This is a genomic window from Ruegeria sp. CK2 (assembly GCF_056536585.1).
The window spans coordinates 335,517-392,807 of record NZ_JBQFPW010000003.1 but is presented as its reverse complement, the minus strand read 5'-3'; the positions used below and the strand labels follow the sequence as shown (position 1 = coordinate 392,807).

Genomic DNA, 57,291 nt, shown 5'->3' with positions numbered 1-57,291 from the left:
GGCGCAGAACCAACGCTACGGGATCATCTGGAAGCGGCTCAGAAAGCCGAGGAACTTGGGTTTGCAGCACTTTGGCTGCGGGATGTGCCTTTCAATGTTCCAAGCTTCGGTGATCCCGGCCAAATCTTCGATCCGTTTGTCTATCTGGGTGCGCTGGCAGCAGTGACGGGCCGGATTGCGCTTGGAACATCGAGTGTGATCCTGCCATTACGTCACCCCGCTCATGTCGCCAAGGCGGCAGCGACGGCTGATGTGCTGTCGGGTGGGCGTCTGCTGTTGGGTGTTGCTTCTGGTGATCGCCCTGAGGAATACCCGGCGATGAACCAGAGCTATAATGACCGTGGGACGCGTTTCCGCGATAGCTTTGGATACATCCGTGCGGTTGGATCGGCTTACTCCAAGCATGAAAACGCACTGGGCAAACTGCCTGGCGAGATTGACCTATTGCCAAAGCCGCACGGAACGCGCCTGCCGATGCTCATAACAGGTGGCAGCCAGCAAACACCCGATTGGGTGGCGCAGAACGGAGATGGTTGGATGACCTATCCGCGCAGCGTGGTGGCTCAGGGCCAAGTCATTGCAGACTACCGGCGACTCGTGAAAGCAGCAGGCCAACTGGATAAGCCTGTCATGCAATCGCTCTATGTCGATGTCGTTGCCGACCCCGCTGCGCCTCCGCGCCCGATCCACCTTGGGTTTCAGTCTGGCACCAACTTCCTGCGCAGCTATCTGCACGAGATTAAAACGCTCGGGGTCAATCACGTCGCGCTGAACCTAAGGTTCAATCAAGCGCCCATCTATACAACCCTCGAACATCTGGCGGACACTGTGCTGCCTGACTTTTCCTGAAGGATCAGACCGATGAAAAAGACTATTCTCATTACAGGTTCAACCGACGGCATTGGCCTGCTGACAGCAAAGAAGCTGGCAGCCGATGGGCACAAAGTGCTCTTGCATGGTCGCAGTTTACCCAAATTGGAGAGTGCTGCCACCGAAGTCGGCGGCGATGTCGAAACCTATGCCGCTGATCTGAGCGATCTGTCCGCGGTGCGAAAACTGGCCGAAAGCGTGCGGGCCAAGCATGGCAAACTGGATGTGTTGATCAACAACGCAGGTGTGCTGAAAGCCCCGCAAACCGTGCTTGAAAATGGTCAGGATATTCGCTTTGTCGTAAACACCCTTGCGCCATATCTGCTGACCGAATTGCTCTTGCCGATCATTCCTGCCGACGGGCGTGTGGTGAATCTGTCATCGGCGGCACAGGCCCCGGTGAACCTTAAGGCAATGCAGGGTAATGTGCCGCTGGCGGATATGGAAGCCTACGCCCAAAGCAAGTTGGCGATCACCATCTGGACCCAGAATTGGGCTAAGTCGCAAGCCGGAGCACCAGTTATGGTGGCTGTAAATCCCGGATCACTTTTGGCCTCCAAAATGGTGAAAGAGGGCTTTGGCGTAGCTGGGAACGACATGACCATAGGCGCTGATATTCTGATTGATGCGGCATTGGGAGAGCGGTTCGCCAATGCTTCCGGCGCTTATTTTGACAATGACAGCGGAGGCTTCGCGGATCCGCATGCCGCAGCACTGGACAAAGGTCACGTTGCCGACGTCATGAACACCATCAGAGGTTTGATTAGCCAGACCAACTGACCCGCGCGGCGCTAAAGCGCCAGCCACTTCCAACTTTAACACTCCCTTACCCTCACGCGTGCTGCGTCGAGGCCCAAGAAAGGACTGCCTGATGAAATACGAGAGCTTTCAAACCTTTGACGTAGCCGTTGAGAACGGCATCGCCACAGTGACATTCAACTTTGGCTCTGTGAACGTGCAAGGCCAAGAAATGCTGGCCGATCTCAACAGTCTGGCCATGCGCTTAGAGCGCGACCGCGACACCAAAGTCGTGATCTTTCAATCTGCCAACCCGGAAATCTGGGTCTGCCACTATGACACCGACCTGCTCAAGGACATGTCGACTGAGGCGGTATCCCGCGAAGATGCTCAGCTCTTGGACCTGCAGTCAGTCTGCGAACGCATCAGCAAGGTGCCGCAGGCCACCATCGCGAAGCTCGAAGGTTTTGCACGCGGAGGCGGGCACGAATTAGCGTTGGCGCTCGACATGCGCTTTGCCACGCGGGGAAAGTACAAGTTCATGCAGATGGAGGTCGGAATGGGCATCCTGCCCTGCGGCGGTGGCGCCTCGCGCATGGCCCGTCAAACCGGCCTTGGCAAAGCGCTTGAGATCATCCTGAGCGCGCAGGACTACGACGCGGATGATGCAGAGCGTCTGGGCACCATCAACAAAGCTTTGGAGCCGGATGAAATAGGCCCGTACGTGACAGCGCTGGCCGAGCGGATAGCACAGTTTCCAGCAGAGTCGATCAATGCCTGCAAACAGATGGTCTATGAATCGATCGACAAGCCAATTGATGAAGCGCTGAAAGCCGAAGCCTATTGGCTTTATCAGGCGACCAGCAAGACCCCAGCCGTCAAACGTTTCACCATCGCTGATGAACAAGGTCTGGAACACGACATCGAGAACCAGCGCAAATGGGGCGATCTGGTGATGCAGGTTCAGGACATCAACTGACCACCCCGAAACACAATGATCTTGTCAGGCGTGCATTGTTACGATGTGCGTCTGATGCAACATCCCAAAGGAACACCTTAATGAAAGCATTGGTTTTAACGCCTATGGATCCGACGCGCCGTTCGCGCTTACTGAAATGCCTGACCCTGTCACGACATCCGGATATGTAGTTGTCAAAGTGGCCGCGACCAACGTCAACACCGTCGATACAATGATCCGAGGCATGGGCGCGGACCTATCTCTGTCCACCAAATTACTAGCTGTGCTTGGCATGGATTTTGCTGGCACAATCGTCGCAATTGGCGAAGGCGTCAGAGATTTTGCCATAGGCGATGAGTTATATGGCTGTGACGGTGGGTTGAGGGACATCCCGGGCTCTCTCGCAGAGTGCATTAGTGCAGATGCCCGCCTTATTGCATACAAACTCAAGACGCTGAGGATGCGAGACGCCGCAGAGCTGCCTCTCGTCGGTATCACCGCCTACGAAGGGCTGAGCCGTGCTGGTGGTGGCGAAGGGCAGACCGTGCTGGCGCAAGGCGGTGCCGTTGGCGTTGGTGTTATTGCCATCCAAATCGCCTGTCACCCTGATGCCAAAGTGTCCGTAACAGGCCGCGGCGCAGATCAGGTGGCCCTGATCGAGAACCTCAGGGGGCGTCCATTGGATTTCACAATGCAACAAATCGAGGACTATGTGGTAGAGCATACCGATGGCATGGGATTCGATGTGGTTTTCGACAGCGTGGGTGGGCCGAACCTGACGAACTCGTTCGAAGCCGCCAAGCTCAATGGCCATGTCGCCTCAACGGTCGAGATTGATTCGACGCCTGTGCATTTCAAAGGTCTGTCTCTGCACTTCGTCTTCATGTTGATCCCGCTGAATCGCAATATCGGACGGCAAACCCATGGTGACATCCTGAGGATATTGGCCGACATGGCAGATGCGGGCGGGCTTAGACCAGTAGTCGACGAGTAAAGGTTTGGTTGGGCCGATGTCAGTGCAGCTCATACGCAATTGACTAGTGGATCTGCGGTCGGCCAAGTCGTTGTGGAGCTGTGACAAGATTCGGCTGGGATTGGTGCGCATATTGACCTTGCGCACCAACTCAGTTTGAGCTGCAATTGATATCGCCTATCAGTGCTTGGCTGGCTTTAGTGCAAATTGCAGCATAGGTTGCTTTAGGGCTCGCTGCGGACGTTGCGCCAGAAGGTTGGGTACGTAGACTGCATCCAGCGACGGGCTCTGTTTCTGTTGCGCACGGGGCTCGAAGTGTTCGGCACAGCAGTTCCTAAGTCTGTTTGCGTTCCGCAAGTGACGAAAGAAAGTGAGAGTCTCCGATGGTATGTCCCAAACCTCCGTATGCAGGCGCCTGCCTTTGTGGTGCTGTGCGGGTCAAAGTGACCGCGTCGCCGCTTTTGACCCTGGCGTGTCATTGTCGCGATTGTCACAAATTCAGCGCGAGCGCGTATTCTCTCACGACGATGTTTCCTAGCGACAGTTTCTCTTACACTGGCGAAGTGATCAAAGGCGGTCGCCATTCAAGCGGACGGACGCATTATTTTTGTGCGTCGTGCCTGAATTTCATCTATTCCCGGATTGAAGGGGCGGATTGGCGAGTTAACCTGCGGACGTCAGTGCTGGACCAAGCCGCGTCGTTCGAACCGTTCGTGGAATTGATGACTGATGAAAAGATGCCTTGGGTGGATGTGCCCGTCGTTCACAGTTTCTCTCAGTTTCCTCAGTCACTCGACGACTTACAAACGCTTCTGGATGGCTACGCCGAATGGTGGCAGAGGAGCGGAGGAACAGATGAGCCAACGCGGCGATCATAGCCACCGGCCATCCCATATACGGCATTGGTCAATCTAGGCTTGGAATTGGCATCATGTCGTTTCCGGAACAAGGTGGGCTGAGGCGTGTTGCGCACGTAAGCTGATCGCTTGCGCCTGAGGGGCGGGATTGCTATCTCGGCCCAAGCCCGATGAAATTGATCGGGAAAGGCAACGGGGTCCATTGGTGACAGAGAACGCAGCTCCTCCTCGGTTGGAAATTCGAAATCTGGTCGCCCGGTATGACGGGCGGGTTGTGGTGGATGATGTTTCACTGACCGTGCAGGCGGGGCAGGTGACCTGTTTGCTGGGCCCGTCTGGTTGCGGAAAATCCACGACGCTGCGAATGATCGCGGGTGTCGAGATGCAGGAAAGCGGCCAGATCTACGTCGATGGCAAGCTGATTTGCGACACGGTGTTTCGGGTGCCGCCCGAGCGGCGGGAAATTGGCTTGATGTTTCAGGACTTTGCCCTGTTCCCGCATCTGAGCGTAGCCAACAACGTGGCGTTTGGCCTTAAGGGCAGTAAAGACGATAAACGCGCCCGCGTGGAACAGCTGTTGGCCAAGGTCGATCTGATGCGCTTCATCGACGGGTTTCCGCATCACCTGTCGGGGGGCGAGCAGCAGCGTGTCGCGCTAGCACGTGCGCTGGCCCCGCGTCCGCGCATCATGCTGATGGACGAGCCCTTCTCGGGGCTCGATAACCGTTTGCGCGATGGTATCCGTGACGAAACGCTGGCAATCCTTAAGGAAGAAGACGCTGCTGTTCTGCTGGTCACGCACGAACCGGAAGAGGCGATGCGCATGGCCGATGAGATTGCGTTGATGCGGGGCGGGCGTATCGTGCAGCAAGGCGCGCCCTACAATGTGTACACACGCCCCGCGGATAAAGCCGCGGTCTCATTTTTCAGCGATGTCAACGTGTTGCGATCGCAAGTTAACGGGGCATTGGCCGAGACACCTTTTGGTCAATTCCTGGCGCCAGGGGTTCCGGACGGAACAGATGTCGAGATTGTCTTTCGCCCGCAACATATCAAGCTGGATTTCGACCGTAACGGCAAAGGTCCCCTGCCGACGGCCACGGACGGAGTTGCCGCACGCGGTGTTGTCGAGCGGGCCCGGTTTTTAGGCAATGAAAGCCTCGTCGAGTTCCGTATGGACTATGACGGCTCGATCCTAAGGGCAACGGTTCCGAACGTGTTCGTTCCGGGTCCGGGGAGGGTCATGTGGCTAACCATTCGACGTGACAGGTGTTTTGTATTTCCGGTCTGACAGGGTTTGCCCCGCAGTTTCCAACTAAGTGGTGCGCGAAAGCCGCAGATTGTGGCGGCGCGTCGCTTGCTGCAACGCGGTGGCGCGTCTATCAAGGGCCAAACGCGGGGGTGGAACGGGCATGCGTATTCTTCTGACCAACGATGATGGGATTAACGCTCCGGGGTTGATCACGCTCGAGGCAATTGCAGCGGATCTGGCCGGACCCGACGGTGAGGTCTGGGTGGTTGCACCCGCATTCGAGCAATCGGGCGTTGGGCATTGCATCAGCTATACCCATCCCATGATGGTCGCAAAACTGGGGGACCGCCGATTTGCCGCCGAAGGCTCACCCGCGGATTGCGTTTTGGCCGGGTTGCACGACGTGATGACCGAATGCCCGCCGGATCTGGTGTTGTCAGGGGTGAACCGGGGCAACAACTCGGCCGAAAACACGCTGTATTCGGGGACAATCGGTGGCGCGATGGAGGCCGCTTTGCAAGGTGTGCCCGCAATCGCCCTGTCGCAGTATTTCGGACCGCGCAATCTGGGTTTGGAAGACCCGTTCGAGGCCGCCAAGCGGTTTGGCGCCGATCTCGTGCGCCGCATTTTGGACGCCACACCAGACGAGCAGGGCGATTACAGGCTGTTCTACAACGTGAACTTTCCACCGGTTCCAGCCGATGAAGTTTTGGGCACTCGTGTCGCGCCGCAGGGCTATCGCAAGGATACCCGCTTTTCGGTCGAGCCGCACAGCTCGCCTTCTGGGCGACGGTTTCTCTGGATTAAGGGCGGATACCAGCACAACCCAACCGCGCCGGGAACAGATGCCGCCGTCAATCTGGAAGGATATATCTCGGTCACACCGATGCGTGCCGACCTGACGGCCTATGATACGCTGGAGGCGTTGAAGTCGATCGAATGAGCGGACTGGACCCAGAAACAGTGATGCAATTCCTGTTCGCCCTACGCAAGCGGGGCGTGACAGATGCGCGTGTTCTGGCTGCGATGGAAAAGGTTGACCGAGGCCGGTTTGTTACTGGCCTGTTCGCGGACCGGGCCTACGAAGATATGCCACTGCCCATCGCATGTGGTCAGACGATCAGCCAGCCTTCAGTTGTGGGGTTGATGACTCAGGCCCTGGACGTGCGCCCACGCGACACGGTGTTAGAGATTGGCACCGGGTCGGGGTATCAGGCAGCCGTCCTGTCCAAGCTGGCGCGCCGTGTCTACACAGTCGAGCGTCATCGGCGTTTGGTAGACGAAACCGGCAAGCTGTTCAGCGAAATGGGGCTGACCAATATCACTTCGATGTTGTCAGATGGATCCTATGGTTTGCCCGAGCAGGCACCGTTTGACCGGATCATTGTAACAGCCGCCGCCGAGGACCCGCCAGGACCGCTCTTGGCGCAGCTTAAAATCGGGGGTATCATGGTGCTACCCGTGGGACAGTCGGATGCGGTGCAGCAGCTTATCAAGGTGACGCGTACCGAGGACGGTCTGGACTATGACGAATTAACGTCTGTTCGTTTTGTGCCTCTGCTTGAGGGGCTTGGGAAGGACGAGACGTAAAGGACGTATCGAATTGGTCGCCGGAACCCCGGAAAACAGGGGCAGGCGTTGAGGACAAAATGATGAGAGCAGTTTCCAAATCAGCGATACGCCGCTGTGCGACAGGGGTTGCCGCACTGGCGGTCTTGGCCGGGTGCGAAGGTCCGTTGGACTATGATCTGCGCGGTGAAGTCGGCGGATTTTCGACATCGCCAGCCGCGCTATCCGCAACTGCCAACAGGCCAGCACCGGATGGGCGCGGCGTTATCACCTATCCCAACTATCAGGTCGCCGTTGCCCGCCGGGGTGACACGGTTGCAGATGTGGCCGCCCGTGTGGGCCTGCCCGGAGGGGAACTGGCCCGGTTCAATGGCCTGCAACCCAATGACGGGCTGCGTGATGGCGAAATCCTTGCCCTGCCGCGATCGGTCGGCGGTGCGAGTGGCGTAGACATTGCCACAATTGCTGGCACAGCGATTGATCAGGCACCCGATTCTAGCGGTGTTCAGACGACGACATTGGAGCCCGCCAAGCCCAAAGCCACCACGGCGCCCGTGCAGCCCGGTCCAGAGCCGACGCGACATAAAGTGAAACGTGGCGAAACCGCCTATACGATTTCGCGCCTGTACAACGTACCGGTCGAGTCGCTGGCCGAATGGAACGGGCTGGGGCCCGATTTCGCAATCCGGGAAGGGCAGTACCTGCTTATTCCCGTCAAGGACCAGGCGGCCCCTCGGCAAACCGCAGCGGCTGCTCCGGTTGCTGCGACCGAGGTGACTCAGCCGGGACAGGGCTCACCCACACCGACCCCGCCTAGTGCGACACAACCATTGCCGGAAGAAAAGATTGAGGCGGCTGAGGCGCCGGATGTCACAGCCGAGGCGCCCAGCAATTCCACCGGATCAGGGGCGTTGTCTCTGCCTGTGTCGGGTAAGATCATTCGGACCTACGACAAGGGCAAGAACGAAGGCATCGATATCGCAGCTGCCCCGGGGACCTCGGTTGAAGCGGCCGAAGCAGGAACAGTTGCGGCCATCACGGCGGATGCAGACCAAGTGCCAATCATAGTGGTCAAGCACACCAACGATCTGCTGACCGTTTACGCCAATGTCGAAGGCATCACCGTCAAAAAGGGTGATCGGGTTCGGCGCGGTCAAAAGATCGCTGCGCTGCGCGGTGGCGACAATGCCTATGTACACTTCGAAGTGCGTAAAGGATTTGAATCTGTCGATCCCGAGCCATATCTGAAGTGATCTCGGTGCCGCCCGTACCCGGCCATCTCGCTGATAAAGCTTCGAAGATAATCACGCGGTATCAGGCGGTTGGGTCATAGTCACTCAACTGTTTTCCGGGCTCGTCCGCAAAGACTTCGGGCATAGGTGTGACGGTTTCGATCAGGTCGATACGGAAGACGCGAAAGCCATCTCGCAATTCGCACCAGGCGGTCAGCGTCCAAACTCGCCCCCAGTATTCCATATGGAGGGGGCGGATCACGCGATCTGTCAGAACACCGTCGATACGGCGATAGGACAAGCGTAGTTTTTGACGGGATTTGATCGCCGCTCGGATCGGGGCCATATGGGCCAGCCCACGCGCGGCATCTGCAAAGGGATAGACGGCGAATTTCCAGGTATCGGCCTCGGCCACGACCTGTGTCGGCAGCACAGCATCGATCTTGTCGGCAAGCGACCCCGCAGCCGCCTTCAGGTCGGGATCAGCTGCCTCGGCCACAATGGCCATGCCAAGATTCAGCGCTTCAAGCTCGGCGGGTGTCAGGTTCAGCGGGGGCAGGGTGATCTGCTCGCGCACCATATATCCCACACCACGCTCGCCCTCGACCGGAACGCCCGAAGCAACCAACGTGTCCATGTCGCGATAGATCGTGCGGACCGACACCTCAAGCCGGTCTGCAATGTCCTGCGCGCGGTGTAATTTGCCGTCGCGCAGGATCTGAATGATATCAAACAGTCGATCAGTGCGGCGCATTTGCTTTCCTCGGGCGCGCCGCCCTGTCCGTTACGATGTCATATTCCATAGCACATGCTCATGTCTGACCTGAACGCTGTCTGGCTGCATAGTGGCCATCAGGGCCGAGGCAAAATTCTGCTCCGGGAATTGCGCGGCGGCATCTTTCGCGGACTGCATGTCCTGCCAAATCACATAATCGGTCCATTGACCTTCCTCGCCCAGACTGAGCTGACGGTGCATAAAGCCGGGCGCTGAACGCACGAACTCTTCCGAGGCCTGACTGAGTTTCACGAACTCTTCCGAGGTGGTGCCATTGGCCAGCTTGAATGTTACAATTTCTGCGACTTGGGTCATCTGAGTCTCCGTTGACTGGGTTTAGATGCCCTAGACCTAGCCACCATCAACTGACATAAACCTGTCAGTTGAAAAAGGCGAGCCCTTAGAAAATGCCCAAACTCATCAATTTCGGGCCCTCCAATGCCTCAGATCTCTTTCTGCAGAGCGCTTTGGGTCGTAAACACAACGCGAAAACAGATTTACGGCGCGCGTAGCGTCGACGCACTAGGAGAAAAGACATGCTTAACAATATCGGTTTACCCGGCATCCTGCTCATCGCAGTTGTGGTTCTGGTCCTGTTTGGACGCGGAAAAATCAGTTCGCTGATGGGCGAAGTCGGCAAAGGCATCACTTCGTTCAAGAAGGGTGTTAAAGAAGGCGTGGAAGAGGGCGAACAGGAAGCCTCGGAACTGGCCAAGGACGTCACGCCGGAAACCGAAAAAGACAAGGTCTAATTCTCAATGTTTGATCTGGGCATGACCGAGCTTCTGGTCATCGGCGTCGTCGCCCTGATTGTGGTCGGGCCAAAAGACTTGCCGGTGTTGTTCCGCAATGTTGGCAGATGGGTTGGCAAGGCGCGGGGCATGGCGCGTGAATTCAGCTCGGCGATGAACGATGCGGCTGATGAGGCCGGCGTGAATGAGATCAAAAAGGGGCTGAATGCCGCGACCAACCCGGTCGGGAGCGCGATGGACGGCGTGAAAGAGGCCGCGCAAGACATGGCCAAAAGCATCGATCCAACCAAGTTCGATCCAGACAGCGAAACTGGCAAGCTTGCGGCCGAACGGGCAGAACAGGCCAAGAAAATTCAGGCCACGACCGCCCGTGCTGCGGCCGAACGCAAGGCCAAAGAAGCTGCTGACGCACTGGCAAAGGCAGAAGAGGCCGAAGCCGCGCTGAACACTGAAAGCAAAACATGAGCAAGACCGACGAAATCGAGGATTCCTCGGCCCCTTTGATTGAACATCTGGCCGAACTGCGCACGCGGCTGATCCGGTCCGTCATCGCGTTTGTTATTGGCATCATCGTCGCGTTCACGGTGGCCGAACCGATCTTGCAATTTTTGGTGCAACCGATCGAGGCAACGCTGCGTGCCCTGGGTGATCCTGCGCCGACGCTGCAATATACGTCGCCTCAGGAATACTTGTTCACGCTGTTCAGGATCTCGATGGTGTTCGGGTTTGCGCTGGCGTTCCCGGTGATCTCGTACCAGTTGTGGCGCTTTGTGGCACCGGGGCTTTACAAGTCTGAAAAGGGTGCTTTCATGCCCTTTCTTGTCGCGTCACCGTTTATGTTCCTGCTGGGCGCATCCTTTGCGCAGTTTGTCGTTACGCCCTTGGCGATGCAGTTCTTTTTGGGCTTTGCAGATGTCAGCTCGATTTTCGCCAACCTGCTGTCAGCCACAAGTGGCGATGTACCTGAAGAAATCGTTGTTGTCCCTGAAACCGCTGAAGGCGTGAAAATCACCTTCTTTGGCAAGGTCAACGAGTCCTTGGACATCACACTCAAATTCATCATTGCGTTTGGCCTGTGTTTCCAGTTGCCAGTGTTGCTGACCCTTATGGGCAAAGCCGGGCTGGTCAGTGCCGAAGGCCTGGGCAGCGTTCGAAAATACGCGATGGTAGGCATCCTTGTCTTGGCTGCGCTGGTCACACCGCCAGATGTGATCACTCAGATCATCCTGTTTGTCGTGGTCTATGGTCTGTACGAGGTCTCCATCTTCCTGGTGGCACGTGTCGAGAAGAAGCGCGAAGAAAAACTGCGTGCCGACGGTTATTACGACGACGAAGCCGAGGCAGACGATGACCTGATGCAGGACTTCGAAGACGACAAGTAATGTGCTTGTGAAATTGGATCAGGCGCGCCCTTGTTTGGCGCGCCTTTTTCATGTGCAGCCCTTGTTGCGCGGGACGGAACATGATTGAAACCCTGCGAAATACTCCGGAGGAACCGATGGACGATCAAGCCCTGAATCGTATTGCCGACGCGTTGGAGCGTATGGCACCAGCACCTCTGGCCGCGCCCGATTTCAACGCCGCTTCGGCTTTTGTATGGCACGTGGATCCAGATCGGCTGGTGCCGGTTGCGCAGGTCAATCGGGTCGATCTGGACTTGCTGGTGGGCATCAATCGGTCGCGGGATACTCTGCTGGATAACACGCGTCGGTTCGCAACCGGCTTCAAGGCCAACAACGCGCTGCTTTGGGGCGCGCGGGGGATGGGGAAATCCAGCCTAGTGAAGGCGGTTCATGGCACGTTGCACGCGGATCATCCTGACCTGAAACTGGTGGAGCTGCAGCGCGAAGATATGGGCTCGGTCGCGCGCTTGCTAAACCACCTGCGCGCCGCGCCGCACAGGTTCATCCTGTTTTGCGATGATCTGTCTTTCAGCCATGATGACCAGCACTATAAATCGCTCAAAGCGGTTCTGGATGGCGGCATCGAGGGCCGACCCGAGAATGTGGTGTTCTACGCTACCTCTAACCGCCGCCACCTGATGCCAAGGGACATGATCGAAAACGAACGCTCCAGCGCGATCAACCCGTCCGAGGCGGTTGAGGAAAAAGTATCGCTGTCGGATCGTTTTGGCCTGTGGTTAGGCTTCCACCCCTGTGATCAGGACGAATATCTCGCCATGATCGACCGCTACTGCGCGGCTTATGGCGTTACTGTCGATGCGGAAATGCTGCGGGCTGAAGCCATTGAATGGCAAGCCACGCGCGGCGCGCGCTCAGGCCGCGTCGCTTGGCAGTTTTTTGTCGATCTGGCAGGTCGCAACGGCGTCTATATCGCATAACGCGCCGCTTCATCTGGCTAAAAATATCCCCGCCGGAGGCATGGCCCGAAGGGCCATTCCTAAATCTGAGCGAGAACTTGCGCGGCTGCGTCCGACGTGCTGGTAAGTGCATCGCGGTCTTCACCGGGATGAAACCGGGCCCGTACCGCCGTCGGCATAGGCGCAGGTTCGACGATCGAAACCCGAGGTCCGGTGCGCTCGGTCTCAGCTGCCCAGCTGCGCGCCAGGGCCATCTGGGTCGCTTTGGTCGCACCGTAAATGCCGTAGAATTTCTCTCCGGCTTTGGGGTCGTCAAAGAATACGGCATGCCCGGCCTCACCCAAAAGTGGTGCAACATACGGGATCAGGATTGACGTGGCATTGGCATTTGTATTGATCGCCTTGGTCCATTCCTTGGGGTCGACAAAATGCGCAGGCGTAAGGGCCGAGGTATGGATTGCGGTATGCAGCCACAGATCGATCTTGCCCCAACGATCATGAATGCCACGGCACAGGGTCGCCATGGCGTTGGGGTCCGTGATGTCCATCGGCGCCAAAGTGGCCGAGCCACCTTTGGCCTGAATGCGGTCGTCCAGCTCTTCCAGCCCGCCGGTTGTGCGGGCCACGGCGACGACGTGATAGTCGGGCACCAGCGCCTCGGCCAAGGCTGCACCCAATCCGCGAGAAGCCCCTGTGACAAGGGCGATTTTGGTCTGATCGGTCATGACTGCGGTTTGACCCGCCGCACGCGGGGCGTCAAGACGCGATTAGCTGCCGGGGATGGCGATCCGCTTGGTTTGGCCGCTTTGTCGCAGCATAATCCCATGTTCGTCGATGGCAACCACCGTGCCCGAGGCGACCCGGCTGCCGGTTTTCACCTCTTTCACACGGCCGGATGACAGTCGCATCAGAGCATGCAGGTCAGCTTTCGGCCCAAATATCCCCAGAACCGAGACCGAATTCTTTTTCAACGCGCCCTTTTGAGTGGCCGCGCTTTTGACAGTGGCGTTTGACATGAAATGCGGTCAGGGCAGGGCCCCAACCCCTTTTTGGTGAGTGGTGGTCAGGTGCCGGCTATCAAACGGGATAAGGGAACAAAAGACTGCCGCAGCGTCGCAAAATCTCATCTGACACGGGCTTTCTGGAACCCCTTGCTAGACCGTCATATTCTGGATGGCATCGTGCGCGGATTTCTACCGGTGACGGCAAATGGTCAGGCGAAACCGGCAATACATGCCGCGGCACTAGATATCCAAACGCATTGCGATTCGGGTCGAGACCGCCTGTCGATGCCGGTGATCAACCCGAGGCGAGCTTGGCTGCATTCCACGACCCGCCCGGAACTTGCATATCCTCCCGCTTTTTGCTGACGCGGGTGCTGTTTTCCAGGCTGTCCAGATAATCCGGGCTGACACTGCCGGTGATGTATTCGCCGTCAAAACACGAACAGTCAAACGCCTCGATGTCAGGATTGCCTTCTTTGGCGGACCAGATCAGATCGTCCAGATGCTGATAGAACAGGGCGTCTGCACCCAGTTCTTCGCGGATCTCTTCGATGTCTTTACCGTTTGCGATCAATTCGTGTTTTGTCGGCATGTCGATGCCGTAGACATTTGGATATTTCACCGGCGGTGAGGCGCTGGCGACGTAAACTTTCTTAGCACCTGCTTCCCGGCACATCTGAACGATCTTCTTGATTGTGTTCCCGCGCACGATCGAATCGTCGATCAGCAAGACATTGTGGTCTTTGAACTCCAAAGGAACCGCATTTAGTTTGCGTCGTACGGATTTCTGGCGTTCTTCCTGACCTGGCATGATGAAGGTCCGTCCGACATAGCGGTTCTTGACCAGACCTTCCCGATACGAAATGCCGGTGGCCTTGGCGACTTCCAGTGCCACAGGGCGGGCGCTGTCAGGGACCGGTATGATCCGATCGATCTCAAGCCCTGCGGCCTCAATCTGGCGTGCCAGCGTCTGGCCCATGCGCATTTGGGTTTTGTAAACGGATACACCGTCCAGCATCGAATCCGGACGCGCCAGATAGACGTATTCAAAGATACAAGGTGTCAGCTGGCCGTCGACTGCCTGGAACGTGTGCATGTTGCCGTCCAGATCGATCAGGATGGCCTCACCCGGCTTGACGTCCCGCAGCTTGTCAAAACCATTGATACCAAAAGCTACGTCCTCGGACGCAAATGCATAGTCGTCGCCTGCGCCATCGGCCTCACGTTTGGCAACTGACAGGGGGCGAATGCCATAAGGATCGCGGAAGGCCAGCATCCCGACGCCCGCCACCAGACAGATCACCGAATAGGCGCCCTGAACACGTTCCATAGTCATTTTGACCCCAGCAAAGATGTTGCGGATCGGGTCGGCGTTACCATTGACCTTGATCGCATCGGCGACTTTGTCGGCCATCACGTTCAGCAGAATTTCGGAATCCGACGTGGTCCGCAGGTGTCGGCTGTACTTGCCGGTGACCTTCTCGCGCTGCGCGGCGGTGTTGGTGATGTTGCCGTTGTGAACCAGATAGATGCCGTAGGGCGCGTTCACGAAGAACGGCTGCGCCTCAGACGCGCTGAGCGATCCTGCTGTTGGATAGCGGACATGGCCCATGCCGATTTTGCCCATAAGAGTCTCGGCATCGCTGGCATTGAAGACGTCCTTCACCAGACCGTTGGCCTTTTTCTCGCGGAAAAATTCGCCATTGTAAGTAACGATACCCGAGGCGTCCTGGCCGCGGTGCTGCAACATCAACAGCCCATCATAGATTTCCGCAAAGACATCATGTGTCCGGCTTGCGATCCCCAAAATCCCACACATGTACGGGCTCCAACTTCTATGATTTTTTGACGCGAGGTTTGACTGGCCGCCGGGATCGGATCATTTGCATCGAGGGCGCATAGCGCGTGATTTCTGCTGTTCTTGACGCCAAATAGGCGAACATCATAGCCGCGGCAGCAAATGAATACAGAAAGAACAAGATCGGCGGCTCCGATTCCGTGACGGGTTGGGTTCCACATAATGCCTAACAGCGGCGCTGTCATCAAAGGATCACAAACACCTATTGCCGCAGGTCACATTTGTGTTCGGCAAAGATACAGCACGAGGTTGGTGACATGCGCAAACATATATGCTGTCATGTTGATGCGTCGGTGCAATTCTTATTCCAAAGTCGCAGGCAGGGTTCGAGTATGTGGCAAAACAAACCTACCTATCGCAAAGAAGAAAAGCCCAAGCGGCGCTGCCATCGGTGCCAGGGTATGGGGCGGGCGCCCTGTCAGATTTGCAACGGGACGGGTGAAGTGATCAAAAGCCGCGATGTTTATGGCAAGCCGATCAGCAGCCGTTGTGATGGGTGTTTCGGGGTGAAATCAAGCCGTTGCACTGTCTGCGGCGGAGAAGGCTTCGTCTGAGTGCTGCGCAAGAAAAAGCCCGGTCAAACGCCGGGCTTAGATACAAACTTGTGAACTTGTGTAATCAGCTGTCGGAGGGTGCCGCTTCGGCAGGTGCCTCGGTACCAGCGGTACAGCTTGCCACCAGCTCTTCATACTGTTGTGTCACCCAGCCCAGAGCTTGTTCTGGGTTCTGCTCTTCGATTTGCGAGCTGAACTGTTCGAACACTTTGGCCGAGCGGCTTTCGTCAACGATCGTATAAGACTGACCGGTCATTACGGTGTCGTAGACAAAGAAGGCGATGGCCACCAACAGGATGCCGCGAGCAATACCGAAGAAGAACCCCAGCGCCTGATCCAGCCCGCCAAGCGCCGAGCGCTGCACCAGCGAGGAAAACAGCGGTGTGAAGATGCTGACCACGATCAGGGCAATTGCAAAGACGGCTGCGAAACCGGTGATCACCGACAATTCACAGCTGTCGCGCAGGAAATCTCCAACCACCGGGATTTCCTTGACCAGCGGTACCGCTTGTGGCGCGAAAATGAACGCCAGAACGGCGGCCGCGACCCAGCCTATGATGGCCATGACTTCGCGCATGAACCCGCGCGAATAGGCCAGCAGGCCCGACAGAACGATGATCAGGGCGACCACCCCGTCAATAATTGTAAAACCTTCCATGGCCCTCGCCTGTTCTTTTTTTCTGCCCCTCAGGGCGCGACCTTAACCTGCTCCGAAGGTTTCGCCAACAAACCCCACCAAATCAGAGGGTCGGGTGAGTGTCAGACCTGCCACAGTGCCGGTTTTGCCACCTGCCGGAGCAATCGCAGCTGTGAAACCAAGTTTTTGCGCTTCTTTCAACCTGTTTTCGGTCTGCGGGGCCGGCCTAAGTGCCCCAGATAGCGAGATTTCTCCAAAAACAACGGTATCAGCGGGCAGGGTCGTGTCTTCGCGCGCGCTCAATAGTGCGGCGGCCACTGCCAGATCGGCTGCAGGTTCGCCAATTTTCAACCCGCCGGCAACGTTGAGATACACATCAAGCCCGGCAAAGGGAATCCCGCAGCGGGCCTCGAGCACCGCGAGGATCATCGCCAACCGCCCGCTGTCCCAGCCTACAACGGTGCGGCGGGGTTGCGAATGCGGCGATGGGGCAACAAGGGCCTGTAGTTCCACCAGTACGGGCCGGGTGCCCTCGATCCCTGCGAATACAGCAGACCCCGGGCTTGGTGTGCCGCGTTCGGACAGGAAAAGTGCAGAGGGATTGGTGACCTGAGCCAGCCCCTTACCGGTCATCTCGAACACACCGATCTCGTCCGCCGGACCAAAACGGTTCTTGACGGCGCGCAGGATGCGGAACTGGTGGCCGCGTTCGCCTTCGAAATAGAGCACGGTGTCGACCATATGTTCAACAACGCGGGGACCCGCGATCTGGCCTTCCTTGGTGACGTGACCGACCATGATGATCGACACCCCGTGTCGTTTCGCAAACGTGGTCAATTCATGCGCTGCAGCACGAACTTGTGACACCGAGCCGGGGGCACTGTCGACATTGTCGGCCCACATGGTCTGGATCGAATCGATAATAGCGAGGCCGGGTTTCTCGGCCTCAAGCGTGGTCAGGATATCGCGCAGGTTGGTTTCGGCCGCCAGTTGCACCGGCGCGTCCTCGAGCCCAAGGCGCCGGGCGCGCATCCGAACCTGAGCGCTGGCCTCTTCGCCCGAGACATAGATTGTTTTGACGCCGGCCCGCGCAAACCGAGCGGCAGCTTGCAGCAGCAGGGTCGATTTCCCGATCCCGGGATCACCGCCGACCAGAAGGGCCGAGGCTGGCACCAGACCACCCCCCAGCACGCGGTCGAGTTCGTCCACGCCACACAAGGTGCGTGGTGCCGGGGCTTCGTCGGTCGCCAGATCGGACAGGACAATGGACTGACCGCGCTTTCCACCCAAAGACTTTTTGGCCGGGCCAGCTGACAACGGTGCGTTCTGTATGATGGTGTTCCATTCGCCGCAGCCGTCACAACGCCCGGACCAGCGAGTATGCGTCGCGCCGCAGGCTGAGCAGGAGAAAGTTGTCGTCTTTGCCATGGCGCCCTTGGTGCCCGAGGACGGGCGGTTCTTCAAGCCCTTGCGGGCTTTCCTCACCGCCGGTGGCGCGCCGCGTCCTCAGGCCCTGCGGGCCATCGGGTGCGGCGGGCGCTGACGCGCCGTCGCGTTGATTAAACCGGAGTGTCGCTGGACTTGCTTTGGCGCTCTGTAAGGTAGCCCAGAAGGATCGACGCCAGGATGCAGAGTGTGAACAGGTATAGACCCCACGCTGTTTCGATTGTCGCGTATGAGATTCCCTTGGCCAATGTGATGTAAAGCGCGATTAGGAAGATGTCGGCCATGGCCAGTTTGCCGAGGATGTTCAGTGCGGGTTGGACACGGGCGTCCAGCAGGTTCCATTGGATCAGGGCGGTGCCGATGGTTTTGATATAGGGGGCGAAGAGCGCGAAGATGGTGACGACCAGTGCGAGGAAGACGTCGGATTTCCACAGGGACTGAAGGCCGGTGATGACGCTGATCTCTGAAAGGCCAAAGATCGGAAGGAACCCGGCGCGCATCAGCGGGGCGAACCACGCGATGGGGTAGAGGATCAGCAGGGAAAGGGTGGCGAGGCGGAGGGGCATTCTAGCTTGTTTCAATCAAATTGTAGGCTTATCCAGCCTACTAACGCTACCATGATCAGAAAAACGGTAATCACCGCAGCGTTTCCATTTCTTTTGGATTGGACATTCGCGAGAATCTCTTGATGCAAGAGCCAGGCCGAAACAGTCACGCCAATAAGAGCTGGAAGGCTGATCAAAATCACAGAATTTTTGACAAAATTTGAGACAATGTTTGTTAGGATCATACCTGGGATGGCGCCATAAATTAGGCATCTCAGAAACGGCTTGAATATAGAAAAACCGCGGGAAATCGAGAAGATCAAGCCTTGCTCTGAAAACACTACAAAAAACCAGACAAGTAGCGCCGCATTGAAGTATGCGCCGGGCATTGAAAGGCAGAACAATTGTAGACTACTCACTACCGCACCGCCTCAATCGGTCCCTCTGCGCTCCCGCTGATGAACTGCTCGACATACGGATCACCCGACGCATCCATCTGAGTAACGGGCCCGGTCCACTGGATCACGCCTGCGTGCAGCATCGCGACATTGTCGGCGATGGCGCGGACCGAGCTCATGTCGTGGGTGATGGTCATCGCGGTGGCGCCCATCTCGGTCACAATCTCGCGGATCAGGTCGTTGATGACGCCGGACATGATCGGGTCGAGGCCGGTGGTGGGTTCATCGAAAAAGATGATCTCGGGTTCGGCGGCGATGGCGCGCGCCAGGCCCACGCGTTTTTGCATACCGCCCGACAGTTCAGCAGGGAAGCGGTCGGCAACGTCGGATTTCAGGCCGACGCGGCGCAGTTTTTCGATGGCGATTTCGCGTGCCTCGTCGGCAGGGCGTTTCAGCGAGCCGCGTAGCAGGCGGAAGGCGACGTTCTGCCAGACGGGTAGGGAGTCAAACAGGGCGCCGCCCTGAAACAACATCCCGAACCGGGCCAGAAACGCGTCGCGGTCGCCGGATTGCGCGTCTTTGCCGTCGACCAGGATATTGCCGCTGTCTGGGGTGATCAGGCCCAAAATACATTTTAGCGCCACGGATTTACCGGTGCCCGAGCCGCCAATGATGACCATCGACGTGCCCTTGGGAATCTCTAGGTTCATGCCCCGCAGGACGTGGTTGTCATCGAAGGCTTTATGTACGTTCTCCATCCGGATCATAGCGAGAAGAACACCCCTGTGAGAACGAAGTTGGCGGCGAGGATCAGCACGGCGGCGGCTTCGACCGAGCCCTTGGTGGCGCGGCCAACACCCTGTGCGCCGCGACCCGAGGACATACCGTAATAGCAGCCCATGATGGCGGCGATCAGGCCAAACGCAGCACCTTTGACCAGGGACGAGACGATGTCGCGCAGTTCAAGGAAATCGACCGTATTCTTAAGGTAGGTCGCAGGATTGAAGCCCAGGTTCTGGGTGGCGACCGTGTAGCCTCCGGCGATACCGATGACGTCACCGACCGCGACCAGTGCGGGCACAGTGATCACCGCCGCCAGCACACGCGGGGCCGTGAGGTATTTCATCGGATGGGTCGAGAGGGTGACCAGCGCGTCGATCTGTTCGGTCACTTTCATAGTCGCTATCTCGGCCGCGATGGATGAGGTCACGCGTGCAGCGATCATCAGTCCAACCAGCACCGGCCCAAGTTCGCGCACCATGCCGATGGCCACGATCTGGGGCACCACGGCCTCGGCATTGAAACGGGCACCGCCTGCATAGATTTGCAATGCCAGGGCACCGCCGGTGAAGATCGCGGTCAGGCCAACAACTGGCAGCGACAGCCAGCCTATGTTCAGCAGGGCCAGACCGAATTCTCGCGGGTAAAACGGGGGGCGGATGATGTGGGAAATGGCGTCTAGCGCAAACAAGGCCACACGCCCGAATGCGGCCAGCAAGCCGAGGACCGCGCGGCCCAATCCACCCAGCATTGCAACAGGCGTCATTCCACGTAACCCCGTGAATAGCGTTGGCCGATCGAGGTCAGGATTTCATAACCGATAGTGCCAGCGGCTTCGGCCAGATCATCCACGGTCTGATGGCCGTTCAGGATGCGCAGGTGATCCGGGTCGTGGGGCAGATCGGTGACGTCCACGGTGATCAAGTCCATCGAGATGCGCCCGACAACCGGACAGGGCTGATCGCCCGCAAAGGTGTCGATTCCACCACCGATAGCGCGGTGCAGACCGTCGGCATAGCCTGCCGCAACGGTTGCAATGCGCGACGGACGCCGCGCGGTCCAGGTGTTGCCGTAGCCGACTGTTTCACCGACTTCGACGGCGCGCACTTGGATGACCGGCAGATCGATGGTTATGACAGGTTTGGCCCCTGCAAACGGCAACCCGCCATACAGCCCGATGCCCGGACGGCAGAGATCAAAGTGAAACGCAGAGCCCAACAAAGTGCCGCCCGTTGCCGCCAGAGACCGGGGTGCTGACACGCCTTCGGTCATCTCGCGAAACGTCTTGAGCTGTTGCTGGTTCATCGGATGATCAGGTTCGTCTGCACAGGCCAGATGCGATATCACAAGGCGGGGGTTCAATGCCTCGATCTTCTCATGCAGTTCGGCCCAGTCAGCAGGCTCAAGCCCCAGACGGTTCATTCCGCTGTCCAGTTGGATACCAAACGGATGGTCGGGCAGCGCTTGTAAATGGCGCTGGAACTGTTCCGGGGAATTGATCAGCGGTGTCAGGTCATTGGCCCGCAGCAGATCAGTATCGCCTTCCATATGACCCGAGAAAACCTCGATCGTCGGGCCGGGGCCGACAGCCTTACGCACGTCGGCGCCTTCTTCGGCCACGGCCACGAAGAACGTGCGCACGCCTTCTTCGGCCAGTGCGGATGAAACCGGCCCGGCACCCAGGCCATACCCGTCGGCTTTGACCACGGCTGCGGTTTCAACTTCGGTGGTCGCATCAAGAGCCCGCCAATTGCTGACGAGTGCTTGAAGATTGATTTTTAAACGCGCGGTACTCATGGCACTGTTCATGACATCGGAGCCTTCGAGGTCAAGGGGGCAGAGGCAGTTTATCGGGGGATTTCCGTGCGTCATAAGCAGCTTCCGGCTTGATACAGGGTTAATTCACCCGGTTTTAGACATTCTGATCGAATGTGTCGGCCAATAGTTTTGCACCAAGCGGGATCAAACCCGACCGCGATTGCCGGTCGTTCTATCATGCTGGAACGTAACCAATTATATGTGACCGCTGTTGGCCGCTATGGGCTGTATGTTGACGCCATAAGGTGATTTAAAACTCGCGGGATCAGAACGCGCTGCACTCGGGGAAACATGTGATGAAATGCGTCGAAGGATATGCGGGGTTTGAAGTCGAAATTCCAAACCTTTTCGAAAGCGTTTTTTCCGCGTCCGAGGGGGTCGATGAGGGTCAGATCATCCGCGGGTTCGTCGATGATCTGATGGTTACAACGCCGGATACGGACCTGTTTGTCTATGTCGCGTTGGATAAGGGTACCTTGCTTGGGTGTATCTTCTTTTCACGGCTTGAGTTTGCCGGGGATGCGCGGCTGGTCTGTTTGTTGTCACCGGTTGCCGTTCGGACGGATCGGCAGCGGGCAGGGGTCGGGCAGAAACTGATCGCTTATGGATTGGACGACCTGCGCGGAAAGGGGTTCGACATCGCGGTGACCTATGGTGACCCTGAATATTACAGAAAAACCGGATTTATGCCTGTTTCTCAGGATGTTGTACCTGCGCCACTTCCGCTGAACCATCCTCATGGGTGGCTGGGTCAATCGCTGCATGGGTCGGATCTGACACCTGTGCCGGGTCCGTCCCGCTGTGTTCCGGCTTTGAACAAGCCGGAGCTTTGGTGATACGCCGATTGACGGTGATCAGTACCCTTCGACCTGACCGTCTTGCTGCCAGGGCTTGACCAGATTGCCGAAGCGGGTGAACTGCGCCTCGAATGACAGGTCAACCGTCCCGATGGGGCCGTGGCGCTGCTTGCCGACAATCACTTCGGCCTTGCCATGCAGGCGTTCCATGGCCTGCTTCCACTCTTCCATCTTGTCCAGCTCGTGGTCACCGGGTTTTTCACGTTCTTTGTAGTATTCTTCGCGGTACACGAACATCACCACATCGGCGTCCTGTTCGATCGAGCCCGATTCCCGCAGGTCAGACAGTTGCGGGCGCTTGTCGTCGCGGTTTTCGACCTGACGCGATAGCTGGGACAGGGCAATCACCGGAATCTGCAACTCTTTGGCGATGGCCTTCATGCCCATCGAAATCTCGGCAATCTCGTTCACGCGGTTCTCCGCCATACCGCGGCATAGCTGCAGATAGTCGATCACCAGCAGGTCCAGCCCATGGGTCCGTTTCAATCGCCGCGCCCGGGCGGCCAGCTGCGAGATCGGCAGGGCCGGGGTATCGTCAATGAACAGAGGACAGGCTTCCAGTTCTTTGGCTGCGTCCACGAAGCGGCGGAACTCGGCCTCGGTCATGTCACCCTGACGGATTTTGTGCGACGAAATCTCGGACGCTTCGGCCAGAACACGGCCTGCCAGCTGTTCGGCGCTCATCTCCAATGAGAAGAAGCCGACCACGCCACCATCAATGGCGCCTTCGCTACCGTCCGGCTTCTGCCCGCGTTTATAGGCTTTGGCCACGTTGAACGCCACGTTGGTCGCCAGAGAGGTTTTTCCCATCGACGGTCGCCCCGCCAGAATGATCAGGTCAGATGGGTGCAAACCCCCCAGCTGTTTGTCCAGATCGGCCAGACCGGTGGAAATCCCAGCCATGCCGCCACCGCGCTGGTAGGCCTCGTTGGTGACGTTAACGGCTTCTGTGACCGCCTTGAGGAAGGATTGGAAACCCTGTTCGGTCTGGCCCTGCTCGGATAGTTGGTAGAGCTGTTGTTCGGCCTCGACGATCTGTTCCTTGGGTTCGCTGGACACTTCAACACGTGCCGCCTTGTCGGAGATATCGCGACCAAGCCGGATCAGCTCGCGCCGGATCGCCAGATCATAGATCATCTGGGCATAGTCATGCACCGCAAAGGCACTGATCGAGGCACCGGCGAGTTTAACCAGATAAGCCGGGCCACCCAGTTCCTTCAGGCCTTCATCCTCGGCCATGAAGGATTTCAGCGTGACCGGTGAGGCCAGCGCGTTCTTGGCGATACGGGTCGCGGCGACCTCGTAAATGCGCGAATGAACCGGATCATAGAAGTGTTCCGCCCCAATGATTGAGGCGACCCGGTCATACAGGTCGTTATTGGTCAGAATCGCACCCAGAAGCTGTTGTTCAGCCTCAATGGAATGCGGCATGGTTTCGGCGTTCTGAATTTGCGCCGCTGCCTGCTCGATACTGCTGATCTCGTTCATACTGCCCCCGCTGCCATTCGGCGGTTCTACACGTGATGCCCCGGTTCAAGCTATCTGCAAATGAATGGGGGTAAGTCGGGATAACTGCCCACCCGATTGGGGATAACATTACCCCATCTTGTCATGAGAACAGTGTTCTCGCAACATTTGGTAGGGTTGAGGTGAAAAATAGCTAAATAAGCGCGCAAGGGGACGATTCGGACTGCCGATATCCCCAAACCACTCACAGCCCCTAATTTACGATTTATGCGCCTCTTGCCAGCCGCGTGGGTCGTTCAGGAAGGCTTCGACGCCATCAAGTGTTTCCTGATCAAAAGCTTTCTGCGCTTTGGCCTCGGCCAGCACGTCCCACCATGTGCAAAGGTTGTGCAATTGAACCCCGTGATCGCCCAGCGTTTTCTCGGTTTCAGGGAAGATGCCGTAATAGAAAATGACGGCCGTGTGCCCGCAGGTCGCGCCGGTTTCCCGGATTGCATCAACGAAGCTTAGCTTTGATCCGCCATCGGTGGTCAGGTCCTCGACCAGCAAAACGCGATCGCCTTCGCCCATCGTTCCTTCGATGCGAGCATTGCGACCGTAGCCTTTGGGCTTTTTGCGAACGTATGTCATCGGCAGCGCCATGCGTTCGGCGACCATCGCGGCAAAGGGGATGCCTGCTGTTTCACCGCCTGCGATGTTGTCGAATGCCTCGAAGCCTACGTCGCGCATCACAGTGACCGTCAGGAAATCCATCAGGGTCGAACGGATGCGCGGGTACGAAATCAGCTTGCGGCAATCGATATAGGTCGGGCTGGGCAAACCGCTGGACAGCGTGAAGGGTTCGCGGGAATTGAAATGGACGGCCTTGATCTCCAGCAGCATCCGCGCGGTCAGGCGGGCGATTTCGGTGCTATCGGGAAATGAACTGGGGATCATGTCGGGACCTCGGCGGATTGCAGTGACGTTGCGGGCTGATAGCCCGTCGACAAGGCCAGAGTCGAGAGGGGATGGCAGAAAAGAAAAGCGGACCCCTAAAGGTCCGCTTGTGCCCTTGCGGGCAGAGCAGGCTAAGGTGGGCTCAGCTGCTCATATCGTAGGCGCGCTCTCCGTGGACAGAAAGGTCGAGCCCGTTTGTCTCGGTCTCAGCGTCTACGCGAAGCGGCGTAATCAGTGCAACCACCTTGACCAAGACAATTGTGACAACTGCCGTAAAGGCACCCACGATAACAAGCCCGCCCAGCTGCGCGGTCCATGTGCCCAGACCAAACAGCGCGATCATGAGCGTGCCAAAGATGCCGCCGACCCCGTGCACAGCAAACACATCCAGCGTGTCGTCGATTTTGAGGACGTTGCGAATAACATACACGGCCTCCTGACACAGGATGCCCGCAACGCCACCGATGATCAGCGCCTGGACCGGCCCAACAAAGCCAGAGGCGGGTGTTATTGAGGCCAAACCAGCGATTGTGCCGGTGACAAGCCCCACCATTGAGGCTTTGCCAAACCTGACCTTTTCCCACAAGGCCCAGGTCAGCGAGGCCGTGGCCGCCGACAAATGCGTCACGGTCATGGCCATTGCGGCGCCACCGTCGGCTGCCAGTTGCGAGCCGCCGTTGAAGCCAAACCAGCCGACCCACAACATCGCTGCCCCGATCATGACAAAACCCGGGTTATGCGGCGGCGTCGTGCGGTTAAGGCGAGGACCAAGTACAACAGCGATGATCAACGCAGCGATGCCGGCTGTTTCGTGCACGACAATGCCGCCTGCGAAGTCCCGCACGCCAATCTCGCCCAGAATGCCGCCATCGGTCAGCATGCCGCCGCCCCAGATCCAGTGCACCACGGGCGCGTAACACAGCAACATCCAAAGACCCGAAAACGTCAGGACGAACCCAAACCCAACCCGTTCGACATATGCGCCAACAATCAAGGCCGGGGTGATGATCGCAAATGTCATCTGAAACGCAAAGAACAGTATCTCGGGCAGGGTGCCGGACAGGGTGTCAACATCGACGCCGTTCAGGAATGCCTTGCCCAGGCCACCCCAAAGGCCGGACTCACCCGGACCAAATGCAATGGAATAACCCGCGACCAGCCACAAAATGCTCATCAGGCAGGCAATGGAAAAGCAATGCATGAAGACACTGAGTACGTTTCGGGCCCGGACCAGGCCGCCGTAAAACAGGGCAAGGCCTGGCAATGTCATGAACAGGACCAGTGCGGTTGCGACGATGATCCAGGCTGTATCGGCTCCGTTCATGGGCCGTTCTCCTCTTTCGCTTCAGTTGTGTCGGTCTACAAAAACACGTTGCAAACCGGCACGCCGTGAGTGGTGTGCACTGGGTTGAAGCGAATGACGGGCGGGGAAAAAAGAGGCAGTACCCCAAAAGACCGCCTATTTTGGCAGCCTTTTTTCAACTGGCGATTAAACTTGCGCCATTTTGGGGTGATTGCCAGAAATTTAAGCGAAAAGAGAAAGTCCGTCGGACAGCAGATCCAGCGCGTGATCGCGCGCTGCGCGACGGACGGCGTCACGACCCGGCGCGCCAAATTCGATGGTCTCGACCCGCGTCGGATGTCCTTTGGCCGCCAATCCGAAGCACACGCGGCCTTCGGGCTTGAACTCGGATCCGCCGGGTCCGGCGATGCCGGTGATTGAAACGGCCAATTGGGCCTGCGAATGGCGAACCGCGCCTTCGGCCATTTCTCGCGCTACCTCTTCCGACACAGCGCCATAGGTGCCCAGTGTTTCGGCGCGAACACCCAACATGTCCTGCTTGGCCCTATTCGTGTAGGTGACGAACCCGCGTTCGACCACCGCCGAGCTGCCGGGAATGTCCGTCAGTGCGGCGGCAACCATACCACCCGTGCAGCTTTCCGCCGTGGCAACCATCACGTTGCGCGCTTTGGCGCGGTCAAGAAGATCGGCGGCGGTCACAGGCCCATAACTCCATGGGCAATGCCAGCTAGGGCCAGAACGCCGATCGCTGCAAATACACCGGCGATGACGTCATCAAGCATAACGCCCATCGGATCGCCACGGCGGTCTGCCCAACCTACCGGGCCGAGTTTAGTTATGTCGAAGAACCGAAACAGCACGAACCCGGCCACCCAGCCGGGCCAGAGCGCGGTAATCTCGATCCCATGGGCCCAGGACGGATATGAAATCGCCCAGAGCGCGATGAACTGGCCCGCAACCTCATCAATCACGATCTCTGAGGGGTCGTGATCTTTCTGTCCTTCAGTCATGATGCGCGTGGCCCAAAGGCCCGCAAAAAACACGACCAATGTCGCCACCACCAGCAAGGGGAACCCACCGACTATGTGTAATACCCAAGCCAACGGAAGTGCTGCCAGCGATCCCCAGGTGCCGGGTGCGGGACGCAGGTGTCCGACCCCGCAAACGGTTCCGATCAGCTGCGCGACGTTCATGTTTTCACCAAGCAGGCCGTGGCCAATGCGGCGATGCCCTCGTTGCGCCCGGTAAAGCCCAGACGTTCGGAGGTTGTGGCTTTGATCGAGACCTGATCGGGGTTTAATCCCATGATTCTGGACATTTCTTCCCGCATGGCCTGCGCATGAGGCCCGATCTTTGGAAACTCGCACACCAGCGTGCAATCGACATTCGAAATTCGATAGCCCGTCTGTTTGCACAGCTCGACCGCGTGCCGCAGGAAGATTTCACTAGCGGCGCCTTTCCATTGCGGATCAGAGGGCGGGAAATGCTGGCCGATATCACCCTGCGCCAACGCACCATAGATCGCATCGGTCACAGCATGCATTCCCACATCCGCGTCCGAATGGCCTTGCAGGCTGCGGTCATGCGGAACTTTGACGCCGCAGAGGATCACATGATCCCCATCCCCAAACCGGTGCACGTCATACCCGTTGCCCAGTCTTACATCCATGTTCAGCCCCATTATGCGTTCCGCCCGGGCAAAATCCTCGGGTCTGGTGATTTTGATATTGTCTGCGTCACCTTGCACGATGGCCACATGGATATCTGCCGCCCGGGCAACCTCCACATCATCCGCCGCCCCGCCGGGATGCGCCGCATGCGCGCCAACGATGGCGGCATAGTGAAACCCTTGCGGAGTTTGCGCAGCAAAAAGTGCCGCACGGTCCTGCGTTCCGGTGACAGTTGCCTGCTCACCGGTCCAAAGGGCATCAGTTATAGCCAGTCCAGGGGCCGCGGCGACGTTGGTGTCTAGTGCCGCAAGAACATCGTGTATGATCCGCGTGTTGACGCAAGGCCGGGCCACGTCGTGGATCAGAACTTTTTCCACCCTTAGGTCTGCCAAGGCGTTCAGCCCATTGCGCACCGACCCGGCGCGATCATCACCGCCCTCGGCCAGAATCAGGTCGCTGTTCTGGAATTCGTCCCATGCGGCCGCGTCGTCAGGCGACAGCACAAATACGATGTGATCCACGTGACCTCGAAACCTGTCGATGGTCCAGTCGGCCACACGCCGTCCCGCCAGCGTGCGCCATTGCTTGGGCGTATCCCCTCCGGCGCGCAAACCGCGTCCTGCGGCGACGATGATGGCGGCGGTTGTCATATTAGGGGTGTTCTCCTGTGCTCTGGTCTTTGTTTAGGGGGCGGTGAAAGCAGAGGCAATCACCCGCGTCACTGTGCCTAAAAAATAGGCGTATGATGATTTTGCGGGCTTGCGAGCCGCCGTTTTGTTGTTCATACGCCGCGGATTCGATATCAAACTCGCAACTGCCCAAGGATTAAGCACGTTGACCCTGCATCTTGCTGACAAGGATCTGAACCCGCCTGTGCTGCTGGCGCCTATGGCCGGAATCACGGATCGGCCCTTCCGTGATCTCGTGATGCGCTTTGGCGCCGGGATGGTGGTAAGCGAAATGGTCGCCAGTCAGGAGATGGTGCAAGCCAAGCCTGGCGTGCGTGAGCGTGCGGAACTGTCGGCCGACGTTGAAAACACCGCTGTTCAGCTTGCTGGGCGCGAGGCGCATTGGATGGCCGAAGCCGCACGACAGGTCGCGGGTCGCGGCGCGCGCGTGATTGATATCAACATGGGTTGCCCGGCCAAGAAGGTAACGAATGGGTATTCCGGCTCGGCTTTGTTGAAGACACCGGACCATGCGCTGACACTGATCGAGGCAGTCGTTGAGGCGGTAGATGTGCCGGTCACGCTGAAAACGCGGTTGGGCTGGGACGATGCCTTGCTGAACGCCCCGGACGTGGCGAGGCGGGCACAGAACGCAGGCATTCAGATGGTCACGATACACGGGCGCACACGCTGCCAGTTTTACAAAGGTCATGCCGATTGGCGGGCCATTCGTGCCGTCAAAGACGCCGTTTCGATCCCGGTGATTGCAAATGGGGACATCACGGACACCAATGCTTCACGCACCGCCTTGCATCAATCTGGTGCCGATGGCGTTATGATTGGGCGAGGGGCGCAGGGCAAGCCTTGGGTTCTGGCCCAGGTTTGTCATGAGATCTATGGAACCGGCGCGCCCGAAATCCCGACCGGCGCAGCGTTGGTTGATATGGTGCAGGCCCATTACCAAGCGATGTTGGCCTTCTACGGCGTTGATCTTGGCCTGCGCGTGGCACGCAAACATCTGGGATGGTACATGGATGAGGCTGGCACGCCTGCACCCTTGCGCCGCGCTGTCTTAACGTCGCGCGATACAGACGACGTGTTGCGCCTGATCGGCGATGCGCTGAGCGACACGGCCGAGGAAGCGGCATGAACTCGGACAAAAGCATCTGGAACTCGCTGCCCGTTCCCGCCTTCATCATTGATTCAGACGACCGGATCTCGGATGTGAATTCATCGGGCGAAGGGTTTTTGAATGCCTCGCGCAAGGCGGTTATTGGCCATCCGGTCTGGGATCAGATCGCTGTGGATGCCCCGCTGGAAGAGGCGTTTTTACGCGCACGAGCGCAGGGTACCCCCTTGTTCGTGAATGATGTCGACGCTGGATCTGGGAACCGCGCGCCATTGCAATGCGCGCTACAGATTGCCCCACTGGTCGGTCATCCGGGATCGATGATCATGATCATATCTCCTCGGGAATTGGCGGGGCGGATGACACGGGGGAACACGGTCAAATCAGCAGCACAATCGGCCATCGGTATGGCCGAAATGCTGGCCCATGAGATCAAAAACCCCTTGGCCGGAATCACCGGCGCCGCGCAACTTCTTAGCATGAATATTGCGCAGCAAGACCTTGAACTAACGGATCTAATTGTTGCTGAAAGTCGCCGAATTGTGAAGTTGCTAGAGCAGGTCGAGCAATTCGGAAACCTTCAGCAACCTGATTTCAAACCGGTCAATATCCACGATGTGTTGGACCGGGCGCGCCGGTCGGCACTGTTGGGCTTTGGAGCTGATATGGCAATCATCGAGGACTATGACCCCTCGCTGCCGCTCGCCTATGGCGATCCGGATCAGTTTTTGCAGGTGGTTCTGAACCTGCTTAAAAACGCGTCCGAGGCGGCTGGGCCCAAAGGCGGGTCCATTCGCTTGCGCACATATTTCGAACACTCGTTTCGCCTGCGACGAAGCGATGGATCGGGTCACTCGCTGCCCTTGCAGATCGAAATCATTGATGATGGTCCGGGCCTGCCGGAAGACATCCGTGGTGACATATTCGACCCGTTTGTTTCGGGCCGGGAAAACGGCACAGGGCTGGGTTTGGCATTGGTCAGCAAGATTATCTCGGATCATGACGGATGGATTTCGGCCGAGTCTGTGCCGGGCCGCACTGTATTTCGAATCTCGCTGCGTCGTGCGCCGCGAGACCAGACAGAAGACAATAAGGAGAGCAGTTGATGGATGGCACCGTACTTGTCGCAGATGACGACCGCACGATCCGCACGGTTCTGACGCAGGCACTGACGCGTGCAGGGTGCAAGGTGCATGCCACCTCATCCCTGACAACACTCATGCGATGGGTCAGCGAAGGCAAGGGTGATGTTGTGATCTCGGACGTCGTCATGCCGGACGGCAATGGTTTGGAAATGTTGCCTAAAATTGCCGAAGATCGTCCGGGTCTGCCGGTCATCGTGATTTCGGCGCAGAATACGATCATGACGGCGATCCAGGCGGCTGAGGCGGATGCGTATGACTATCTGCCAAAGCCGTTCGATCTGCCGGATCTGATGAAGCGTACCGCCCGGGCGCTGGATCAAAAGCAACGATCACAAATCGAGCCCGCCGACGATAGCGGCGAACGCCCGGATGAGCTGCCTCTGGTTGGGCGAACACCGGTCATGCAGGCGCTTTACCGGCTGGTGGCACGGGTGATGAACACCGACCTGTCGGTGATGATCTCAGGTGAAAGTGGCACCGGGAAATCCCTGATTGCAAGGGCTATTCACGATTTTTCGGACCGGCGCACGTTGCCGTTTGTCACTGCGACTGCAGCTGATCTTCGTGATTTGGAAGGGCCGGCCAGGGTCATGGCTCGGGTACGCGGTGGCACGTTGCTGATCGATGAGATTGCCGACATAGATGACGAGATTCAGGCCCGTATCGTACGAATGATGGACACACCAGGCGATCATGTTCCGCGGTTCATGGCCACCAGTCAGACTGACCTGACCGAAGGCATGGAAGGGGGGCGGATCCGTCAGGATCTGTACTACCGGCTATGTGGTGCCACGATCCATGTCCCTGCGCTGCGCGAGCGGGTGGATGATATCACCTTGCTGACTGAACATTTTCTTGCGCGAGAGGAGCGGGAAAGCGGTGCGAAACGCTGGCTTAGCCCCGAGGCGGTTGAGCTGGTTCGGAGATATTCCTGGCCGGGAAACGTACGCCAGTTGGAAAATGCAATCCGCCGACTAAGCCTGACCAGCCGGGCAGATGAGATTTCCAAGGCCGAGGTCGAAATGGTGTTGGGAAGCCAGCCCGAGGCTGAACCGGTTTTGGGGGGCGGGGAACGCGAGAAGCTGTCGACGTCTGTCGGACGACACCTGAGGCGCTATTTTGACTTACACGGGAATATGCTGCCACCTCCGGGCCTGTACCAGCGGATTTTGCGTGAGGTCGAAGCGCCGTTGATTGAAATTGCACTGGATGCAACGGGCGGAAATCAGGCGAAATGCGCCGATTTACTGGGGATTAACCGGAATACGCTGCGGAAAAAGATTACAGATCTCGATATACAGGTGACACGCCGACGCAAACTGATGTAATATCGCCACACAAACCGTGGCATCCGGGCCTCTCTCGGGTAAAGACCACGATATATGGCGGTAAGCCGCACAAGCGGCACATCAGGATGAGGGCAGACGGTGGCAACCCGAGCACAGAGCGGGATGATCCTATCGATTAATCGATGGCGGAAATCCCGAAAACTGCGCAATTTCGGCACCTTGGGGTTGGTTCTTCTAGGACCCGTGCTGGCGTTGGCAACCTACCTTGTTATTGGTCCATTTGATCTTGGGGCGACCGCTCCGACGCTACGGCTGATTCTGCTTGCTGACCTGGTCTATGTCCTCGTGGTCGCAGCGCTTGTTCTAAGTCAGGTGGGCAGTCTGATCGCGGCGCGGCGCGCGAAATCCGCCGGTTCACGCCTGCATTTGCGGTTGATCGGTGCATTTACGTTGCTGGCGCTTGTACCAACGGTCACGGTGGCTATTTTCGCCGGTCTGACTGTTAATATCGGCCTTGAGGGGTGGTTTTCAGACCGGGTGCGCCAGGTTGTTGGCTCATCTCTCACTGCGGCTGAAGCATATGAACTAGAACACCGCCAGGGCCTGACACAGGATGCCGCCGTTCTGGCGCGTTTTCTGGACAACGCACGCTCGCTGGATTTCTATATCTCTGATGCCGAGCTGCGCGAGGTTCTGGCGCAAGGGCAAGCGCAGATTCAGCGCGGATTGCGCGAGGCATATGTCATTGATGGCAGTGGTGAAATCCGTTCGCGCGGGGATCGTTCCTATCTATTCAACTACGAACCACCGACGCCCGAACAGATCGTCGAGTCGACTGACACTGGGCTCCTGATTATTGCAGATTGGGAAAACAACGAATTCCGCGCGTTGGTACCGCTGCAATCCTATCTGGACCGCTATCTCTACGTCAGTCGTGAGGTCGACGGAGATTTGTTGACCTTGCTTGATGATACCAAGCAAACAGCGAGGTTTTATCAGCAGTTGGAAAGTGAACGGGGCAGGGTCCTGTTCAACTTCGGACTACTCTATCTCGGTTTTGCGTTGATCCTGATTCTGGCGGCGATGTCGCTGGGTATGTGGTTTGCGGAACGCCTGTCACGGCCAGTGGGCCGTTTGACAACGGCTGCGCAACGCGTCGGTGCCGGTGATCTGGGTGTGCAGGTCATAGAAGAGGCCAGCGACGACGAGATCGCCATGTTAGGGCGTTACTTCAACCAGATGACCCGCCAGTTGAAAGGTCAGCGAGATACCTTGCTGGAGAACACCCGTCAGATTGAGCGCCGCCGTCGCTTGTTCGATTCTGTTCTGAGTTCGGTGACGTCAGGCGTCGTCGGCGTGGATTCCGAAGGCTGCGTGACCTTCGTTAACCGCTCGGCCGAGCGGCTGCTGGACTGGTCGCGCGGTGAGGACCAATTGGCCATCGGCATTGCCGTGCCAGAGTTCCTGCCGTTGTTCGACAATCTAAAAAGCAGCGGGCAAGAGGCTGTTCAGGGCGAGGTCAAGGTGGCCCGAAAAGGTCAGTTGGAGAACCTGCTGGTTCGTATGGCGATCCGGCGCGGTGAAGATGGTGGTCTGGAAGGTTATGTTGTGGCTTTTGACGATGTGACCGACCTGGTCAGCGCGCAACGGATGGCGGCCTGGGGCGACGTTGCACGTCGCATCGCACATGAGATCAAGAACCCGCTGACCCCCATCCAGCTCAGTGCAGAACGGATCAAGCGGAAGTTTTCGCGCAAGCTGGATGAGGAAGATTGCGACAGCCTTGAATCGATGACCGATGTGATCGTGCGGCAGACCAACGATTTGCGGCGTATCGTCGATGAATTTTCGAAATTCGCACGTATGCCGGAGCCTGAGCGCAGTGAGGAAAATGTCATAGGTCTGGTGCGCGAAGCGGTGCTGCTGCAACAGGCGGGACAGCCGGATGTGCAAATCGATGCCGATCTTCCGGATCAACCAGTTCTGGTGGATGTGGATGCAACGATGTTGAATCAAGCCCTGACGAACTTGATCAAGAACGCAGGTGAAGCCATTGGAACACTTAAGGAAAAAGGCGCACCTGACAACCTAAAACCGCAAATCAAAGTGGCGGTTTCCAGTGATGATGCGGGTACGATCATCACGATTGCGGATAACGGCATCGGTCTTCCTGAAGACCGGGCGCGGTTGTTCGAACCTTATGTTACGACACGTGACGAAGGGACCGGCCTTGGGCTGCCCATTGTCAAAAAGATTATCGAAGAACATGGCGGCGCGCTGACTTTGGAAGACGCGCCCGTCTTTGACGGACAGGACCATTTTGGCGCGATGGCTGTGATCCGCTTACCGGGGCCCAATATCGCCCCAACAGCCGCGCCACAGAAGCAGGCGATTAAAACCAACAAACTGAAAGCAGGCCAAAGATGAGCGACATTCTGATCGTAGATGACGAACGCGATATTCGCGAACTGGTGTCCGACATTCTGGAGGACGAAGGCTATTCAACCCGGCTGGCGGCAAACTCGGATGAGTGCATGTCGTCGATCAATTCCGAGCCCCCCGGGTTGCTGATCTTGGATATCTGGCTGAAAGACAGCCGCATGGACGGGATCGATATCCTGAAATCGGTGAAACGGGACAACCCGGATGTGCCGGTGGTGATAATTTCAGGGCACGGCAACATCGAAATCGCCGTGGCGGCGATCAAGCAGGGCGCATATGATTTTATCGAAAAGCCCTTTAACATCGACCAACTGATGGTGGTGATCCGCCGTGCGATGGAAACCTCTCGCCTGCGTCGCGAGAATGCCTCGCTCAAGCGGAAAGAGGTCAGCAATTCGGATATGATCGGCAAGTCCGCCTCGTTCCGGGCCATGCAGGGTCAGCTGGACAAAGTGACCAAATCGAATGGCCGTGTGATGCTGAGCGGTCCTGCCGGGTCCGGCAAGGAAATCGCGGCGCGATATATCCACGCGCATTCCAACCGGGCGAACTCTCCGTTTGTGACCGTCAATTGTGCTGGGGTCGAGCCAGAGAGAATGGAAGAGGTTCTGTTCGGACGCGAATCCTCGGAACGCGGTGTTGAATCCGGCCTGCTGGAAGAGGCGCATGGCGGCGTTGTCTACTTCGATGAGGTCGCCGACATGCCCTTGGGCACTCAGTCGAAAATCCTGCGCGTGTTGGTGGATCAGCAGTTCCAGCGCGTAGGTGGCACCGACAAAGTGCGTGTTGATCTGCGGGTGATATCGTCAACCAACAGGGATCTGGACGACGAGATCGCATCGGATCGCTTTCGTGAAGAACTTTATCATCGCCTGAACGTGGTGCCGATTGCGGTGCCGTCGCTGGAAGACCGGCGCGAAGATATCCCTGTTCTGGCGCAGCATTTTATCGAAATGTGCAACGAATCTCAGGGTTTGCCTGTTCGCGAATTGTCGGAAGAAGCCGTGGCTTTGTTGCAAACCATGACGTGGCCCGGCAACGTGCGGCAGTTGAAGAACCTGATAGAACGCGTGCTGATCCTGGGTGATGGGACGGGCCCGATTGAAGCCCGTGAATTGCCAAGCGATGAGGACAAGGCCGAAGAATCAGGCCGGGTGGTTCTGTCTGGTGCGCTGGCAACCCTGCCATTGCGCGAGGCGCGCGAAGCATTCGAACGGGAATATTTGCTGACTCAGATCAACCGGTTTGGTGGCAATATCAGCCGTACGGCAAGTTTCGTCGGGATGGAGCGCAGCGCCTTGCACCGCAAGTTGAAATCTCTGGGTGTGGTCACGTCCAACAAGTCCGGCGCGCGGGTGGCGCAACTGGATGAACCGGAACCGGCAGAGTAATCAGCCGCGATAACCTGATCGCGTTTCCGACCTGTCGTCGTCCAATAGTTGGCGATCACATGTGTCGGGAACCAGTCAGACGAGGACACGCGTGTGAATAAGGGGCCTGTACATATTGTCAGCTACGCGCTCGAGACTCGAGGGTATCCCGCCTTCGGCAAGCGCCTGAAACGATTGCGCCGGTCTGTTGGGTTGAAACAGGCGGCTCTGGCCGAATTGTTGCAGGTCGATCAAACCACGATATCCAGATGGGAAAACGGTGCCCAAACGCCATTGCTGGAAACACAACAGGCGGTGTTTTCAGCCCTTGGTCCCATCAAGGAAGATGACAGCGCCTTGCGGCGGCTGGTCATGAGTTCCACCGAATGTGTTCATCTCGTAGAAGAGGCCAGTCATAAGTGTCTTGCCTATTCGGCCAGTCGGGCGCGTGACTGGAACACCAGCCAGCAGGCCTTGCTGGGCGTGTCACTTTGGCAATTCGCCACCGAAGAAATTCGCCATGCCGAAGCTGAATTGGCGAACGAGGGGTGGTGGGATCAGCACTCGCCCAATCCCAAGGCTTTTTTGACATCCGAGGCTGTGCATGACCGGATCCGGATCAGCGCGGGCGAAATCAGGTGGGAGCGCTTGTATCTGTCGGATGGCACACCGGTTCGGTTGGTCAGCGGCTCTCGGGCCAGCACCGCATAATTTATGCGTTCAACGCGCGGTGCTGGCCTAGTAGAACCGTGACATGACGGATTCTTTTCGCGTTTTCTTTCAAGTTGTACTGTTATGGCTCGCGGGGCTCGGCGCCGCTACCCAATTTGCCAAGATCGCGGTGCCGTTTGCCGAGATATCACAGCTTTATCCTGCACACTCGGATACGATTGGATGGCTGTTGTCGATCGTTAGCTTGATCGGGGTCATTCTGGGCGCTTTTTCAGGGGCGATTGCCGGTCGGATCGGTCCATCCACCTTGTTGATATTGGGCCTTCTTTTGGGCGGGGCCATGTCGCTGTTTCAAGCAACCGGGCTTGGCTTTTATGTCATGCTGTTAACGCGTGTGGTCGAAGGATTGTCGCATCTCGCAATTGTTGTTGCGGCGCCGACCTTGATTGCACAGATCACGCATGGCCGGGCACGCAATGCGGCCATGGTTTTGTGGAGCACGTTTTTCGGGGTCGCATTTGCACTGAACGCTTGGGCCGGCCTGCCGATGGTCGCCCGTTTTGGGCTGACGGGTTACTTTTTGATCCATGGATTGCTGATGCTGTTAATAGCGGGGATCATCTACGCCTGCCGCATTCGCGTCGATTTGGAGCAGTCAGGAAGCGTAGGATTTGGGATCTCGGAATGGGTCAACGCGCATGTGAAAGCCTACCGCTCGCCATTCATTTCCGCTCCGGCAATCGGCTGGTTTTTCTATACTCTGACCTTTGTGTCCCTGCTGGCCATTTTACCGGGGCGCCTGCCAGAGCATCTAAGTGCGACGATCGCCGGGCTCATGCCCCTGGCAGGTATCGTCTTATCGTGGTTGGCGGTCCCGTTACTACTGAGTGTCATGTCATGTGTCGCGGTGGTTAGTCTGGGTTTTGCATTGGGAATCGCCATACTTTGCGCCGCTTTTATGGGGCTGCCACTGGCTGCGGTATGTGTGGCGCTGTTTGCAGTACTGGGATTGGTTCAGGGCGGAAGTTTTGCCGCCGTGCCAGAGTTGAATGAAACGCCAGAGGCGCAGGCGCTGAGCTATGGGGCCATGGCGCAGATGGGCAATGCGGGAAATCTACTAGGGACGCCTATTCTGTTGGCTGTTTTATGGCGTGGCGGCGATGCCGGGGTGCTTGCAGCAGTGATTGGTATCTATGCAGCGGCAATCACCGCGCATCTGTGGTTAGCCCGTCGACGTCAGGCCCGTCTGCAATCCTAACCAGCCTGACCGGGGGTTATGATTTGAAACGAACCGTCGTCGAATTTCACAAAACAGGAAGCCGTACCAAGTGGCGGTAGCGTTGTTGTCCGAACTGCCGGGACGCTGGATTTTACGTTCTGTTTGCAGGGCGGCAGGCTGACGGGGCGATAGCCTTTTGCAGCCATGCACTGCGCTTCGACGGTGCTGCGCAGGCCCTGGTTCACATCCACGGTATAGATCTGCCCCGGCTGCCACCAACCGCCTGAGCGATAACAGCGGCCATTGCTGTCGCAATGCGTTCGCCCCGGCCAATAGGTCGGTGGGCTTTGCCGCACCTGATTGGCAACCGGCGCATCCTTAAGGGCGTCGACCTGACATTGGGTGGTTTCCCGTTGCATCTTCGAGACGCTTTCGCCTTCGCGATAGTACAAAGAAAGCGGGCCACATGCGGACAGCACCATCAAGGGTACGAGTAGGCGAAGCAGTGTTTTCATATGCTTACCTTGCCTCAGTCACGCTGGTATGACAATTCAATTGACCGCTTTGGGGGCATCTGTCATTCAAAGATTTCAGGCAGAAGGGCCAAATACATGAAGGTCATTATATGCGGTGCGGGTCAGGTTGGCTGGCAGATTGCACGGCACCTTTCGGGCGAACTGAATGACGTCACTGTGGTGGACAACAATCCCGATCTGGTGCGCCGTGCCACTGAAACGCTGGATGTTCAGGGGATTGCAGGGTTCGCCAGTTATCCCGACGTGCTTGAACGGGCAGGGGCCCGTGACGCCGACATGATCATCGCTGCGACCCATTCGGACGAGGTGAACATGGTCACCTGTCAGATGGCCCATTCCGTCTTTGCAATCCAACGAAAGATCGCGCGGTTGCGGTCGAAATCCTATCTCGAAGCGATCCATTCCGATCTTTACCGTCGGGACCATCTGCCGATCGACGTGGTGATCAGCCCGGAACGTGAGGTTGCTGCTGCTGCGATGCGCCGATTGTCGGCACCGGCGGCTTTCGACACCGAGCTTTTCATGGAAGGTAAGGCGCAGCTACTTGGTATTCGAGTTGATGAAGACTGCCCAATCGTCAACACGCCGTTGCGCCAACTGACCGATCTGTTCTCGACACTCAGTTCAATCGTGGTTGGGGTTCGACGGGACGGAACACTGTTTGCGCCTGAATCCGAAGATCAGCTTTTTGTTGGTGACGAGTGCTATGTCTTTACCAACGTCAAAGATGTCGACCGCACAATGGAGGTTTTTGGTAAGTCCCAAAAAAAGCAAGACCGTGTGGTGATTGTCGGTGGTGGCAATGTTGGGCTCGAAGTCGCTAAAACACTGGAAGAACGCGAAAGCCGCGTGCGAGCAAAGATTGTTGAACGTGATCGCCATTGTGCGGAAGTGGCTGCCGAGGCGCTGGAACGGACGATTGTTCTTAATGGTGACGGTTTGGATGCCGGATTGCTGAGTGAGGCTGGGATCGACCGAGCAGACGCCATGTTGGCCGTTACCGATGATGATCGGACAAACTTGTTAGCGGCAGTGCGCGCCAAGGCCGAAGGTTGTGCGTTGGCGATTGCCCTGATCAATGATCCCAGTATGCTGGCCCTGATGGGGCCGCTTGGAATTGATGCCTACATCAATCCACGCGCCACCACTGTCAGCTCGATCTTGCGCCATATCCGCCATGGGCGGGTCAGACAGGTCTATTCCATTGGCGATGCCGAGGCCGAAGTGATCGAAGCCGAAGTCTTGTCAACGTCGCCCATGGCGGGGCAAAAGCTGCGGGATATTGATTTCCCCGAAGGTGTATTGGTCGGAGCTGTGCGCAAAGGCGAAGACGTTCTACGACCGACGGGCAGCCTCCGGATCGATGAAAAAGATGTGGTCGCAATCTTTGCAATGGCCAAGGACGTGCCCGAGGTTGAGCGGCTGATGCAGGTCTCGATCGATTTCTTCTGATGGCGCGCGCTCGAACACAAAAAGTCGGGCTTTTACGGCGATTACCCCTGTTTCTGCTGATCTGGGGTTGCGTTGCCCTCGCGATGTGGATCCCCGCGATCTATGCGCTGGCGCTGGATGATCATGATACGTCCAGATCCTTTTTCTATTCGGGGATTCTAGGTCTGTTTCTGGTGGCCACGATTGCTCTGGCCTCGTCAAATCGAATCCCTAGAAGGGGAACCTTGGGTCAGTTGGCGGTCCTTTTGGCGTGCTTCACGGTGCTGCCGGTGTTTCTGGCGATTCCGTTTCATGATGCACTTGGCAATACGACTTTTCTGAATGCGTATTTCGACATGGTCAGCGCATTGACCACGACAGGGGCAGATCTGTTTCCAAATCCCGATCGTCTGACGGCACCCCTGCATCTTTGGCGCGCACAGGTCGGCTGGATGGGCGGGCTGTTGATGTGGATTTCTGCGGCGGCGATTCTGGCGCCCTTGTCGCTGGGTGGGTTCGAGGTCACCGCCCGGGGGCAGCCCGGGCGTCCGGTATCAGGTGTTGCACAAAGCGAAAAGGTAGACCCCCGCGGGCGCCTTATCCGTGTAACGCGTACGCTGACTCCGGTTTACATCGGGCTGACAGCGGTGATCTGGGTTCTTCTGTTGATTGCCGGTGAAAACGGACTGACGGCGGTGTGTCATGCCATGTCGATCATGGCAACATCCGGGATTTCTCCTGTGGGCGGGCTTGAAGGGGCGCAGGCCGGTGTCACTGGTGAGGCGATCCTGTTTTTGTTCATGTTCTTTGCCTTGTCGCGTCTGACGTTTTCCACAGACACGGCGACAACAGGTTACTCTCGCCTGGACAAGGACCCCGAATTTCGCATTGGCCTTATGGTCGTTTTGGCCGTCGCCACCTTGCTGTTTCTCCGCGTGTTGGCTGGGGTAAGCGAAATCGGCGTTCAGATCGATCCGCTCCAGGCGCTGCAGGTGCTGTGGGGGATGATGTTCACGGTCATGGCCTTTCTGACCACAACCGGGTTCGAAAGTGCCAACTGGGATGATGCGCAGCAATTATCGGGGCTCGGCACTCCGGGCCTGATCCTGATGGGGCTGGCGCTGATTGGTGGCGGCGTCGCAACGACAGCCGGCGGTGTCAAATTGCTGCGTGTGTTCGCTTTGTATCTCAATGGCGCGCGCGAGATTGATCGGCTGATCTACCCGTCTTCGATCAGCGGTGCCGGTGGCGGCAACCGGCGCATTCAAAGTGGTGGTGCCTTTATCGCCTGGATCTTCCTGATGCTCTTGGCGCTGACCCTGGCAGTGTTCAATCTGCTGCTGGCCGCAATGGGATCCAGTTTTGAGCAAGCGATGGTTCTGAGCGTCGCCGCGCTGAGCACAACCGGGCCGCTGATCGAGTTGGCCACCGATGTTCCGATCCGGCTGATTGACCTGCCCGGAAGTGCCAAAATAACCTTATGCGCGGCCATGGTCATCGGTCGTCTTGAGACGCTTGCAATTGTTGCTTTGATCACACCATCGCTTTGGCGAGACTAAGCCAACGCCTGCGTCTGGTCTTTACTGCCTTATTTTTCATCTGGAATATCTCTGCGCGGCACTCCATACTCACGCAGAGGGAGCGCGTTGGTCCGCAGCGCGTAGCAAGAACAACGGCGAGTTTATAAAAATATGGCTTCGGACAGACAGAATCTTCAGGATGCCTTCCTGAACAATGTACGAAAAGCAAAGGTCCCGGTCACGATTTTCCTGATCAATGGCGTCAAATTGCAGGGTGTGATCACCTGGTTCGATAATTTTTGCGTATTGTTGCGCCGCGACGGACAGTCGCAGTTGGTATACAAACACGCGATTTCGACCATCATGCCATCACAACCTATTAACCTGTACGAGGGCGAAGACGCCTCTTGATGGAACATGACAGGACGCGCACCCGGGCTTGGGTGCTGCATCCCGAAATCAAATCAGATGAACAGCGCCGTGTCCCTGAACCGGCGCTGGCCGAAGCAGTTTCACTGGCCGTGGCTTTACCCGATCTGGACGTGATCGGATCCGAGATTGTGCGCCTGCCACGCGCTCAGCCGGGGTTGTTGTTCGGCAGCGGCAAGATCGAAGAACTGGGCGAAAGGTTTCATGACGCCGAGGTCGAGCTGGTCCTTATCGACGGCCCTGTAACGCCGGTTCAGCAGCGCAATCTTGAAAAGGCATGGAGTGTTAAAATCCTCGACCGGACCGGTCTGATCCTCGAGATTTTCTCGGATCGTGCCCGAACCCGCGAAGGTGTGTTGCAGGTCGAGATGGCGGCCCTTAGCTATCAGCGTACACGTCTTGTCCGCGCCTGGACCCACCTTGAGCGGCAGCGGGGCGGATTGGGATTCGTCGGCGGACCCGGCGAAACGCAGATCGAGGCTGACCGCCGTGCTATTGATGATCAACTGGTGCGACTACGGCGTCAGTTGGAGAAAGTCATCAAGACCCGCACGCTGCATCGTGCGGCACGCGCCAAAGTGCCTTATCCGATTGTGGCGCTTGTCGGCTATACCAACGCGGGTAAATCGACGCTGTTCAATCGCCTGACCGGCGCCGAGGTCATGGCCAAGGACATGCTGTTTGCCACGCTGGATCCAACAATGCGGCGTGTGGAATTGCCGGACGGCCCCGAGATTATTCTGTCGGACACGGTTGGGTTCATCTCGAACCTGCCGACCGAGTTGGTGGCGGCGTTTCGTGCCACGCTGGAAGAGGTTCTGGGCGCTGATCTGATCGTACATGTCCGGGATATCAGTCATGATGAAACCGAAGCTCAGGCGGCAGACGTCGAGACGATCCTGACATCGCTGGGGGTTGATGAAGACCGTCCGCGCCTGGAAGTCTGGAACAAGATCGACTTGCTGAATGCAGATGAGCGCGAAGCGGCGTTGGCCCGGGCAGATCGGGAGGCCGAGATATTTGCCATTTCGGCCATATCGGGTGAGGGGATCACTGCGTTATTGGCCGAGGTTGCAGAAAAACTGCAAGGCACCCGGCGCGAGGAAACTCTGACGCTAAGCTTTGCAGAAGGTGACAAGCGTGCCTGGTTGTACCGACATGACGTAGTACGTTCTGAAGAACAGACAGAAGACGGCTTTCAAATCGCAGTTTTGTGGACCGATAAACAGGCATCACAATTTGCTGCGATCTAGGCCTTTTTACCATTGATCTGAGACTGGTAGTCTTCTTCATCAAACCAGCCCAACGAAGACTGAACCTTATGGTCTGGCGTCAGTTCCCATTCCTCCCAGCCGCGGGCGATGACATGGTTACCGGTTTCGGAATGATGGCCTTCGAGGGTCCAGACAAAAATGGCATGAGATCCCGCCCACCGCAGCATGTCGCACCGGACTTCTAAATCGGGAAATTCGCTGTAAAAGCCGCGCGCCATCTCGGCGATTGCGGCGTGGCCTTGGATAGGCTCGCCTCGGTTAATCGCAATCTGTCCGTCGTGTGCATAAAAGCTGGCCACGGCATCGGCGTCGCCCGAACTCCAGGCGATTGCGTAATCACGTGCGAGATTGTTCAGAATGTCGCGAATACTGGCCATGATTGTCCCCTGGTCGCCGTTTGTCGGCCAGTGGATAGTAGGCGGCGCGGCTGTCGGCGTCCACGACACGAAAAAAAAGGGGCGAGGACTTGCCGAACGGATGGCTTATTGCGGGATCAGGTTTGTGACGCCAACAGCTGCGGCCCGCGCCAAATCCATATCCAGTGACATCGGGATGTACTCACCACGCCGCCACAGCTGTGCCTGATCGTCATAATAGCGAGACAGAAAATGACCTGACTGCCCGGTTGCAGTGATAAAAACCGAGCTGTCAGGGTCGGCAAAATCATAAACACCACGATATCCCGCACCGTGCACGTTCTGGAACGGATCCGGGCCCTCGCCGGATGTGCGACCGCGTAGCAGGGTGTTGTCGCCGCCGCTTGTAGACTGGCGAATGTTCACGAAATATCGCAGAACGGGGACCTCACCTAGAACAGGGTGATCGTGAGTGGCTTGATGCGCATCGCCCCAACGCAGCGATTCCAACGCGCTGCCATACCGCTCGGATATCCAGATCAACGCATCGTCCAGCGCCAGACGCGCCATTTCTGTGCAGGTTTCTTTGGGCGCGCTTTGGCGGACGTCGCACCAGACCCCAGCACCGTCAATGTCGCGGTAGACCCGTTCGATAAATAAGGGCTCAACATGTTTGAATTCACCGGCCAGAGGGCCAAGCTCGTCCGAGATCAGGCGGGCCTGAAGCGCCCGCAACCATGCGGCATAGATCAGAGGTTCTGGAAGATGTTCGTTCATCTCACCATTCCAGTCGGCCAAAAGCGTCAGGGCAATCTGGCGCTGTCGTTCTGGCGTGCCTTCGGGGGCGGACGCCCCTGTAAACCATAGATCAGCCCCGATCAGCGGCAGCAATGAACGGGCGGTGAAACTGACCGTGTCCAATTGCGCTTCGATAAAGCTGTCGCGGGTGTGAACCTCGCGGGACATCATCAAACGTTCCCATCGGTTGACGCGTTGCGTATCGCCCCACTCAAAAGACACGTGATTTGGAAACGGGCGATCAATGATCTTGTTGTTGGTATTGCCCAAAACACCACCTGCAGGGGCAACGAATTCGGGGTTTTTTGCATAGGGCAGGCGCCCTTGCCAACGGTTGGCTTCGATCCAGCCCGGTGTCGGGATGCGCCCTTGGCTTTGATTGCGCAGATGGCGCCCCGGCATTGCTCCGATCAGTTTCATTCCAATCGTGTCCGTATCGACTAACGACAGGTTCTGCGACGGGGCGATAAACTGTTCGGCTACTTCGATGGCCTGGTCCACATTGTCCGCATTCATCAACGCCATTGAGGCGGTCATTGATGTGTCCTGAGGGCTGAGCGCGGTCCACGATAAAGACGCAACATGCCCCGGAGGCGTGATCGTTTCCAGATCGTAGTGACTGCCCGGCAGGACCGGGCCGTTATCAGTCCAGCGCAATGTCAGCGTTATAGGGGCTTCGCCCTGGATTTCGATGATCGAGGGGCGTTTGCGAAACTCTTTGTAGCCCTCAGGTGTCAGGTATTCTTCTGGGTTGTTCGGGTTCAGTTGCTCGATATGCACGTCCTGATCGTCCAGATAGGACGAGGTTAGCCCCCATCCAAGCCGGTCGCTGCGACCGCTCATGACGGCTGGTATGCCGGGGATTGTTGCACCGATGACGCCGCCTTTGGCCAGCCCCAGATGTGCCAGATACCAGACACCCGGAGCTGTGAACCCCAGATGGGGATCATTGGCCAGGAGGGTGCCACCACTGGCGGACCGGGACGGAGCAGCGGTCCATGCGTTGGATGCCCCGGCCAACCCACGTTTGGGGAAGGGCGACAGCGGCGTGTTGGGCATGTCGGTTCCGCGTGCATAACGTGGCAGGGTTGGAAACAATGATGCATATTCTGGCAATGCGGCTATTCCGGGTCCGGGGACGTCGGGCAGGATATCGGCCAGCCGTTCAGGGTTGTTCAGCATCAGCGAGGTACGGGCCCGCAGCACCTCATCCTGCAAATGCCCGGACAGCTGCAGCCCCATCAGCTTGATCACCGCAATACTGTCGCCGGGTTGCCAAGGGGATACGGGTGTGTTGAACAGAAACATCTCGGGCGCGCCGCGGCCCAACGCTTCTTCGTTGATCTCGGTCAGGCGGGCGTTGACGCCCGCCGCATAAGACCGCAGTGCAGCTTTGGTGTAGTCGTCCTGAACCTCGACCGAGCGATGCGCCAGACCATACAGATCCAACCGGCGCAGCAGTTTATCGATATGAACGGTGCGTGGTCCAAACACTTCGGACAACCGGCCCTGCGCCGTGCGGCGCATCACTGTCATTTGCCAAAGGCGATCCTGTGCATGGGCATACCCTAGTCCGAAAAAGACATCCGGGTCGGTTTCAGCCAGAATATGAGGCACATTGGCCGTATCGCGCACGATCTCGACCGGAGCGGTCAGCCCGCGAACTTCTAGGGTTTGGTCGTATTCAGGCAGGGACTGACTGGCCAGAAAATAGACAAGGCCCACACCGGCGAGGATCAGCAGGACCAGGCCCGAGGCAATGCGCACCAGCCAGCGAAAAACAAGACCCATCAATGCCCCACATTCTTCTTCATAATTCGATGTCGCAAAGACTAGTGGATGGCGGCTGTGACCGAAAGAGGAACGGCGCAAGAACGTGTCAAAGACAGGGCAAAATGAAAACCCCGTCGCAGTGACAAACACGGCAACGGGGCGGGAAAAGTGGTAGGTATCGCCCGAGTTACGGAATGATGCGCGTGTATTTGGTGCCTTCTACGGTTGCGCCGAATTTGAGACCGGCCTGCCCAAAGATGGCCGCCAGGACCGGGGTCCGCAACGTCGTCGTATCCGTTGACAGGGTTTCGCCTGTCGCATCGACAACATAGCCGATGTCGGCACCCGCGGTCCAACCGCTGGCGCGCCGGAAATCGTTTAATGCATCCTGCGTCATGAAGAACAGCACATGGGTGTATTGTTGTGCGCCGATCTGCAAACCAGCGCTGCCGGAAACTGCGGAATAGTAATCGACGGTTGCGCCTTGAATGCGCAACGCACCGCGCCCGTAAGCGCCGCCAAAGATAAAGCCGGCTTCGGTGATCAACGGCATGACCAGCATGCCAGTGGCCTTTTGCGAAATCTCGACCGTATTGGGGTAGCGCGTGTACATTTCGTTTAGCGTCGCATCGACGCGGGCGTCGATCGTTGTGGCATTGGATGAACCGACCCCGTTGCCGCAAGCGGCAGTAAAGGTCAGACCGGTCATGCCAAGGGCAAAACCACGACGCGTCAGTCGGGGGGAGTTGGAACTGCTCATGATTGTTATATCTCTGTAGAAGTGCCTGAAATGTCGGGTGAACCCGATCTTGGCCGTTAGACTACGCGGATTGTTACGCTATGTCACGGGAAAAGCTGGCGTAGCAGCCTCGCACACCAGCGGAAAACCGCAATGGGTCGGCGGTTTAGTCTTGTAAATACCTTGCGACCTGTGGGGCGAAATAGGTCAGGATGCCATCGCATCCGGCACGCTTGAAGGCCATCAGGCTTTCCAGCATTGCCTTCTCACCGTCTATCCAACCGTTCTGCGCAGCCGCCTGAATCATCGCGTATTCTCCGGACACCTGATAGGCGTAGGTCGGTGCCCCAAACGTGTTTTTTACGCGGCGGCAGATATCCAGATAGGGCATGCCCGGTTTGATCATCACCATATCGGCGCCTTCAGTCAGGTCACGCTCGATCAGGCGCATGGCCTCGTCAGAATTGGCCGGGTCCATCTGATACGTCTTTTTGTCACCGGTCAGTGCGCCTGATGCGCCAACTGCATCGCGGAACGGCCCGTAAAAGGCGCTGGCGTATTTCGCGGCGTAGCTGAGGATCATCACGTTGTGATGGCCAGCACTTTCCAGCGCGCGGCGCATTTCCCCGATACGGCCGTCCATCATGTCCGAAGGGCCGATAATATCGGCCCCGGCCTCGGCCTGGGCCAATGTCATTTTCACCAACGCTTCGACGGTCTGATCATTTACGATCTCACCCTCGACGACATAGCCGTCATGACCGTTGATATTATAGGGATCCAGCGCCACATCGGTCATGACCGCGATGTCAGGCGCGGCCGTCTTGATCGCCCGGATCGCCCGGTTGGACAGGTTGTCTGGGTTCCAGGCCTCGGCGCAGTCTTCGGTTTTGAGAGACGCATCCGTATAAGGAAAGATGCAGATTGCGGGTATGCCAAGCGCTTGTGCCTCAACAGCCGCTTTGGCGATCAGGTCGACGGAACGGCGCATGACACCGGGCATCGAGGACACGGGTTCTTCCACGCCTTCCCCATCCCTGACAAAGACCGGCCAGATCAAGTCATCGCAGGTCAAAGTGTTTTCCCGAACCAACCCCCGAACAGCCGCAGATTGACGCGCACGCCGGAACCGGGTCAGGGGAAAAGGGGCAATGGTCGGTTTCATGACTCGTTCTCCTTGAACAATGCCGCATTGGGTGGCATGAATTCGCGACGGTCTCAAGGGTACCAATGGACGCGCTGGTGCGATAGAACCCCCTGAGGATTTTGAATAAAGGGCTGGGTTTGGACTGGTACACTTCGATCTTCGAACTCATCGACATGCGCAGCTTTTCAAATCTGTGGTTTTGGATCGTCTTGGCGGTGGTTTGGTCGTCAACCAGCCATTGGGTGATGGGCGTCCCTTATGATCTTGTGATCCGCGCCCGTCGCGTCGGTGGTCAGGCCGAAGCCGATCTGCTCGACATCGTGCGGATCCAAACCAATCGGATGCTTAACATCGTTGATATGTCCGGAACGCTGCTTTTGGCCATCGTGTGCTTTGTGTCCACGGGGCTTGGTACTTTAGGCTTTTTTTACGGAGTCGAGTTTGCGCAGGCAGTTTTCCTGCTGGCGTTTCCAATGACATTCGTGACGCTTGTGAACATTTCTCACGCCCGGCGGTTACGCCAAGAGGAGCTGACGCTTGAACGGGTTGCAAAAACCCTGTCTCGCTGTCGGCTGTATACCCAGATCATCGGTATGATCTCGGTGCTGGTCACTGCGCTTTGGGGCATGTATCAGAACATTTCGATCGGCGTTCTGGGATAGCAAAAATCTGAAAGGCAAGGCGATGAAGGCTCCGAACCACGTTACAGTCGGCGGCGCCCCTGAAGGGTTTGACGCACAGCTTGTGCTGAACGAAATTGCGCGGTCGGACGCGCCGGTTTGCCACGTGGCCCGCGATGACAAGCGGATGGAGGCAATGCGGGCGGCGTTGTCTTTCTTTGCCCCGGATATGCCGGTCTTCGTGTTTCCTGGTTGGGATTGTCTTCCCTATGATCGTGTCTCACCCAATCCAGATATCTCGGCTGCACGGGTGGCGACTTTGGCCGCGCTGGTGCATCAAATGCCGCAGAAGTTCATTTTGCTGACGACGCTGAACGCGGCGACGCAAAAGGTTCCGGCGCGCGATGTTCTGCGTGAAGCGGCATTCACCGCCCGCGTCAATCATCGCATCAATGAAGGCGCTTTACGAAATTTCCTTGTTCGCATGGGGTTTACCCAAAGCCCAACGGTGATGGAGCCGGGCGACTATGCAATCCGGGGCGGTATCATCGATATCTTCCCTCCGGGTGAATCGGGACCGGTTCGCCTCGATCTGTTCGGAGATGTTCTGGACGGCGCTCGCCGGTTCGATCCCGTCTCTCAGCGCACGACTGAGAAATTGGATGTGGTCGAGCTGGCACCGGTATCCGAGGTTATTCTGGATGAGGCAGCGATTACTCGGTTCCGCCAGAACTACCGGATCGAATTCGGTGCCGCAGGGACGGATGATCCGCTGTACGAAGCGGTCAGTGCCGGGCGCAAGCATCAGGGGATGGAGCATTGGCTGCCTTTCTTCCACGAACAGCTTGAGACTTTGTTCGACTATCTACCGGACGCGACGATTTCCGTCGATGATCAGGTGACGCCAGCGCGGTTGGCGCGGTGGGATAGCATCGAAGACCAATACGAGACGCGAAAACATGCGCTGGAGAATCGCTCGCGCATGGACACGGTCTATAAACCAACACCGCCCGGCCTATTGTATCTGGATGACGCGGCCTGGGATAAGGCGGTGGGCGGCAGGCGGGTTATGCAGTTCAGCCCGTTGCCGCAGGCTAGTGGGCCGGGTGTGATCGATGCAGGCGGGCGGATCGGACGAAACTTTGCCCCAGAACGCCAACAGGAGAGCATAAGCCTGTTCGGTGCATTGGCGGACCACATCACGAGCAAGTTGGGCAAGGGGCCGGTGCTGATCGCATCCTATTCGGAAGGGGCGCGGGAACGGCTGACGGGTTTGATTGAAGATGAAGGGCTGGCAGAGGCGGTTCCCGTCGCTGACGGCACCCGAATTGGCAAGCGCGGTCTGCATCTGGCCGTCTGGGCGCTGGAACATGGGTTCGAAACCCCGGATCTGACAGTGATCGCAGAACAGGATGTGCTGGGTGATCGGTTGATCCGCCAACCCAAGAAACGCCGCAAGGCCGAGAATTTCCTGACCGAAACTCAGTCCCTCAGCCCTGGTGATTTGGTTGTACACGTGGATCACGGCATTGGGCGTTACATGGGTATGGAAGTGGTCACCGCCGCAGGCGCTGCCCACGAATGCCTGCTGCTGGAATATGCTGAAAAATCAAAGCTTTATCTTCCGGTCGAAAACATTGAACTGCTGTCAAAATACGGCCACGAAGAGGGTCTGTTAGACCGGCTTGGCGGCGGTGCATGGCAGGCCAAGAAGGCCAAGCTGAAAGAGCGTATCCGCGAGATGGCGGACAAGCTGATCCGCATCGCTGCCGAACGCGCCCTGCGCAAGGCTCCGGTGATGGACCCACCGCCACACGCGTGGGAAGAGTTCAGCGCCCGGTTCCCCTATCAAGAAACCGACGACCAATTGCGTGCCATCGCCGAGGTGATGGAGGATATGCATTCGGGCGCACCTATGGATCGCCTGATCTGTGGCGACGTTGGGTTCGGCAAGACCGAGGTCGCCATGCGGGCGGCCTTTGTGGCCGCGATGTCTGGTGTTCAGGTGGCGGTCATTGCGCCTACGACTCTGTTGGCGCGGCAACATGCGGCCAGTTTTCGGGAACGTTTCCGGGGCTTCCCAATGGAGGTCCGGCAACTGTCCCGTTTTGTGTCGGCAAAAGATGCGCAACAGACCCGGGACGGGATGGCGCGGGGTACGGTCGATATCGTGATTGGTACTCACGCACTGCTGGCGAAGGGAATACGGTTCAACAATCTGGGCCTTCTGATCATTGATGAAGAACAGCATTTCGGTGTGGCTCATAAGGAACGGCTCAAGCAATTGCGGTCGGATGTCCACGTGCTGACCCTGACGGCAACGCCGATCCCGCGGACGTTGCAACTGTCCCTGACCGGTGTACGCGATTTGTCGATCATCGGCACGCCGCCCATCGACCGGCTAGCGATCCGAACCTATGTCAGTGAGTTCGATACGGTGACGATACGCGAGGCGCTGCTGCGGGAACACTATCGCGGCGGGCAGAGCTTCTACGTTGTCCCACGCATCTCGGACCTGCCCGAGATCGAGGAATTCCTGAAAGAACAACTGCCCGAGCTGACGTATATGGTCGTCCATGGGCAGATGGCCGCGGGTGAGCTCGATGATCGGATGAACGCCTTTTACGATGGGAAATACGATGTCCTGCTGGCCACAACGATTGTGGAAAGCGGCTTGGATATTCCCACTGCCAATACGATGGTCGTGCACCGCGCCGATATGTTTGGCTTGGCGCAACTTTATCAGATCAGGGGTCGCGTTGGGCGGTCCAAGACCCGCGCTTACGCTTATCTGACCACAAAGCCGCGCAAGAAGCTGACCGATACGGCCGAAAAACGTCTGCGCGTTTTGGGTTCGCTGGACACGTTGGGGGCAGGGTTCACGCTGGCTTCGCAGGATCTGGATATTCGTGGTGCCGGAAACTTGTTGGGTGAAGAACAGTCCGGTCAGATGCGTGATGTGGGATACGAGCTGTATCAATCGATGCTGGAAGAGGCGATTGCCAAGATCAAGGCGGGTGAGATGGAGGGTCTCAGCGAGGCCGACGATCAGTGGGCACCGCAGATCAATCTGGGTGTGCCGGTTCTGATCCCCGAAGACTATGTGCCCGATCTAGACGTGCGGCTAGGGCTGTATCGTCGCCTGTCATCGCTGTCCACCAAGGTCGAGTTGGAAGGTTTTGCTGCCGAACTGATTGACCGTTTTGGCAGTCTGCCGAAAGAGGTGAATACGCTGATGCTGGTGGTGCGGATCAAGGCGATGTGCAAGCGGGCGGGCATTGCCAAGTTGGACGGTGGGCCGAAGGGGGCCACGATCCAGTTTCACAATGATAAATTCGCCTCACCTCAGGGGTTGGTGGAATTCATTCAGGCCCAGCGCGGCCTCGCCAAGGTCAAGGATAACAAGATCGTCGTGCGTCGGGATTGGAAAAAGGACAGCGACAAGATCAAAGGTGCGTTTGCCATCGCGCGGGATCTGGCAGAAAAAGTGGTGGCCCAGAAGAAAAAGGCCAAAGCCTAGTCGCCCGAGACAAACGTGCACAATTGCCAGTTGCCGTCATTGGATTTGACCAGCGCGGCACGGTGGCCGACCATGGACCACAAAAAGTCACTGTGCATATGACCAAAGGTGCCATCCGTCAGGCGCACTGATTGGTATTCAGCCCCATCCTGATAGTCCGGGACAAAAACAACTTCATGGCTGATCAGCCCGAGTATAGCCCCGCCACGCGACGGTTCCCCGCGCAAGGTGACCTTCTCGCCGGTGATGAAATAGGCGGTGAACGGGTCAAGGGATGCGGGCAGACTGATCTGCCATTGATGCGGCATCCAGAATTCACCTTGATCGTCGAAGTAACCGGGTTGCGACAGCGTATCCTGCAATGCGACCCAGTAGCTTTCACGCATCTCATCGGCCTGATCGCGAAGCTCTTCAGAAAGCTTTTCGGGATCTACCGTCAGGTTTTCGCGGAGTTCTTCGGGGCCACCGTCGCCGCCATGGCTGAGATAGATATCAGGGCAGGCGCTGGCCACGACAGCCTCGGTATCGCGCGCGGTGATCTTGGCCAGAAGGTCGTCGCGAAAGGCAACAAGTGCGGGGTCACGACCGGCCTGATCAACGGGTGGAAAAGACTGACGATCAGCTAAAGCCGGACCGCAGACCAAAGCGGCCAGTAGGACAGACAGGTACTTCATTCGGCAGCCTTCATTGCGGCTTGCGCACAGAAACAGGAAGCGCCAACAGCTCGGTCAGCGCGTGCCAGCGCAAGGTCCAAGCGCTGTTTAATCTGTTTTATTTCAATGCCCTCACCGCGTGCCTTCAGGCAATCATGTAAACCTTTCAGGCTCCAGACATTGTCAGGATGTATAGACGCACGGCTAAGGGTTCCGCCCAGTCCCAGATCCTCGCGATAAACGGCCTCGGCCTCGGCTACATGACCTTGTTCGAACAACAGCGCCCCAAGCGCGTGACGCGTTGGTTGCATCCAGCCCCAGGGCTCGTCGTATGGCAAGGTGTCGTCCAGCTCGACCGAGCGGCGCAGATGGGTGTAGGCTGCATCATAGTTCCGTTTGCGATATTCGATCTCGCCCCGCAGCATTTCGCGCGCGATTTCAAGCAGATCAATGACGCGGTTATTGTGCAGCAGGCGTGAGTCAGGCACCCTCGACATGGCCGCCAGAAACTCTTGCTCCTCCGCTTCCGCCTGCGCCACCTGATCCGTGGCGGCAAAGGCAATGGCGCGTGCGTAGTGGATTGTCGCAGTCAGGGTGCAATACAATTCGGGGTCCGATGGCAACTCCAACGCCTTAGCCTCATCCCAGCGGCCAAAGCGGATCAGGATATGCGGACCCATGGACATGTAGCTTTCGAAAAAATCCGCCATCGGTGGGCTTTCGATGCGCAGCATGTCCTCGGGGGTGGTGTTCCAAAGGCCCTGATTGGCCCGCAAGGCCGGTTCCATCTGGCCAAGAAACAGCGCACCGTAGATGGTGAAATGGTAATCATGCTGGCGATAGCCAGTGTAGATGTTGAACGCGCCTTCGCGTTCGTAATACTTCAGATCGGCTTCGGTCGCCTTTTCATTCCAATGCACAACGTTGTGGTAATGCCCACACAGCACATCGATATGAGTGGGCATGTGAACCAGATGCCCTGCGTCGGGCACCATTGTCCGCAGCACATCCCCGGCCTTGAGCGCCTTTTCCGGAGTTGGCGACATCTCCATCAAGTGAACATAAAGGTGCAGCAGCCCGGGATGTGACATGGCGGCCGGATCATTGGTCATGGCCCACTCAAGCGTCTCTTGCGCCTCGAGCGTGGCGGCGCCTTTAGCGGGTTGACCGCTTTTCAGGTCCCACATCTGCCAGGGGGTGAGGTTCAGCAACGCTTCGACAAAAACAGTGCGCAAGTCCAGCTGATCAGGATGCGCGGCGAATGTCGCACGCATGCTATCCGCGAAATCGTGATCCCATTTGTGCATATCCGGGGTTGGTTCACGCTGAGGGTATCGGGCGGGTAGGGCGCGGATCAGGGCTTGTTCTACATCGGTGCACCCCTCCATATGCGCCAGTGCCTTTTGGGCAGCGTCATAGGCCAACGCCAATGCCTTTTGTTTCCCACGGTCATCCTGCAGATCCCAGGGCAGGTTATAATTCGGACCTGCCGCATAGGCGACGCCCCAATGGGCCATGGCACATTCCGGGTCAAATTCTGCTGCGCGCTTAAAGCAGACTACGGCTTCTTCATGGTTATAGCCGTATGTCCAGTTCAGCCCTCGGTCGAACCAGATCTGTGCTTCGGGCGACGTGGTTGTGACAGGACAGGAATAGGTGCCCAGATCGTAATACTCGCTCATTGAATGACCCCCCTCGGCTTGGAGATGAGAGTAGCGCGATTCAGTCGCGCAGCACAATTCAGGCAGGCAACCTGTCTTCAATCCGTCCCATATGGACCATTAGCCCAAAAGCTATGATGCACATAGTCAGGATGCCCATCGTCAGTGGTGTCAAAGACCCGTCGAACAACAAGCCGATAGGGGCTGCGATGGCAGCGGCCAAAACAGTTGAAATCGATCCGATGACCGAAGCGGCCATGCCTGCGATATGGCCCATCGGCTCCATCGCGATGGCATTTAGATTGCCCAGTGTTACGCCGGCCATAAAAAATACCATGGTCTGCCAGAAGACAAACAGCGCAAATGAGGCGTCAGGCGAAAGCTGCGTAGCGCTCAGGGCCGTAACTGAGGCGGTAATCAGGATTTGTCCCCCCAGCGCCCATGTCACCATCCGGCGCATGCCAACGCGCACAACAAGGGCTGCGTTGAGCAAGCTGGCTGACCCAGACATCAGCGCCACGAAACCAAACCAGAACGGAAAGCTATCGGCGCGGTCATGGATTACGTCATAAACCGGCTGAACCATCGTCAGCATGGTGAACAACACCCCCATACATAGGGTCTGAACCATAATCGAAAGGCGGACGGTCGGATGAGAAAACATCTCTTTCGTGGCAGAGATCATCAGCGGCAGCCGGATCGGACGACGGTTCTCGCGAGCCAACGACTCCGGCAGGCGAACACCCATCCAAGAGATGATGACCAGTGCAAACAGAATGAACGATACAAAAATCCCCCGCCAACCGAACAAAGCGATCACACCTGCGCCCAGCATCGGAGCGGCTGCAGGCACCAACGTGAAGATCATCATCGCAATCGAAATGATCCGCGCCATTTCCCGGCCCGAATACAAGTCTCGAATGATCGCCATCGCCACCACGCGCGGACCGGCGGCGCCCAGCCCCTGAACCACGCGTGCGATCAATACCAATTCCAACGATGAACTCGCCCAGGCAACGGCAGAAGCCGCGACATAAAGCGCCGCGCCGCCGTATATAACCGGCTTACGCCCGATTGCATCGGACAAAGGGCCAGTAAAGAACGTACCAATCCCCATGCCCAACACAAATGAGGTTAGGATCAGTTGCGCCCGGTTGATGTCATCCGGGCTTAGCTGCGCGCCGATTTCGGGCAGGGCGGGCAGCATTGAATCAATCGAAAATGCAATGGTGGCGAACATCATTGCGATCAATGCAATGAACTCCGCCTTGGACATGCGGTTGGCCATGAAGGTCTCCTAACCCGTTCGCGCTATCACGGCGGATCGGGTTGCGCCAGACCGGAAATTTGCACAGACCTATGTGCTATTCTGCAGGGGGAGCCTCAAGTTGAGACATGATCTCCTCGATCACTTTCGCCCACATTTCAGGCGGTTGGGCGCCCGGTACGGCGTGCTGATTGGCCACGATGAACGTCGGGACCGAGCTGACGCCCATTTCCCGTGAATGGGTATCGCGCTGGCTCATGTCTTGGCGGTCGGCGTCTGATTTAAGCAGTTTCATGACCACGGCTGCATCCATTCCGGCACCGTCAGCGACATCTGCCAGCACCTCGGGGTCGCCAATGTCGCGGGCCTGAACGAAATAGGCATCGAACAACCCATCAACGACGTCGTTTTGCTTGCCTTCAATACCAGCCCAATGGATCAGTCGGTGCGCGTCCAGCGTATTGGGCGTGCGTTTCATACCTTCAAAATCGATCTTCAAACCGGCGTTTTCGGCGTGTTCAACCACGGGCGCATAGGCGCGTACCGCACCTTCCTTGCCGCCGAACTTGCGTTCCAGATATTCACGGCGATCCATGCCCGCATCCGGCATGTCCGGGTTCAGCTGAAATGGGTGCCATTCGATAACAAAGGGATGATCCGGAACGGCGGCTAGCGCTTTGTCCAGATGGGTTTTGCCGATATAGCACCATGGGCAGATCGGATCGGATAGGATGTCGAGCTTGACGGTCTGGGTCATTCGGTAGACGCCTTGAAATAGGCCGGCAGGGCGCGGCGCAGGAGCTTGCCGTTGCCACCACTGGGCAATTCGGTCAGATGAACAAAGGCGCGCGGCTGTTTGTACCGGGCCAGATTGGCCTCCACATAGGTGCGTAACGCGTCTTCGTCCAGCTTTTTGGGCCCGGTGTAGAAGGCGGCTATCACAAATGTGTTCTCTTTGACCTCAACCGCTGCCGCGCCAACCTGCGTGATACCGGGAAAGCGGGACAAGACGGATTCAACCTCAACCGGTGAGACGCGGTAGCCACCCGCATTCATCATGTCGTCATCGCGACCCAGATAGGTGATCTGCCCGTCGACGGCCATTGCACCCTGATCGCCGGTCAGGAACCAGTCGCCCAGCATCCGGGCCTGCGCCTCGTCAGGGGCGTTGAGATAGGTCAACATCAGCCCCGGATCGGACCTATGGATGGCGATTGTTCCTTCCTGACCTTGTGGCATGGGCCCGTCCGGCCCAAGAATGGCGATGCGGCGTCCCGGTTGCGGTTGCCCCAGCGCCTCACCGCGGGCCGGATGTGCTGGACTGGACGAGATGAAGGTCGAACACTCGGACATGCCATAGGCTTCGTAAAGCTCGGTTCCTGTGGCCTGTTGCCAGTGTTCGTGCAAATGACGAGACAGTTTTTCACCCGCGCAGAGGCCGTGGCGCAGGTCTGGTAGATCAATCTCCTCTGAGTGTGAGAGCAACTTGCGATAGACGCCGGGCGCTGCGGCAAAAATTGTAGCGCGGTGCTGGCGCAGCAAGGCGGGCAGTGCAAAGATGTCGGTGCCTGGTTCAGGGATCAGAGCCGTTGCACCGATGGTCCACGGATCCATTAAACCGGTGCCCAGCGTATAGGTCCAATTGAACGCACCCGCGTGGCACAGCCGGTCGTCTTCCCGCAGGCTGTACCAACCGTCCACCATCATCTGTCGCCCCCAGATGGCACGGTGCGCATGGGCCACGGCGCGCGGCTTTCCAGAAGTTCCAGAGGTGTAGACCACGTAGGCCAACCGCTCAGGATCACCCATGGCATAGTCAGCAGGAGGCAGACCTCGCATGGCGGTCAGCTCGGTCAGGTCGATTTGCCAGGGGTGCGACGCGCAGGCGACTGTAGGGTCTCGCAGAACAGCCGCAGGTGACAGATCTTCGATCATGTGCGCGGTCTCGGGTTCCGTCAGTTGCGATGAAGTTGGCACGGGCACAATGCCAACGGCGATAGCGCCCAGATAGGCGATTGGAAAGTCTACCGTATTCCCTAAGCGCATCAGAACGATGTCTCCGGG

The 57,291-nt window shown here is 57.7% G+C and carries 55 protein-coding genes (2 of these 55 running past the window's edge); 27 read left to right on the top strand and 28 right to left on the bottom strand.

Features of this window, described 5'->3' with window-relative positions; all coding sequences use genetic code 11:
* The 9 genes from ACR0BU_RS07440 to ACR0BU_RS07400 form a co-directional block, all read left to right on the top strand.
* Nucleotides 1-849: the 3' portion of an LLM class oxidoreductase gene (locus ACR0BU_RS07440; protein ID WP_480735742.1), read on the top strand. Its footprint begins 117 nt before the window's first position; 849 of the gene's 966 nt are visible here — the last part of the coding sequence; the start codon falls outside the window, past its left edge; it ends in the stop codon at nt 847-849.
* Between the two features lie 12 nt (nt 850-861).
* Nucleotides 862-1,650, top strand: a complete 789-nt coding sequence (locus ACR0BU_RS07435; protein WP_480735740.1) for an SDR family NAD(P)-dependent oxidoreductase — start codon at nt 862-864, stop codon at nt 1,648-1,650.
* Between the two features lie 91 nt (nt 1,651-1,741).
* Complete coding sequence (locus ACR0BU_RS07430; protein WP_480735738.1) at nt 1,742-2,587, top strand: enoyl-CoA hydratase/isomerase family protein; 846 nt, start codon at nt 1,742-1,744, stop codon at nt 2,585-2,587.
* Nucleotides 2,588-2,723: 136 nt separating this feature from the next.
* Nucleotides 2,724-3,560 carry a zinc-binding dehydrogenase gene (locus ACR0BU_RS07425; RefSeq protein WP_480735736.1) on the top strand — a complete coding sequence of 279 codons (837 nt, stop codon included), beginning with the start codon at nt 2,724-2,726 and terminating at the stop codon, nt 3,558-3,560.
* A gap of 362 nt (nt 3,561-3,922) precedes the next feature.
* On the top strand, nt 3,923-4,417 hold the full coding sequence (locus tag ACR0BU_RS07420; protein ID WP_480735734.1) for a GFA family protein: 495 nt from the start codon (nt 3,923-3,925) through the stop codon (nt 4,415-4,417).
* 184 nt (nt 4,418-4,601) lie between these two features.
* Complete coding sequence (locus ACR0BU_RS07415; RefSeq protein WP_298934835.1) at nt 4,602-5,687, top strand: ABC transporter ATP-binding protein; 1,086 nt, start codon at nt 4,602-4,604, stop codon at nt 5,685-5,687.
* A gap of 121 nt (nt 5,688-5,808) precedes the next feature.
* Nucleotides 5,809-6,591 carry a 5'/3'-nucleotidase SurE gene (surE, locus tag ACR0BU_RS07410; RefSeq protein WP_299892601.1) on the top strand — a complete coding sequence of 261 codons (783 nt, stop codon included), beginning with the start codon at nt 5,809-5,811 and terminating at the stop codon, nt 6,589-6,591.
* Entirely contained in the window at nt 6,588-7,238 is a 651-nt protein-coding gene (locus ACR0BU_RS07405) for a protein-L-isoaspartate(D-aspartate) O-methyltransferase (protein ID WP_480735732.1), read from the top strand. The genes surE and ACR0BU_RS07405 overlap by 4 nt, the downstream gene beginning before the upstream one ends.
* Before the next feature lie 62 nt (nt 7,239-7,300).
* Entirely contained in the window at nt 7,301-8,470 is a 1,170-nt protein-coding gene (locus ACR0BU_RS07400) for a peptidoglycan DD-metalloendopeptidase family protein (protein WP_299892607.1), read from the top strand.
* Nucleotides 8,471-8,531: 61 nt separating this feature from the next.
* Here ACR0BU_RS07400 and ACR0BU_RS07395 read toward each other — a convergent pair whose 3' ends face one another.
* Both ACR0BU_RS07395 and ACR0BU_RS07390 read right to left on the bottom strand, forming a co-directional pair.
* The gene (locus ACR0BU_RS07395; protein WP_298934839.1) at nt 8,532-9,203 is read right to left on the bottom strand and encodes a helix-turn-helix transcriptional regulator; all 672 of its coding nucleotides are present in this window, start codon (nt 9,201-9,203) and stop codon (nt 8,532-8,534) included.
* 30 nt (nt 9,204-9,233) lie between these two features.
* Nucleotides 9,234-9,539 (bottom strand): hypothetical protein, encoded by a 306-nt coding sequence (locus ACR0BU_RS07390; RefSeq protein ID WP_299075748.1) that lies wholly within the window; start codon nt 9,537-9,539, stop codon nt 9,234-9,236.
* A 221-nt stretch (nt 9,540-9,760) separates the two neighbouring features.
* On the opposite strand from ACR0BU_RS07390, the gene ACR0BU_RS07385 reads away from it, so the two are divergent.
* The 4 genes from ACR0BU_RS07385 to ACR0BU_RS07370 all read left to right on the top strand — a co-directional run bounded on the left by ACR0BU_RS07385 (nt 9,761) and on the right by ACR0BU_RS07370 (nt 12,317).
* The gene (locus ACR0BU_RS07385; protein WP_120635614.1) at nt 9,761-9,976 is read left to right on the top strand and encodes a twin-arginine translocase TatA/TatE family subunit; all 216 of its coding nucleotides are present in this window, start codon (nt 9,761-9,763) and stop codon (nt 9,974-9,976) included.
* Between the two features lie 6 nt (nt 9,977-9,982).
* Nucleotides 9,983-10,441, top strand: coding sequence for a Sec-independent protein translocase protein TatB (gene tatB / locus ACR0BU_RS07380; protein WP_299075745.1), 459 nt, complete (start codon nt 9,983-9,985; stop codon nt 10,439-10,441).
* Complete coding sequence (gene tatC / locus ACR0BU_RS07375) at nt 10,438-11,358, top strand: twin-arginine translocase subunit TatC (RefSeq protein WP_299075742.1); 921 nt, start codon at nt 10,438-10,440, stop codon at nt 11,356-11,358. Before tatB ends, tatC begins: the two co-directional genes overlap by 4 nt.
* Before the next feature lie 116 nt (nt 11,359-11,474).
* Entirely contained in the window at nt 11,475-12,317 is an 843-nt protein-coding gene (locus ACR0BU_RS07370) for an ATP-binding protein (protein ID WP_299075737.1), read from the top strand.
* A 59-nt stretch (nt 12,318-12,376) separates the two neighbouring features.
* On the opposite strand, the gene ACR0BU_RS07365 is transcribed toward ACR0BU_RS07370, so the two are convergent.
* The 10 genes from ACR0BU_RS07365 to alr all read right to left on the bottom strand — a co-directional run bounded on the left by ACR0BU_RS07365 (nt 12,377) and on the right by alr (nt 21,315).
* Nucleotides 12,377-13,021, bottom strand: a complete 645-nt coding sequence (locus ACR0BU_RS07365) for an SDR family NAD(P)-dependent oxidoreductase (RefSeq protein WP_480735730.1) — start codon at nt 13,019-13,021, stop codon at nt 12,377-12,379.
* 42 nt (nt 13,022-13,063) lie between these two features.
* On the bottom strand, nt 13,064-13,312 hold the full coding sequence (locus ACR0BU_RS07360; RefSeq protein WP_298934845.1) for a hypothetical protein: 249 nt from the start codon (nt 13,310-13,312) through the stop codon (nt 13,064-13,066).
* Between the two features lie 283 nt (nt 13,313-13,595).
* Complete coding sequence (purF, locus tag ACR0BU_RS07355) at nt 13,596-15,119, bottom strand: amidophosphoribosyltransferase (RefSeq protein ID WP_480735728.1); 1,524 nt, start codon at nt 15,117-15,119, stop codon at nt 13,596-13,598.
* A 657-nt stretch (nt 15,120-15,776) separates the two neighbouring features.
* Complete coding sequence (locus ACR0BU_RS07350; protein WP_298934847.1) at nt 15,777-16,370, bottom strand: CvpA family protein; 594 nt, start codon at nt 16,368-16,370, stop codon at nt 15,777-15,779.
* Between the two features lie 42 nt (nt 16,371-16,412).
* Nucleotides 16,413-17,777: a DNA repair protein RadA gene (gene radA, locus ACR0BU_RS07345; RefSeq protein ID WP_480735726.1), complete on the bottom strand. Its 1,365-nt coding sequence runs from the start codon at nt 17,775-17,777 to the stop codon at nt 16,413-16,415.
* Between the two features lie 131 nt (nt 17,778-17,908).
* A complete protein-coding gene (locus ACR0BU_RS07340; protein ID WP_480735725.1) occupies nt 17,909-18,361 on the bottom strand; it encodes a paraquat-inducible protein A in 453 nt (150 codons plus the stop codon).
* Between the two features lie 11 nt (nt 18,362-18,372).
* The gene (locus ACR0BU_RS07335) at nt 18,373-18,759 is read right to left on the bottom strand and encodes a hypothetical protein (protein ID WP_480735723.1); all 387 of its coding nucleotides are present in this window, start codon (nt 18,757-18,759) and stop codon (nt 18,373-18,375) included.
* Nucleotides 18,759-19,505, bottom strand: coding sequence for an ABC transporter ATP-binding protein (locus ACR0BU_RS07330; protein WP_480735722.1), 747 nt, complete (start codon nt 19,503-19,505; stop codon nt 18,759-18,761). The genes ACR0BU_RS07335 and ACR0BU_RS07330 overlap by 1 nt, the downstream gene beginning before the upstream one ends.
* Complete coding sequence (locus tag ACR0BU_RS07325) at nt 19,502-20,284, bottom strand: MlaE family ABC transporter permease (protein ID WP_120635602.1); 783 nt, start codon at nt 20,282-20,284, stop codon at nt 19,502-19,504. The genes ACR0BU_RS07330 and ACR0BU_RS07325 overlap by 4 nt, the downstream gene beginning before the upstream one ends.
* Nucleotides 20,281-21,315, bottom strand: coding sequence for an alanine racemase (gene alr / locus ACR0BU_RS07320; RefSeq protein WP_480735721.1), 1,035 nt, complete (start codon nt 21,313-21,315; stop codon nt 20,281-20,283). The genes ACR0BU_RS07325 and alr overlap by 4 nt, the downstream gene beginning before the upstream one ends.
* A gap of 317 nt (nt 21,316-21,632) precedes the next feature.
* Between alr and ACR0BU_RS07315 the strand changes: the two genes are divergently transcribed.
* Entirely contained in the window at nt 21,633-22,172 is a 540-nt protein-coding gene (locus tag ACR0BU_RS07315) for a GNAT family N-acetyltransferase (RefSeq protein WP_480735719.1), read from the top strand.
* A gap of 18 nt (nt 22,173-22,190) precedes the next feature.
* Here ACR0BU_RS07315 and ACR0BU_RS07310 read toward each other — a convergent pair whose 3' ends face one another.
* From ACR0BU_RS07310 to ACR0BU_RS07285, 6 genes are all read right to left on the bottom strand, one after another.
* Nucleotides 22,191-23,681 carry a replicative DNA helicase gene (locus ACR0BU_RS07310; protein ID WP_480735718.1) on the bottom strand — a complete coding sequence of 497 codons (1,491 nt, stop codon included), beginning with the start codon at nt 23,679-23,681 and terminating at the stop codon, nt 22,191-22,193.
* Nucleotides 23,682-23,918: 237 nt separating this feature from the next.
* Nucleotides 23,919-24,596, bottom strand: a complete 678-nt coding sequence (locus ACR0BU_RS07305) for an orotate phosphoribosyltransferase (protein ID WP_480735717.1) — start codon at nt 24,594-24,596, stop codon at nt 23,919-23,921.
* A 142-nt stretch (nt 24,597-24,738) separates the two neighbouring features.
* A complete protein-coding gene (locus ACR0BU_RS07300; RefSeq protein WP_480735716.1) occupies nt 24,739-25,920 on the bottom strand; it encodes an ammonium transporter in 1,182 nt (393 codons plus the stop codon).
* 201 nt (nt 25,921-26,121) lie between these two features.
* Complete coding sequence (locus tag ACR0BU_RS07295; RefSeq protein ID WP_300066481.1) at nt 26,122-26,598, bottom strand: CinA family protein; 477 nt, start codon at nt 26,596-26,598, stop codon at nt 26,122-26,124.
* Nucleotides 26,595-27,092, bottom strand: a complete 498-nt coding sequence (locus ACR0BU_RS07290; protein ID WP_298934858.1) for a phosphatidylglycerophosphatase A family protein — start codon at nt 27,090-27,092, stop codon at nt 26,595-26,597. Before ACR0BU_RS07290 ends, ACR0BU_RS07295 begins: the two co-directional genes overlap by 4 nt.
* On the bottom strand, nt 27,089-28,219 hold the full coding sequence (locus tag ACR0BU_RS07285; protein WP_480735715.1) for a bifunctional 2-C-methyl-D-erythritol 4-phosphate cytidylyltransferase/2-C-methyl-D-erythritol 2,4-cyclodiphosphate synthase: 1,131 nt from the start codon (nt 28,217-28,219) through the stop codon (nt 27,089-27,091). Before ACR0BU_RS07285 ends, ACR0BU_RS07290 begins: the two co-directional genes overlap by 4 nt.
* Nucleotides 28,220-28,403: 184 nt before the next feature.
* Here ACR0BU_RS07285 and dusB point away from each other — a divergent pair, with 184 nt between their 5' ends.
* The 7 genes from dusB to ACR0BU_RS07250 all read left to right on the top strand — a co-directional run bounded on the left by dusB (nt 28,404) and on the right by ACR0BU_RS07250 (nt 37,542).
* Nucleotides 28,404-29,387, top strand: a complete 984-nt coding sequence (gene dusB, locus ACR0BU_RS07280) for a tRNA dihydrouridine synthase DusB (protein ID WP_480735714.1) — start codon at nt 28,404-28,406, stop codon at nt 29,385-29,387.
* Nucleotides 29,384-30,472, top strand: coding sequence for a two-component system sensor histidine kinase NtrB (locus ACR0BU_RS07275; protein ID WP_298934861.1), 1,089 nt, complete (start codon nt 29,384-29,386; stop codon nt 30,470-30,472). Before dusB ends, ACR0BU_RS07275 begins: the two co-directional genes overlap by 4 nt.
* Nucleotides 30,472-31,839, top strand: coding sequence for a response regulator (locus tag ACR0BU_RS07270; RefSeq protein ID WP_298934862.1), 1,368 nt, complete (start codon nt 30,472-30,474; stop codon nt 31,837-31,839). Before ACR0BU_RS07275 ends, ACR0BU_RS07270 begins: the two co-directional genes overlap by 1 nt.
* 123 nt (nt 31,840-31,962) lie before the next feature.
* Nucleotides 31,963-34,227 carry a sensor histidine kinase NtrY-like gene (locus ACR0BU_RS07265; protein ID WP_480735823.1) on the top strand — a complete coding sequence of 755 codons (2,265 nt, stop codon included), beginning with the start codon at nt 31,963-31,965 and terminating at the stop codon, nt 34,225-34,227.
* Nucleotides 34,224-35,633, top strand: a complete 1,410-nt coding sequence (ntrX, locus tag ACR0BU_RS07260; RefSeq protein WP_298934864.1) for a nitrogen assimilation response regulator NtrX — start codon at nt 34,224-34,226, stop codon at nt 35,631-35,633. The genes ACR0BU_RS07265 and ntrX overlap by 4 nt, the downstream gene beginning before the upstream one ends.
* A gap of 93 nt (nt 35,634-35,726) precedes the next feature.
* Nucleotides 35,727-36,323: a helix-turn-helix transcriptional regulator gene (locus ACR0BU_RS07255; RefSeq protein WP_480735713.1), complete on the top strand. Its 597-nt coding sequence runs from the start codon at nt 35,727-35,729 to the stop codon at nt 36,321-36,323.
* Nucleotides 36,324-36,366: 43 nt separating this feature from the next.
* Nucleotides 36,367-37,542, top strand: a complete 1,176-nt coding sequence (locus ACR0BU_RS07250; RefSeq protein WP_480735712.1) for an MFS transporter — start codon at nt 36,367-36,369, stop codon at nt 37,540-37,542.
* On the opposite strand, the gene ACR0BU_RS07245 is transcribed toward ACR0BU_RS07250, so the two are convergent.
* Nucleotides 37,539-38,018, bottom strand: a complete 480-nt coding sequence (locus ACR0BU_RS07245; protein ID WP_300066456.1) for a hypothetical protein — start codon at nt 38,016-38,018, stop codon at nt 37,539-37,541. The two genes, ACR0BU_RS07250 and ACR0BU_RS07245, sit on opposite strands and share 4 nt — an antisense overlap.
* 96 nt (nt 38,019-38,114) lie before the next feature.
* On the opposite strand from ACR0BU_RS07245, the gene trkA reads away from it, so the two are divergent.
* The 4 genes from trkA to hflX all read left to right on the top strand — a co-directional run bounded on the left by trkA (nt 38,115) and on the right by hflX (nt 42,672).
* Nucleotides 38,115-39,491, top strand: coding sequence for a Trk system potassium transporter TrkA (trkA, locus tag ACR0BU_RS07240; protein ID WP_299075689.1), 1,377 nt, complete (start codon nt 38,115-38,117; stop codon nt 39,489-39,491).
* Nucleotides 39,491-41,029 carry a TrkH family potassium uptake protein gene (locus ACR0BU_RS07235; protein WP_480735711.1) on the top strand — a complete coding sequence of 513 codons (1,539 nt, stop codon included), beginning with the start codon at nt 39,491-39,493 and terminating at the stop codon, nt 41,027-41,029. Before trkA ends, ACR0BU_RS07235 begins: the two co-directional genes overlap by 1 nt.
* Before the next feature lie 132 nt (nt 41,030-41,161).
* The gene (gene hfq / locus ACR0BU_RS07230; protein ID WP_005982826.1) at nt 41,162-41,401 is read left to right on the top strand and encodes an RNA chaperone Hfq; all 240 of its coding nucleotides are present in this window, start codon (nt 41,162-41,164) and stop codon (nt 41,399-41,401) included.
* Nucleotides 41,401-42,672, top strand: coding sequence for a GTPase HflX (hflX, locus tag ACR0BU_RS07225; RefSeq protein WP_480735709.1), 1,272 nt, complete (start codon nt 41,401-41,403; stop codon nt 42,670-42,672). The genes hfq and hflX overlap by 1 nt, the downstream gene beginning before the upstream one ends.
* Here hflX and ACR0BU_RS07220 read toward each other — a convergent pair.
* The 4 genes from ACR0BU_RS07220 to hemB all read right to left on the bottom strand — a co-directional run bounded on the left by ACR0BU_RS07220 (nt 42,669) and on the right by hemB (nt 47,524).
* Nucleotides 42,669-43,070 carry a nuclear transport factor 2 family protein gene (locus ACR0BU_RS07220; RefSeq protein WP_298934871.1) on the bottom strand — a complete coding sequence of 134 codons (402 nt, stop codon included), beginning with the start codon at nt 43,068-43,070 and terminating at the stop codon, nt 42,669-42,671. The two genes, hflX and ACR0BU_RS07220, sit on opposite strands and share 4 nt — an antisense overlap.
* Before the next feature lie 105 nt (nt 43,071-43,175).
* On the bottom strand, nt 43,176-45,638 hold the full coding sequence (locus ACR0BU_RS07215) for a penicillin acylase family protein (protein WP_480735708.1): 2,463 nt from the start codon (nt 45,636-45,638) through the stop codon (nt 43,176-43,178).
* 169 nt (nt 45,639-45,807) lie between these two features.
* On the bottom strand, nt 45,808-46,380 hold the full coding sequence (locus tag ACR0BU_RS07210; protein WP_298934872.1) for a lipid-binding SYLF domain-containing protein: 573 nt from the start codon (nt 46,378-46,380) through the stop codon (nt 45,808-45,810).
* A 145-nt stretch (nt 46,381-46,525) separates the two neighbouring features.
* Nucleotides 46,526-47,524 carry a porphobilinogen synthase gene (gene hemB / locus ACR0BU_RS07205; RefSeq protein WP_480735706.1) on the bottom strand — a complete coding sequence of 333 codons (999 nt, stop codon included), beginning with the start codon at nt 47,522-47,524 and terminating at the stop codon, nt 46,526-46,528.
* Between the two features lie 119 nt (nt 47,525-47,643).
* Between hemB and ACR0BU_RS07200 the strand changes: the two genes are divergently transcribed.
* Entirely contained in the window at nt 47,644-48,168 is a 525-nt protein-coding gene (locus ACR0BU_RS07200; protein WP_298934989.1) for a component of SufBCD complex, read from the top strand.
* Between the two features lie 22 nt (nt 48,169-48,190).
* The gene (mfd, locus tag ACR0BU_RS07195; RefSeq protein WP_480735704.1) at nt 48,191-51,646 is read left to right on the top strand and encodes a transcription-repair coupling factor; all 3,456 of its coding nucleotides are present in this window, start codon (nt 48,191-48,193) and stop codon (nt 51,644-51,646) included.
* Here mfd and ACR0BU_RS07190 read toward each other — a convergent pair.
* From ACR0BU_RS07190 to ACR0BU_RS07170, 5 genes are all read right to left on the bottom strand, one after another.
* Nucleotides 51,643-52,320, bottom strand: a complete 678-nt coding sequence (locus ACR0BU_RS07190; RefSeq protein ID WP_480735702.1) for an SH3 domain-containing protein — start codon at nt 52,318-52,320, stop codon at nt 51,643-51,645. The genes mfd and ACR0BU_RS07190 overlap by 4 nt on opposite strands.
* Nucleotides 52,317-53,981 carry a tetratricopeptide repeat protein gene (locus ACR0BU_RS07185; RefSeq protein WP_480735701.1) on the bottom strand — a complete coding sequence of 555 codons (1,665 nt, stop codon included), beginning with the start codon at nt 53,979-53,981 and terminating at the stop codon, nt 52,317-52,319. The genes ACR0BU_RS07190 and ACR0BU_RS07185 overlap by 4 nt, the downstream gene beginning before the upstream one ends.
* Before the next feature lie 58 nt (nt 53,982-54,039).
* Nucleotides 54,040-55,248, bottom strand: coding sequence for a multidrug effflux MFS transporter (locus ACR0BU_RS07180; RefSeq protein ID WP_480735700.1), 1,209 nt, complete (start codon nt 55,246-55,248; stop codon nt 54,040-54,042).
* 76 nt (nt 55,249-55,324) lie between these two features.
* The gene (locus ACR0BU_RS07175) at nt 55,325-55,984 is read right to left on the bottom strand and encodes a DsbA family oxidoreductase (protein WP_480735698.1); all 660 of its coding nucleotides are present in this window, start codon (nt 55,982-55,984) and stop codon (nt 55,325-55,327) included.
* Nucleotides 55,981-57,291, bottom strand: partial view of a class I adenylate-forming enzyme family protein gene (locus ACR0BU_RS07170; RefSeq protein WP_299892658.1) — the 3' portion only. 207 nt of this gene lie beyond the right edge of the window; 1,311 of the gene's 1,518 nt are visible here — the last part of the coding sequence; its start codon lies beyond the right edge, outside the window; its stop codon occupies nt 55,981-55,983. The genes ACR0BU_RS07175 and ACR0BU_RS07170 overlap by 4 nt, the downstream gene beginning before the upstream one ends.

Coding starts and splice junctions, on each gene's coding strand:
- ACR0BU_RS07435 (WP_480735740.1), top strand. CDS start 862: ATGAAAAAGACTATTCTCATTACAGGTTCAACCGACGGCATTGGCCTG.
- ACR0BU_RS07430 (WP_480735738.1), top strand. CDS start 1,742: ATGAAATACGAGAGCTTTCAAACCTTTGACGTAGCCGTTGAGAACGGC.
- ACR0BU_RS07425 (WP_480735736.1), top strand. CDS start 2,724: ATGCCTGACCCTGTCACGACATCCGGATATGTAGTTGTCAAAGTGGCC.
- ACR0BU_RS07420 (WP_480735734.1), top strand. CDS start 3,923: ATGGTATGTCCCAAACCTCCGTATGCAGGCGCCTGCCTTTGTGGTGCT.
- surE (WP_299892601.1), top strand. CDS start 5,809: ATGCGTATTCTTCTGACCAACGATGATGGGATTAACGCTCCGGGGTTG.
- ACR0BU_RS07405 (WP_480735732.1), top strand. CDS start 6,588: ATGAGCGGACTGGACCCAGAAACAGTGATGCAATTCCTGTTCGCCCTA.
- ACR0BU_RS07400 (WP_299892607.1), top strand. CDS start 7,301: ATGAGAGCAGTTTCCAAATCAGCGATACGCCGCTGTGCGACAGGGGTT.
- ACR0BU_RS07395 (WP_298934839.1), bottom strand. CDS start 9,203: ATGCGCCGCACTGATCGACTGTTTGATATCATTCAGATCCTGCGCGAC.
- ACR0BU_RS07390 (WP_299075748.1), bottom strand. CDS start 9,539: ATGACCCAAGTCGCAGAAATTGTAACATTCAAGCTGGCCAATGGCACC.
- ACR0BU_RS07385 (WP_120635614.1), top strand. CDS start 9,761: ATGCTTAACAATATCGGTTTACCCGGCATCCTGCTCATCGCAGTTGTG.
- tatB (WP_299075745.1), top strand. CDS start 9,983: ATGTTTGATCTGGGCATGACCGAGCTTCTGGTCATCGGCGTCGTCGCC.
- tatC (WP_299075742.1), top strand. CDS start 10,438: ATGAGCAAGACCGACGAAATCGAGGATTCCTCGGCCCCTTTGATTGAA.
- ACR0BU_RS07370 (WP_299075737.1), top strand. CDS start 11,475: ATGGACGATCAAGCCCTGAATCGTATTGCCGACGCGTTGGAGCGTATG.
- ACR0BU_RS07365 (WP_480735730.1), bottom strand. CDS start 13,021: ATGACCGATCAGACCAAAATCGCCCTTGTCACAGGGGCTTCTCGCGGA.
- ACR0BU_RS07360 (WP_298934845.1), bottom strand. CDS start 13,312: ATGTCAAACGCCACTGTCAAAAGCGCGGCCACTCAAAAGGGCGCGTTG.
- purF (WP_480735728.1), bottom strand. CDS start 15,119: ATGTGTGGGATTTTGGGGATCGCAAGCCGGACACATGATGTCTTTGCG.
- ACR0BU_RS07350 (WP_298934847.1), bottom strand. CDS start 16,370: ATGGAAGGTTTTACAATTATTGACGGGGTGGTCGCCCTGATCATCGTT.
- radA (WP_480735726.1), bottom strand. CDS start 17,777: ATGGCAAAGACGACAACTTTCTCCTGCTCAGCCTGCGGCGCGACGCAT.
- ACR0BU_RS07340 (WP_480735725.1), bottom strand. CDS start 18,361: ATGCCCCTCCGCCTCGCCACCCTTTCCCTGCTGATCCTCTACCCCATC.
- ACR0BU_RS07330 (WP_480735722.1), bottom strand. CDS start 19,505: ATGATCCGGATGGAGAACGTACATAAAGCCTTCGATGACAACCACGTC.
- ACR0BU_RS07325 (WP_120635602.1), bottom strand. CDS start 20,284: ATGACGCCTGTTGCAATGCTGGGTGGATTGGGCCGCGCGGTCCTCGGC.
- alr (WP_480735721.1), bottom strand. CDS start 21,315: ATGAGTACCGCGCGTTTAAAAATCAATCTTCAAGCACTCGTCAGCAAT.
- ACR0BU_RS07315 (WP_480735719.1), top strand. CDS start 21,633: ATGAAATGCGTCGAAGGATATGCGGGGTTTGAAGTCGAAATTCCAAAC.
- ACR0BU_RS07310 (WP_480735718.1), bottom strand. CDS start 23,681: ATGAACGAGATCAGCAGTATCGAGCAGGCAGCGGCGCAAATTCAGAAC.
- ACR0BU_RS07305 (WP_480735717.1), bottom strand. CDS start 24,596: ATGATCCCCAGTTCATTTCCCGATAGCACCGAAATCGCCCGCCTGACC.
- ACR0BU_RS07300 (WP_480735716.1), bottom strand. CDS start 25,920: ATGAACGGAGCCGATACAGCCTGGATCATCGTCGCAACCGCACTGGTC.
- ACR0BU_RS07290 (WP_298934858.1), bottom strand. CDS start 27,092: ATGAACGTCGCGCAGCTGATCGGAACCGTTTGCGGGGTCGGACACCTG.
- ACR0BU_RS07285 (WP_480735715.1), bottom strand. CDS start 28,219: ATGACAACCGCCGCCATCATCGTCGCCGCAGGACGCGGTTTGCGCGCC.
- ACR0BU_RS07275 (WP_298934861.1), top strand. CDS start 29,384: ATGAACTCGGACAAAAGCATCTGGAACTCGCTGCCCGTTCCCGCCTTC.
- ACR0BU_RS07270 (WP_298934862.1), top strand. CDS start 30,472: ATGGATGGCACCGTACTTGTCGCAGATGACGACCGCACGATCCGCACG.
- ACR0BU_RS07265 (WP_480735823.1), top strand. CDS start 31,963: ATGATCCTATCGATTAATCGATGGCGGAAATCCCGAAAACTGCGCAAT.
- ntrX (WP_298934864.1), top strand. CDS start 34,224: ATGAGCGACATTCTGATCGTAGATGACGAACGCGATATTCGCGAACTG.
- ACR0BU_RS07250 (WP_480735712.1), top strand. CDS start 36,367: ATGACGGATTCTTTTCGCGTTTTCTTTCAAGTTGTACTGTTATGGCTC.
- ACR0BU_RS07245 (WP_300066456.1), bottom strand. CDS start 38,018: ATGAAAACACTGCTTCGCCTACTCGTACCCTTGATGGTGCTGTCCGCA.
- trkA (WP_299075689.1), top strand. CDS start 38,115: ATGAAGGTCATTATATGCGGTGCGGGTCAGGTTGGCTGGCAGATTGCA.
- ACR0BU_RS07235 (WP_480735711.1), top strand. CDS start 39,491: ATGGCGCGCGCTCGAACACAAAAAGTCGGGCTTTTACGGCGATTACCC.
- hfq (WP_005982826.1), top strand. CDS start 41,162: ATGGCTTCGGACAGACAGAATCTTCAGGATGCCTTCCTGAACAATGTA.
- hflX (WP_480735709.1), top strand. CDS start 41,401: ATGGAACATGACAGGACGCGCACCCGGGCTTGGGTGCTGCATCCCGAA.
- ACR0BU_RS07220 (WP_298934871.1), bottom strand. CDS start 43,070: ATGGCCAGTATTCGCGACATTCTGAACAATCTCGCACGTGATTACGCA.
- ACR0BU_RS07215 (WP_480735708.1), bottom strand. CDS start 45,638: ATGGGTCTTGTTTTTCGCTGGCTGGTGCGCATTGCCTCGGGCCTGGTC.
- ACR0BU_RS07210 (WP_298934872.1), bottom strand. CDS start 46,380: ATGAGCAGTTCCAACTCCCCCCGACTGACGCGTCGTGGTTTTGCCCTT.
- hemB (WP_480735706.1), bottom strand. CDS start 47,524: ATGAAACCGACCATTGCCCCTTTTCCCCTGACCCGGTTCCGGCGTGCG.
- mfd (WP_480735704.1), top strand. CDS start 48,191: ATGAAGGCTCCGAACCACGTTACAGTCGGCGGCGCCCCTGAAGGGTTT.
- ACR0BU_RS07190 (WP_480735702.1), bottom strand. CDS start 52,320: ATGAAGTACCTGTCTGTCCTACTGGCCGCTTTGGTCTGCGGTCCGGCT.
- ACR0BU_RS07185 (WP_480735701.1), bottom strand. CDS start 53,981: ATGAGCGAGTATTACGATCTGGGCACCTATTCCTGTCCTGTCACAACC.
- ACR0BU_RS07180 (WP_480735700.1), bottom strand. CDS start 55,248: ATGGCCAACCGCATGTCCAAGGCGGAGTTCATTGCATTGATCGCAATG.
- ACR0BU_RS07175 (WP_480735698.1), bottom strand. CDS start 55,984: ATGACCCAGACCGTCAAGCTCGACATCCTATCCGATCCGATCTGCCCA.